The sequence below is a fragment of the Bacillus pumilus genome, assembly GCF_038738535.1.
GTDB lineage: Bacteria > Bacillota > Bacilli > Bacillales > Bacillaceae > Bacillus.
Genome location: NZ_CP046128.1, coordinates 170,681 through 228,351 on the forward strand (window position 1 = coordinate 170,681; position 57,671 = coordinate 228,351).

Below are 57,671 nucleotides of genomic sequence, written 5' to 3' on the forward strand. Positions count from 1 at the left end.
AGCGCTAGCTTCGGTGGAGGCATCGGTGGGATACTACCCTGGCTGTATTGACCTTCTAACCCGCTGCCCTTATCGGGCAGGGAGACAGTGTCAGGTGGGCAGTTTGACTGGGGCGGTCGCCTCCTAAAATGTAACGGAGGCGCCCAAAGGTTCCCTCAGAATGGTTGGAAATCATTCGCAGAGTGTAAAGGCACAAGGGAGCTTGACTGCGAGACCTACAAGTCGAGCAGGGACGAAAGTCGGGCTTAGTGATCCGGTGGTTCCGCATGGAAGGGCCATCGCTCAACGGATAAAAGCTACCCCGGGGATAACAGGCTTATCTCCCCCAAGAGTCCACATCGACGGGGAGGTTTGGCACCTCGATGTCGGCTCATCGCATCCTGGGGCTGTAGTCGGTCCCAAGGGTTGGGCTGTTCGCCCATTAAAGCGGTACGCGAGCTGGGTTCAGAACGTCGTGAGACAGTTCGGTCCCTATCCGTCGCGGGCGCAGGAAATTTGAGAGGAGCTGTCCTTAGTACGAGAGGACCGGGATGGACGCACCGCTGGTGTACCAGTTGTTCTGCCAAGGGCATCGCTGGGTAGCTATGTGCGGACGGGATAAGTGCTGAAAGCATCTAAGCATGAAGCCCCCCTCAAGATGAGATTTCCCATTCCGCAAGGAAGTAAGATCCCTGAAAGATGATCAGGTTGATAGGTCTGAGGTGGAAGCGTGGTGACACGTGGAGCTGACAGATACTAATAGATCGAGGACTTAACCTTTATTCTAATGTGAAGCTTGAACATTGTTATCTAGTTTTGAGAGAACATTCTCTCCATCAGGTTTGGTGGCGATAGCGAAGAGGTCACACCCGTTCCCATACCGAACACGGAAGTTAAGCTCTTCAGCGCCGATGGTAGTTGGGGGTCTCCCCCTGTGAGAGTAGGACGCCGCCAAGCTTTTTATTTATATCCTTCCAATGGAAGAAGTTACTTTATCATTCCGCAGTAGCTCAGTGGTAGAGCTATCGGCTGTTAACCGATCGGTCGTAGGTTCGAGTCCTACCTGCGGAGCCATGCTTCCATAGCTCAGTAGGTAGAGCACTTCCATGGTAAGGAAGAGGTCAGCGGTTCGAGCCCGCTTGGAAGCTTTCCTCTATATGATAATAATGGTCAATGTTTAAGGTTTCTCGATGATGAGAAGGCTTTTTTTGTTTGTTTTAAAATGTTGAACTTGCTCAGTGACAAGTAGACTAATGAAAATGGAATAGATCGATTTATAAGGAAGCTTTGTATCAATTTTCTACACATTCCTTCTTTTTGTTCTTGATTCTTTAGTGCCTTTCTTATATTCTTACTAAAGTGATGATATCCTCTCTAACAAAAGACTCTGTACGTCCCTCTTATCCCCCGAAAGTGAAGCATTATTTATTTTTCCTTTCTTCATCTCCAGGTTTGGTTGATCTTCTTTTTCCATGTTCGGTATGTATATAAAAAGGAGTAGATGGTTTGAAAGATTTATTTGTAAAGCAAGAATGGTTTGGGCATGTGCGTCAGGATGTGCTTGCGGGTATTTTAGTGGCTCTGGCTTTAATTCCTGAGGCGATTGCGTTTTCAATTATTGCGGGCGTTGATCCGAAGATCGGGTTGTATGCTTCGTTTTGTATTGCAATTGTGATTTCGTTTGTTGGTGGACGGCCAGGTATGATTTCGGCCGCTACAGGGGCTATGGCTCTGGTCATGGTTAATTTGGTTGCCGATCATGGATTGCAATATTTGTTTGCAGCTACGATTTTAACAGGTCTGATTCAAATAGTGTTTGGACTCTGCCGAGTGTCTCGTCTGATGAAATTTATTCCGAGGTCCGTGATGGTTGGTTTTGTGAATGCGTTGGCTATTATGATCTTCATGGCTCAGCTTCCACATTTCGTCGGAGAATCAATGGCCATGTATATCATGACAGGTGGCGCCTTGTTGATTATTTATTTATTGCCGATGGTGGTAAAAGTGATACCTTCCCCACTCATTGCGATTATTGTCATGACGATCATTGCTGTATTTGGACATATTGATGTTAGAACGGTTGGAGATATGGGAGAGCTTCCTAGTTCTTTGCCTGCTTTTCTGATTCCTCAAGTACCGTTTAGCTGGGAGACACTTACTATCATTTTTCCTTATTCTTTAGCACTTGCGATGGTTGGTTTACTTGAGTCTCTTTTAACTGCACAGATTGTCGATGATATGACGGAGACGTCTAGTCGTAAGAACAAGGAAGCGAGAGGTCAAGGGATTGCTAATGTGGTTGCAGGATTCTTTGGTGGTATGGCTGGCTGTGCGATGATTGGTCAATCAGTGATTAATACGAAGGCAGGCGGGCGTGGCCGTCTTTCTACCTTTGTAGCGGGTGCATTTCTAATGGTGCTGATTTTTGTACTCGGAGATGTGGTGGTTCAAATTCCAATGGCTGCTCTTGTGGCTGTGATGATTATGGTCTCCGTTGGGACATTTGATTGGAGTTCCTTTCAGCAGCTAAAAAAGAATCCGAAAACAGATTCTATTGTCATGATTGTCACGGTCGTGACTGTGGTGTTGACTCATGATTTATCAAAAGGTGTGTTTGCAGGTGTGCTGCTTAGTGCGATATTCTTTGTAGCAAAAATATCAAAGCTTCATATTACCTCTACAGAAAGCCAAGCGGGTATTTGGGTGTATCGAATTAAAGGGCAAATTTTCTTTGCTTCTGTCACTGATTTCATCCAAGCGTTCCATCATGAGAAAGATCTCCAAGCCGTTGTGATTGATTTGTCTGAAGCGCGTATATGGGATGAATCAGGCGTGGCAGCGATAGAACGTGTAAAGGAAAAGTATCAAGCAGCTGGTGTACAGGTAGACGTAGTTGGAATGGATACCTCGAGTCGAAAGCTTGTGAAACAGGTGAATGGTTCTTAAAAAGATCTTTCTGTTTGTTACAATAGAAAAGGTAAGAAAGTGAAGGATGGAGGTGGCCGGCATGCTTGTGCGTTTGAACCAAGTGCTCGGCCGGATGATGCCGCTTATTACGCCCATTAGTGTGTTACTCGGTGTACTATTGTCGGCCTATTTAAAGGATTATACGTTTATGGTGCCCTGGGTATTTGCCATGATGACATTTTCAGGGAGCTTGTCATCTACTTTTTCAGCTTTAAAGCATACGGTGATGCACCCATTGCCTTTGATTTTATCGTTTATGATTTTACATGTGTTGATGCCCCTTTATGCCTGGTCAGCAGGGCATTTAATATTTGCGGGTGATTCCAAGACGATCACCGGTTTGACGCTTGCGATGGTGATTCCAACAGGTGTTTCTAGTTTAATATGGGCGGCGATGTATAAAGGGAATGTCGGGTTAACGTTATCCATCATTTTAATTGATACATTGCTTTCGCCATTGATTGTGCCAGCCAGCTTGTCACTCTTCGTCGGTACACAGGTCCATATGGACATGGTCGCAATCATGAAAGGGCTGTTTGGTATGGTGGTGCTGCCCTCTATTTTAGGGATGCTCGTTCGCCAGTATGCAAAGCCATCGGTGACGAAAACAATTGGTCAGACCCTGTCTCCTTTTTCAAAATTAGGCTTGTTTGTTGTCGTATCGATTAACAGTTCTGTTGTCGCCCCATATTTGCGTGAACTGGATGTTGCATTTTTTAGCAAAGCAGCGACTGTCTTTTTCATTGCGATGAGTGGGTATGCTTTTGCATGGTTGATTGGAAAGGTGATGAAATGTACTCAAGGGGAGATTGTGGCCATTGTGTATACGGGCGGCATGAGAAATATTAGTGCTGGAGCTGTGCTTGCTATTAGCTTTTTCCCGCCTGCTGTTGCTGTCCCTGTTGTGATTGGCATGCTATTTCAGCAAGTGCTTGCTGCCTTGTTTGGTTTCTTACTCAATCGTTTTGAGCTGAAGGCGCCTGCTGTGACTAAATCTTTATCATGAAAAGACCTCCATCTTATGAGATGGAGGTCTATTTGCGAATTAATAGATGAGATATTTCTTGCGTTTCTTTTCGAACGTTTTGAGGTCGTGATGATAGCGCTTCATGATGTGTTTGACGGAAGTACCTTGATTGATTTCTTCTTTCATCCAACCATTTCCGATGAGTTTATCAAAGCTGCCTGTTTGAAGGAACTGAAAGTCTTTTGGATATAAATCATGTATTGCTTTGATGATGGATAACCCTGTTTTTACCGCTTCGAATGAAGAGCGGTCTGTGACGTATAGCTGCACACCGTGTGATAGCTTACCTGCATGTTTAGAAAAAGTGGGGGTGAATGATACTGGTCTAAATTGTACACCCTTTAGTTTTAACTGATTTAAATGATCTGCTAGCTCGCTGCTATTGATATATGGAGCGCCAATGAGCTCGAACGGTTTTGTTGTTCCTCTGCCTTCAGAGACATTTGTGCCTTCAATTAATCCTGTGGCGGGATATACAAAGGTACTATCCACTGTCGGCATGTTAGGTGAAGGAAGGACGAACGGCAGCTTCGTGTCATCAAACGTCATGGAACGCTTCCAATTTTTCATTTTGATGACTGTGACATCAGCATTGATATGAAACTCTTTGTTAAAGAATTTTGCTAGTTCACCAGTGGTCATCCCATGTCTTAATGGTATTGGATAGAGCCCTACAAATGAAGCGTGCTCAGGTTCTAAGACAGGGCCTTCTACTTTTAGTCCGCCAATGGGGTTTGGACGGTCTAGGACAACAAAGGGAATGTTGTTTTCTTTAGCGGCTTCCAATGCATAGGCCATCGTGTAAATATAAGTGTAATAACGAGCACCAACGTCTTGAATATCAAACAGCAGGATATCTACATTTTTGAGCATGTCAAGCGTTGGTTTTCTTGTTTTTCCATAGAGAGAGTAAACAGGAAGACCTGTTTTTTCATCAGTATAGGATTCGACGCCTTCTCCTGCTTGTGCATCGCCGCGCACACCATGTTCTGGTCCATATAGAGCAGTAAGCTTGATACTTGGATGCTCAAATAGGAGATCGACACTGTTTTTCATATTTGCATCAATGCCAGTTGGGTTCGTAATGAGACCGACTCTTTTTCCTTTTAACCATGAAAGGTTGCTTGAGAGTAGTGTTTCGATCCCTGTTTTGACTGTTGCTTTTTTTCCTTTTGTGTCTGTTCGTCCTTGCTCTGCAGGGGAGGCTGCGGTCAATGTGCTCATGATGAGAATGCTTGCGAGTATCAAGCTTGCTGTTTTTTTCAAGAGAATCCCTCCTATTTGATCTGTTTCCCTTTCAAGTTGAGTCCATAGCCGAATGGATACAGGGTTTGATTTGGATGAGTGACAGATGGGATATCCACAGGCAATTTGCCCTTAGGTGATGCAGCGCCAAATATCACTTCTAATCCAGCAGGAATATTTGGCTGATTGAATTGTCCGTTTGAGTAGCCTTTAAAACCGTAAACGGCTAGTAAGGCATCAGCCTCCTCAAAATTTGCCGCATCGTAAGGATTTCTTAGACTCATGATGACCATTTTTTTGTTTTGTGCTGCTGTTTCTTTCATGACAGCACGCGGGAAAGCAGTAGCCCACTTTTTCGGGTCCTGGACATTGTCATCAATCACACCATCATTCACAGCTGGGTCATTTTGGACAACGTAAGAGCCAGTAATCACATAGTCAGCATCTTGAATCAGTTTGGCTGTTTCTTTAGTGAAAGTCTTATCCGCAAACGCATATGATTGGATACGTACAGGTTTGATCCTTTTTTTATTGATCAGAGAGTCAATTGTGACAGACATGGCTTTTGTCTGATCTTCGTAAGGTGCCATGACCAAGATCTTGTCATTCTTTTTAGGCTGGAATGGTAAGGTCTTTTCGTTGTTTTTAAGCAGGGTGATCCCTTCACGTGCCATTTTTTGTTCTGCTTTCCGGTGCGACTTTTTCCCAACGACTTGAGTGGCTTTTTTGATTTTTTTCTCAAGGGTGATGGGTTTCTTGGAAGAAATGATGCCGCGTTTGATCTTCAATTGAAGAATTTTTTCAACAGATTGGTTGATTTGAGACATCGGAATTTCTTTCTTTACAATCGCCTGTTTTACAGCATTGAACACATTCTCTAGGTTTTTTTCTGTTTTTAGAGAGGTGACTGGTGCTGGCATAAGGGCGATGTCGACACCTGCCTTAATAGCCATCACCACGGCTTCTTCCTGCCCAAAGTTATCTGCAATCGCTTTCATATTTAGGGCGTCTGTTACGACAACTCCTTGAAAGCCCATCTCTTCTTTTAATAAGTGTGTGATGACTTTTTTCGATAAGGTTGCTGGAACCATAATGTCCTCGCCATCTTTTTTGCTTTTGTACGTTGTGTGGTCAATGGCAGGGAATTGAACATGAGCGGTCATGACCATATCCGCACCAGCGTTGATGGCTTGTTGAAACGGATAGAGCTCAACCTTTTTTAAACGATCTAGATCATGTTCTACGAGCGGCAAGCCGTAGTGACTATCGACAGCTGTATCACCATGTCCCGGGAAATGCTTGAGTGTCGAAATAGTTTTTTCCTTTTGAAGTCCTTTCATGGTTTGAAGACCGAGCCTAGTGACGAGAGCAGGATCAGAGCTAAAGGAACGGACACCAATGACGGGGTTGTTTGGGTTATTATTCACATCAAGCACAGGAGAGAAGTTTGTATTGATCCCTAGTGCATTTAGTTCTTTGCCGATGATTTTACCTGTGTCGTATGCATTTTTCTTACTTCTAGAGGCACCAATCGACATATTTCCTGGGAAATGTGTTCCCTTTTGTAATCTTGTGACGATTCCACCTTCTTGATCAATTGAAATGAGTAATGGAATGTTCGGTGATGCTTTTTGAAATTCATGAGTGAGTTTGACGGTTTGTTTCGTATCAACGACATTCTCCGCAAATAAGATGACACCGCCTAGATGATATTTTTCAACAAGATGAGACACTTCTTTATTCATCTTTGTTAAGCCTGTAGGTGCAGATTCATCTTTTGTTTGCCAATTGCGAAAGTCTGGCATGAGCATTTGACCTATCTTTTCATCCAGGGACATGTCTTGCACCATTTGTTTTGCGGTTGGAAGAGGGGCAGAGCTAACCTTTTCCGTTGGAATGGAAGAGGTTAGCAGGGCCAAAACCAGAGCAGCGGGGAAAAGAGCTTTTAACATCGAATTCCTCCTTTTACTTAAAAGATTCGTAGATTGCGGTCATGATGCTTCCATAAGTACCAGTTGGGAAAAGGTCACCTTCAAATTGATTTGGGTTGGTTTCAGGTGAAACGACAGGCGAATGTTTCTTATTTGTCAGCAAGACGATACCTAGATTATGTTTTGGATCAATCAATGTCATGGTTCCGGTCCAGCCAGTATGTCCATAGGCTTCGTTACTTGCATATTTTCCAAACATCCATTCCATGTCAGTATGACCGTTTTTTCGCCAGCCTAGCCCGTATGTTGGGTTTGTATCAGAAGAGGCTGTAAAGAGATCGATAGAAGCTTGATCAAAGATGGTGGTTTTTCCATAGCCTCCTTTGTTCAGCATGAGCTGGAGCAGCACGGCCATGTCTGATATGTTAGAAAAAAGTCCAGCATGACCAGAGATACCTGCCATTGAGTAATATGCTTTCTCATCGTGGACTTCGCCTAGCAGGGTGTACCTGCGAATGTTTTCAAAATCAATGACACCATCTCGCGAATTACCTAAACGTTCGGTTGCTGCAAAATTTTGTTTGAATCTTTTTTGCAGTGGATTGAACATTGTATGTTTGAGACCTAGCGGCCGATAGATTGTCGACTCTACATATTGATCAAGAGGCATACCTGTTTTTTTCTCAATGATCATGCCTAACAGCATGTAATCAATGTCACTATAAATGTGCTGGGTGCCTGGTTTGTATTGCAGCGGCACCTTTGGCAGCCATTTCATTGTTGTCTTTCTATCTTGAGAGAAAAAGGAGCCGGCGGCTTCTTTGCTATAAAATAAGACACTGGAAGGGAGTCCGGCAGAATGGGTCAGAAGATCATTTACACGGAGTTGTTCTTTGCCGGTTACCTTTGCATCTGGTTCATCTTTAAAATCTGGCAGGATGGATTGTATTTTTTCGTTCACATCCAGTTTTTTCTCGTAGACTAGCTTTTGCAGGGCATAGTTGGTCGCATACATTTTGGTGTTGGATGCTAAGTCGAACAGTGTATTCTTTTTCATTTTCTTATATGATTTGAGTTCGGTTGTGCCTTCGTATTTTTGCCTGTAGCCATAGGCTTTTTGATGGACGATTTTTCCGTCTTTGATAATGATGAGTGCGGCTCCTGGAAATCCTGCTTTGATGTCGTTTTGAATCATGTGATCAACCTTCCTAAGCTGCCTGGAAGAAAAACCTGCTTGTTCCGGTCGTTTTGCCTTTTTTAAGACGGGATATTCTTCAGGTGCTGTTTTAGACAAAGACGATACAGGATGGGAGCTAGTTGCAAATGTTTGTACGGGTAATCCAAGGAGCATGAGCAGACTTGTTATTAAGAGAAAGTATTTCTTCAAGAGTTAGACCTCCTATTGCTTATTTTTCCTCAAATTCAACAGCCATATCATCATGAAAACCAAATAAGTATGTGAAAATAAATCCAGCGACATATGCAATAAAGAGTCCGATTAAGTAAAGAAGCATTTGATGTGTGTGAACAATAAAGGTTAATGGGAGACCTGATACACCAATCGCCTTCGTTGCAATTTGGAAGTAGGCTTGAAATGCGCCGCCGATTCCAGCGCCAAGACAAGCAGTGAGAAATGGCCGTCCCAGAGGGAGTGTGACACCGAAAATGAGTGGTTCACCAATGCCGAGCATCCCTGAAGGAAGTCCACCTGCGATGGCTCTTTTGAGTTTTTTCTTTTTTGTTTTCATATAAATGGCGAATGCCGCACCGACCTGTCCTGCACCGCCCATAGCGAGGATTGGCAAAAGCGGGTCATCTCCAATGGAATTAATGAGTTCCATATGAATTGGTGTCAGTCCTTGGTGAAGCCCTGTCACAACAAGTGGAAGGAAGGTCGCACCAAGAACAAATCCAGCGAAGATTCCGCCCATATTTAATAGATAAGTTAATCCTGAGGTGATGGCATCAGATATAAATCCGCCGACTGGCATGAAGACAACGTACGTAAAAATGCCTGTAATGAGTAGTGTGATGGTAGGTGTGACGATGATATCAAGTGACTGCGGGACGAAGCGTCTAATTCGGGTTTCCACAAGCGCCATAAAGATGGCGGCTAGAAGAACACCGATGAGTCCGCCTCTGCCTGGTAGAATATTTGTGCCAAATAACATAATGTCTGCGGAGGCTGGATTAATAATCAGGATACCAGCTAATGCGCCTAATGCAGGAGAGCCTCCAAACTCCTTTGCGGCATTTGTTCCGACTAAAATACCGAGATATGCGAACAAGCCTGAACCAATAACGGTTAAAATGATCGCTGCTTGAGACTTTTCATCGAGCCAGCCTGCTTGCACGATTGCTTTCGTAATTCCTGTAATAAGACCTGATGCAACGAGTGCCGGAATGATAGGAATAAAAATGCTGGCAACCCGTCGTAAGAACAGCTTGAACGGTGTGCGGTTCTTTTGTGAAATGGCTTGCTTGTTTTTTTGTGCTTCATTGTTTAAATTATAAGAGCCAGAGGTATTTAGCAGCTGTTCAAACGCACTTGAAACTTGGTTGACAACACCTGTACCTAAAATGATTTGAAGCGTTTCTGCCTCGACGACACCTATGACGCCATCGAGTTCTTTGATTTTTGTGATGTGAACTTGTTCATTGTCAATCGGTGTAATTCGGAGACGCGTCATACAATGTGTATGGGAAGAGATGTTTTCAGAACCACCACAGAGAGAAAGAATGTCTTTCGCCAACTGCTGATATTTCGTTTGATGACTCATGTTGAATCCCCCTTTGATTTTCGTTTCATGGAGCGGATGGCATGTCTTGTCTTGTCAATATATTGCGCTGTCTCTTCATATTGACGGGAAGCTAAGCTGAGGAACAAGACATCAATTAAGTAGAGCTGTGCCATTCTAGAGGAAGTGGCTGCACTGCGAAAAGGTGCTTCATTGGAACCGGACGTCGATAGGTGAACATCACTTAAGGCAGAAACGCTTGTTTGACCAGGATGCGTTAAGGCAATGGTTTTCACTTGATTGTCTTTTGCGAGCTGAAGGGCTTGAATGATGTCTAACGTTTCTCCTGAAAAGGATATACCGAACACGATGTCATTCTTTCCTGCATTTGCGATGACCGTTGATGCGATGTGCATGTCAGTGAAGGCAGTCGCTGCATAATTGATTCTGAGAAATTTCTGCTGGGCATCCGCTGCGACGATGCCAGATGCGCCGACGCCGATAAAATGGATTTGGTTTGCATGCAGCAGTAATTGAACAGCTTTTTCTAATGCATCTGCATTTAAAATAGAAGCGGTGTCCTTAATCGATTGAATCGAGTTTCCTGCTGTTTTTTGAATAATGGATTGAATCGGTTCATCTTGTTCGATATCACGGTAGCCTTGTTTATCATTGTGCACCAAGTCTCCAGCGATTCGCATTTTTAAATCGTGATAGCCATCTAGCCCGAGAGATTTACAAAGGCGGACGACTGCAGAGCTGCTTGCACCGGCTGCCTGGCTGATCTCGTGTACTGTGCTCTTAATGACTTTGTCAGGATGGGCAAGAATATAGTCTGCAATGATTTTTTCAGATTGGGGGATCTTTGCTTTCATTGTGTGTAGTAGGGTGAGTCCACCTGCTGACATGAGCTCTGCCTCCTTTAGGATTGATGATGAGAGATGGCTTTGTCGATATGACCATTCGTTTTGTTGAGTAAATCCTTGGCTGTTTTTTTGTCTGTGTTTGTTTGAAGCATGACGATGGCGGTTTTGACTTCTAAGTCTGCCGCTTCAAGGGTTTTCACAGCTTGTTCGTAGGAAGCGTTTGTCACATGTTGAAGGATGGTGATGGCGCGTTCTTTTAATTTATGATTGCTGACTTTTACATCAACCATCAGGTTTTCATATACTTTACCTTGTCTGATCATGACAGAGGTGGAAAGCATATTTAAAATCATTTTATGAGCGGATGCGGCTTTCATTCGTGTTGACCCAGTGATGGCTTCTGGTCCTACAATGACTTCAATGGCGCAGTCTGCCAGCTCGCTAATTTCTGCTTGTTCATTGCAGCTGAGGGCTACTGTTTTTGCGCCGATGAATTTAGCGTAGTTTAAAGCGCCGATGATGTAGGGTGTCCTGCCGCTGGCGGCGATACCGACGACCGTATCTTTTGATGTCAGATGAATGTGTACTAAATCCTGTTTGCCGGCTTCTTCACTGTCTTCCACATCTTCGGCAGCATGTGAAAAAGCAGCGTCTCCGCCTGCCATGATGCCGACAATCACATCAGGTGAGACGCTATAGGTAGGGGGACATTCAACAGCATCCATCACGCCAAGTCTGCCGCTTGTCCCGGCCCCTAAATAAACGAGTCTGCCTCCATTTGAGATGGATTGATAGGCGAAGTCACTTGCTGTTTTGACATGTGGTAGTACACGGTTGACTGCTTGAGCGACCTTCATATCTTCTTCATTAATCATTTGGAGCATTTCGAGTGGATCTGCTTGTGATATTCCCATTGTGTTAGGATTTCTTGATTCTGTTGTCAAAGAACGCAATTGAGATGGCTGCATGAGACATTCCTCCTTATTTCTTCATTTTCAGTATATTCAGTATGATATGAAATTTCAACATTATATTTAAATATTGAAATTATATTTCAATCAAAAAGTGGTGCTAATCAAAGGTAAATAGTTAGAAAATAAAAAAAATAAAAATCCCCTTTACAAAAGGGGGACAACCTGTATATAATAACTTTTGTCAGCTTCACGGAAACAGCAAACTTGACAAACTGGCCCGTTGGTCAAGCGGTTAAGACACCGCCCTTTCACGGCGGTAACACGGGTTCGAATCCCGTACGGGTCACCATGATGTGGAGGATTAGCTCAGCTGGGAGAGCATCTGCCTTACAAGCAGAGGGTCGGCGGTTCGAGCCCGTCATCCTCCACCATATGCCGGTGTAGCTCAACTGGTAGAGCAACTGACTTGTAATCAGTAGGTTGGGGGTTCAAGTCCTCTTGCCGGCACTGTTTTTTCTTTATCAATTCCATATGTGGAGGGGTAGCGAAGTGGCTAAACGCGGCGGACTGTAAATCCGCTCCCTCCGGGTTCGGCGGTTCGAATCCGCCCCCCTCCACCATTTTTGGGCTATAGCCAAGCGGTAAGGCAACGGACTTTGACTCCGTCATGCGTTGGTTCGAATCCAGCTAGCCCAGTTAAGACACCTTTTTCAAAAAGGTGTCTTTTTTTATGTTGGCAGACGGAATGTATAACTATTCAAAATATTGTTGAGTTGAGTCAGAAGGCATCGAGAAAGTAAAATATAAGCATGAACGGAAAGGGGATGTACATATGGGAGATCAAAAGAAGGTCACGATTGTCGGAGTTCCGATGGATTTGGGTCAAATGAGAAGGGGCGTCGATATGGGACCGAGTGCGATTCGGTGTGCAGGTGTAAAAGAAAAATTGGAATCGCTTTCATTTGATGTGGAGGATCTCGGCGATATTTTGGTTGAACAAAGAGATGATGAGAAAGGTTTATATACAAGTGAAAAGCTAAAAAATTTAACGGAGAATGCTGGTGCGAATCAGCTGCTAGCTGAGAAGGTTGACAGTATTGTGCAATCAGGCTCATTCCCGCTCATTTTAGGCGGTGATCACAGCATTGCGATAGGAACACTTGCGGGGGTAGCCAAGCATTATGAAAACTTAGGTGCCATTTGGTATGATGCACACGGTGATTTAAATACAGAGGAAACCTCTCCTTCTGGAAATATACATGGTATGCCGCTTGCAGTCAGTATCGGCCTTGGGCATGCTGATTTAACGAACATTGGTGGTTATTCCCCTAAATTGAAGCCTGAGAATGTTGTTATAATTGGTGCTCGATCCTTAGATGAAGGAGAGCGGGCATTGATTAGAGAGAAAGGCATTAAAGTGTATACGATGCATGAAATAGATCGTTTAGGGATGACAAGGGTGATGGAGGAAGCCATTTCATATTTAAAGGAAAGAACAGATGGTGTCCACCTGTCACTTGATTTAGATGGACTAGATCCAGCGGAGTGCCCTGGTGTAGGAACTCCTGTGGCGGGCGGCATTAGTTACCGGGAGAGTCATCTTGCCATGGAGCTTTTAGAGGAAGCGGGTATTTTGACTTCAGCTGAATTTGTTGAGGTGAATCCGGTTTTGGATGAAAAAAATAAAACAGCCGAGGCAGCTGTTGCGTTGATTGGTTCGTTAATGGGCGAAAAGCTATTGTAGAGCGGGACTTGTTCCCGTTCTTTTTTGTTTTGGAGAAATTTAAGGATATATTAAGGTTTTTACCGGTGGATATGCGTAACACGCTGTCAAAAATTTGTTACACTATTTTTTAGAGGAGAATGAAACCTTTTGGAAAGAGATTCGTATACATAAAGACCGGTGAAGGCAGAGGTTGAATATACTATGGACACAATGATTAAAAAGAGAATTAAGCAAGTGAAAAAAGGCGACCAGAACGCATTTGCAGACATCGTAGACCTGTATAAAGACAAAATTTATCAGCTGTGCTACCGTATGCTTGGGAATGCACACGAAGCAGAGGATATTGCACAGGAGGCGTTTATTCGTGCCTATGTGAATATTGAAAGCTTTGATGTAAATCGTAAGTTTTCTACGTGGCTGTACCGCATTGCAACCAACCTGACCATCGACCGTATTCGCAAAAAAAAGCCGGATTATTATTTAGATGCAGAGGTGGCAGGAACAGAAGGACTGAATATGTATTCTCAAATTGCTGCTGATGGCATTTTGCCAGAGGAAGAGGTGGTGTCTCTTGAATTATCGAGTACCATTCAGCAAAAAATTCTAAGATTACCCGATAAATATCGTTCGGTCATCGTATTAAAGTATATTGATGAACTCTCGTTAAAAGAAATTAGCGAGATTCTGAATATACCCGTTGGTACGGTAAAAACGAGAATACACAGGGGTAGAGAGGCTCTCCGGAAACAGTTGAGAGACCTTTGAGTGAGGTGATTTTGATGAGCTGTCAGGAAAAAATCGTCCTGCTTATGCATCAGTATTTAGACGGGGACATTGAGCCCCAAGACGAAAAAGAATTAAAGAGCCATCTGCAATCGTGTGAGGAGTGCCGTACTCATTTTCAACAAATTGAGAAATCCATCGCGCTTGTGCAGAGTACATCTCATATAGAAGCACCAACTGATTTCACTGCAAAGGTGATGGCAGGTCTTCCAAAGGAAAAAAAGCGTGTGTCGGTTCAAAGATGGATCAAAGCTCATCCGCTGATGGTGGCCGCTGCCCTCTTTCTCATTTTGATGGGAGGCAGTCTGTTTACAAGCTGGAATACCGATCATAATTTCAGTGTGTCGAAGCAGCCGAATCTCGTCGTTGTAAATGATACAGTGACCGTACCTAAAGGGGAAACCGTAAAAGGTGATGTCACTGTTAAAAATGGCAAGCTGATTGTAGAAGGCAAGGTTGATGGAAATGTCACCGTCGTCAATGGGGAACAGCTGACTGCTTCTGCCGGACAAGTCACTGGTCAAATTAATGAAATTAATGAAGTGTTTGATTGGATTTGGTACAAAATGAAATCTACAGCACAAAATGTGATGCGGGTCATTGGACCAGAGGAGCAAAAGTAATCATACGGGTCGAGAGCAGTCTCTTTAGGGGCTGCTCTTTTTCTATATTATAGGTCAGAATCTATGCAAATTAGCACGCCAGCCATATATGGCAACTGTTTTCCTTGCTGAAACAAAATGTGGTATAATAGCCACGCTATGTATTTACACATAGGTTCTTTTTTTATCAAAAATGCATCAAACGAAGATTAACTGAAAATTCTGGAGGACGAGGAAATGGCTTTAGGGGATATTCCTTTTTTGCAGTACCTCGGTAATGCTGTTGATATTCTCGTTGTTTGGTATGTGATATATAAATTAATGATGGTCATCCGCGGAACAAAAGCGGTTCAGCTTTTAAAGGGAATTGTGGTCATTGTTCTTGTCAGGATGGGAAGTGCGTATCTCGGTCTTAACACACTTCAATGGCTGATGGATCAAGCGATTACGTGGGGATTCCTTGCGATCATTATTATTTTTCAGCCAGAGCTAAGGAGAGCGCTTGAGCAGCTTGGGCGCGGCCGTTTCTTCTCAAGAAGCGGGACACCTATAGAGGAACAGCAGCAGAAAACGATCGAGGCAATTACAAAAGCAATTAAATATATGGCAAAACGCAGAATCGGCGCGCTGCTGACAATTGAGCGTGATACTGGGATGAATGATTACATAGAGACTGGAATTCCTTTGAATGCAAAGGTGAGTTCAGAGCTGCTCATTAATATTTTCATTCCAAATACACCGCTTCATGACGGTGCTGTCATTATGAAGCGTGATGAGATTGCAGCTGCGGCTTGTTATTTACCGCTGTCAGAAAGTCCTTTTATCTCTAAGGAACTGGGGACGCGTCACCGGGCGGCAGTCGGAATTAGTGAAGTGACAGACAGCTTAACCGTCATCGTTTCTGAGGAGACAGGCGGCATTTCTGTCGCAAGAAATGGTGATCTCCACCGAGAATTGACAGAAGAAGCGCTTGAAGAAATGCTGATTGCTGAATTTAGTAAGAACAGCAAAGATGCTTCCTCGACCAAATGGTATTGGAGGGGCAAGAAAAATGGATAAGATTTTGAATAATCGCTGGGCCGTAAAGCTTCTTGCATTGGTCTTCGCTTTATTGCTGTATGGTGCAGTCAATTCAGCGCAAGCGCCCACGCCGAAAAAAATCGGTGAATCCTTTTTCCCAACATCGACGACAGATGAAGCAACTTTAACCGACATTCCTGTTAAGGCGTATTATGATGACGAGAAGTACGTCGTTACTGGTGTGCCGCAAACAGTCAATGTGACGATTAAAGGGTCAACGAGTGCTGTGAAAACAGCAAGACAAACAAAGAACTTCGAAATATATGCAGATATGCAGAATTTATCGACAGGTACCCATAAAGTGGAGCTGAAGGCAAGAGATGTATCAAAAGGGCTCACACTATCGATCAACCCATCTGTGACGACGGTGACGATACAAGAAAAAACAACAGCAGAATTTCCTGTTGAAACTGAATTTTATAATCAAAATAAAATCAAAGATGGCTATTCACCTGAACAGCCTATTGTGAATCCGAAAAAGGTCACAGTCACTGGCTCAAAGGACGTGATCGACAAAATTTCTGTCATTAAAGCATTTGTGAACCTAGAGGATGTCGATCAGCAAATTGAAAAGGAAGCGAGGCTCACTGTGTATGATAGCAGCGGGAACGAGCTGCCAGTCGAATTGAGTCCCTCTGTGGTGAATATTACAGTTCCCATCTCAAGTCCAAGCAAAAAGGTTCCGTTTAAAATAGAGCGGACTGGCAGCTTACCTGACGGGATCAGTATCTCAAGCATTGAGACAAGCCCGAGTGAGGTCACGGTGTACGGCTCTCAAAAAGTGCTGGATTCGCTTGATTTTATTGATGGCGTCAAGCTGGACCTAAGCAAGATCAAAGATGATACGGAGATTGATGCCGACATTCCCCTGCCAGATGGTGTGAAAAAGGTATCGCCCGAAACGGTTAAAATCAAGGTGAAGGTTGCAACAGCTCAAGAAAAAAAGATCGATAATGTACCGATTTCTGTCGTGGGTCTGAGCAAGGATCTCACCTCCGATTTTGTGAGCCCATCTTCTGGACGGCTCTCGTTAACAGCAAAGGGATCAAAAAGTGCGATTGATAAACTAAAGGCTTCAGATCTTGAAGCCTATATCAATGTCGGGGACTTGAACGAAGGAACACATGAGGTCACCATTCAAGTGAACGGTCCTCAAAATGTGACGTGGACATTATCGAGATCAAAGGTCAAAGTGAAACTGACTTCTACTGAGACAGAAGATCAGCCAGCGTCTACGAATGATCGCAAGGATCCATCTTCTGATGACGATGATCAGGATGAGAAGAGTAAAGAAGAATCCACGCAAGATAAAGCAAAGAAAGAATCAAGTCAGAGACAGCGGATCAAAGAAGATAAAAAAGAGGACGAAGCGTCCTCTTGAATGGTAAAAAAGGAGCGATTGAAACATGGGCAAGTACTTTGGAACTGATGGTGTAAGGGGTGTGGCGAATAGCGAATTAACGCCAGAGCTCGCATTTAAAATTGGGAGATTTGGCGGCTATGTGCTCACGAAGGATAAAGAACGTCCAAAGGTACTCGTTGGACGAGACACACGTGTATCCGGTCATATGCTAGAAGGAGCGCTCGTTGCAGGCTTACTTTCAATTGGCGCTGAAGTGATGCGTCTAGGTGTGATCTCAACACCTGGTGTGTCTTATTTAACGAAGGCAATGGACGCAGAAGCGGGTGTCATGATCTCTGCTTCTCACAACCCAGTTCAAGACAACGGAATTAAATTCTTCGGCGGTGACGGCTTTAAGCTGTCTGATGAACAGGAGAATGAAATTGAGCAGCTGATGGATCAGCCGGTCGATCAATTGCCACGCCCAGTTGGAGCGGATCTTGGAACGATGAATGACTACTTTGAAGGAGGTCAGAAATACTTGCAATTCTTGAAGCAGACAGCGGACGAGGATTTCACAGGTATTCACGTGGCGCTTGACTGTGCTCACGGTGCAACCTCTTCTCTAGCGACACATTTATTTGCGGATTTAGATGCTGATGTGTCCACAATGGGAACATCACCAAACGGATTGAATATCAATGATGGTGTCGGCTCAACTCATCCAGAGGCACTTTCTGCTTTTGTGAAGGAGAAGGGTGCAGATATTGGTCTGGCGTTTGATGGTGACGGAGACCGTTTAATTGCTGTCGATGAAAAAGGTGATATTGTAGACGGCGATCAAATTATGTACATATGTGCACGTTATTTGAAGGGTGAAGGCCGATTAAAGGATGACACCGTCGTGTCCACGGTCATGAGTAACCTAGGCTTCTATAAAGCGCTGGAGAAACAAGGCATTAAGAGCATCCAAACCGCTGTTGGTGACCGCTATGTGGTTGAAGCGATGAAAAAGGATGGCTATAATGTCGGCGGTGAACAATCAGGCCATTTGATTTTCCTTGATTACAATACGACAGGTGATGGCATGCTTTCTGCGATCATGCTTGTTAATACACTCAAAGCAACAGGAAAAACATTGTCAGAGCTTGCAGCTGAAATGGAAAAATTCCCGCAGCTTCTAGTGAATGTCAAAGTGTCTGATAAATATAAAGTTGAAGAAAATGAAAAAGTAAAAGCAGTGATTCAAGAGGTCGAAAAAGAGATGAATGGTGATGGCCGTATTCTTGTTCGTCCATCTGGAACAGAGCCGCTTGTACGCGTGATGGCAGAGGCGAAAACAAAAGAGCTGTGTGATGAATATGTGACTCGAATTACCGCTGTTGTGAAAGAGGAAATGGGTATCGAGTAATAGATGAAAGCAAATCGCTAGTAGCGGTTTGCTTTTTTTTGAATAAACGTCATAAATGGATGGATTTGTACGAATCTTATAAGCGAGGGCAATTTGCTGCCTTCATACATAGGAGAGCACATCAAAGGTAGAACATGACAAGCCTCATCGCATATAGTGAATGGAGGTCTCACTTTCTTGAGCGGGATCACCCGCTAAATTGTGATTGACGGAGGTCAGACCTTATAGTACAATCATCCTTGTGTTACTGGATTTTTATTCTATCAGGAAAGGCAGGGTAGATGTTCAGCAACTCTCTTATAATTATAGCGCCCGAACTAAGCGATCGGACGAAAGATGCTTAGTTGACGAGGATGGAGGTTATCGAATTTTCGGCGGATGCCTCCCGGCTGATCAAAAAAGAGATCACAGCCGTAAGTGTTTCTTTAAAGCAAAGAGGTGACTCTTTGTACAAAGGGAATACACATGATCTCCCAAATTAAACATGTAGAGAGGGACGAAGAAATGTCCCTTCTATTTTAGTAGGCTTTCTTTGTCCCTTTCACATGAACGGGAGGAAGAATATTTATGTGTGGAATCGTAGGTTATATTGGTCAGAATGATGCGAAGGAAATCTTATTAAAGGGTTTAGAGAAGCTTGAGTACCGCGGGTATGACTCAGCAGGTATCGCTGTGGCAAACGAAGAAGGCGTGCATGTGTTCAAAGAAAAAGGACGTATTGCTGAGCTTCGTGAAGTTGTTGATGCAAATGTAGCATCTTCAGCTGGAATCGGACATACACGCTGGGCAACACACGGTGTACCAAGCCATCTAAATGCGCATCCGCATCAAAGTGCTTCTGGCCGTTTTACGCTTGTTCATAACGGTGTCATCGAGAACTATGTACAATTGACACGCGAATATTTACAAGACGTCACACTAAAAAGCGACACAGATACAGAGGTTGTTGTTCAAGTTATCGAACAATTTGTGAACAGAGGTCTTGATACTGAGGAAGCTTTTCGTCAAACGCTTCTTCAACTAAAAGGCTCTTACGCAATTGCCCTTTTCGATAACGAAAACAAAGAAACAATCTATGTGGCGAAAAACAAAAGCCCATTATTGGTTGGTTTCGGAGAAGATTTCAACGTTGTAGCTTCTGACGCAATGGCGATGCTTCAAGTAACAAACGAATATGCGGAATTAATGGATAAAGAAATGGTCATTGTCACAAAAGACGAGGTGATCATCAAAAACCTTGACGGTGATATCATGACACGTCCTTCTTATATCGCTGAGCTAGATGCAAGCGACATCGAGAAAGGCACATATCCTCACTACATGTTAAAAGAAACGGATGAGCAGCCGCTTGTCATGCGCAAAATCATCCAAGAATATCAAGACGAAAACGGCAAGCTGTCAGTCGCTGGCGATATCGCAAGCGCAGTAGCAGAAGCAGACCGCATTTACATTGTGGCTTGCGGAACAAGCTACCATGCAGGACTTGTCGGTAAACAATATATTGAAGACTGGGCGAAAGTACCTGTAGAAGTCCATGTAGCAAGTGAATTCTCTTACAACATGCCGCTTCTATCGAAAAAGCCGTTGTTCATCTTCCTTTCTCAATCTGGAGAGACTGCGGACAGCCGTGCTGTACTTGTTCAAGTCAAAGAGCTTGGTCATAAAGCATTAACGATCACAAACGTACCAGGTTCAACGCTTTCTCGTGAAGCGGACTTCACATTGCTTCTTCATGCAGGACCAGAAATCGCAGTGGCTTCAACAAAAGCTTACACAGCGCAAATCGCTGTTCTTGCGATCCTTGCATCCGTTGCAGCTGAATTAAATGGTCAATCTCTTGACTTCGACCTTGTGAAAGAGCTTGGGATTGTAGCAAACGCAATGGAAGCTCTTGTCGATCAAAAGGATGAAATGGAACAAATCGCTCGTGACTTCTTCACAGTGACACGTAACGCATTCTTTATTGGAAGAGGACTTGATTACTATGTGTGCCTTGAAGGTTCACTAAAACTAAAAGAGATCTCTTACATCCAAGCAGAAGGATTTGCTGGCGGAGAACTCAAACACGGCACCATTGCTTTAATTGAAGAAGGCACACCGGTCATTGCCCTTGCAACGCAAGAGCACGTGAACCTCAGCATTCGCGGAAACGTCAAAGAAGTCGTGGCACGCGGAGCAAACCCATGTGTCATCTCACTGAAAGGCCTAGAAGACGAAGGTGACCGTTTCGTCCTTCCAGCTGTACACCCAGCACTTGCACCACTTGCATCTGTTGTCCCATTACAGCTAATCGCTTACTACGCAGCTCTTCACCGCGGGTGTGATGTGGATAAACCACGTAACCTTGCGAAGAGTGTGACGGTGGAGTAGGTTTAATTTTTATAATGAAACACCCCTTTGAGAATTTGTTAAAGGGGTGTTTTTTGTTTAGGTTACTATTATTTGCGAATAATCACCATTTTCAAAGCGTTTAAGGAGATTTTCAATCTTTTTTATGGATGTTAATGAGTAACTATAAACTCCAAGCTCTTTTATTAAACAGATGTTCTCTATTTTGTAAATTGGCACTTCCCAATTATGTGCTTTACGTTTTATTAAGTCACCTTTAATTAAATAAGTAAACGTATTTTGGGGAATCGAAGGCAAATCCCAAAAATCAAAATCAGCTATTCCTAATTTCTCTATTAGATTTTGTTCGTCATTAATACTATATTGTTGGCCGATATGATTAATTTTATCATGCTGTTCATATTCTAATAACAACTCCATAGTAGACATGAGTTTTAATACTTTTGATGATTCATCGCCATCTCCTAATTGCTTCATAAATCGCTTAATGGCAGGTTCAACATAGAATTGATTAAAATGATATGGTGTTAACTCTTCGAAAAGCCTATATAATATGCTTTCCCACTCACTGTTATAGATGTAGTATTCTCCAAATTCAGGATAAAATAGTTCAGATAATTTTTTTCCATTCTCCAGCTTTATTCGTTTGATTTTTTTTGAATTTTCACCCCATATTTCGGGGTAGATTTCTAGTAATTCATCATCATCAATGCTAAAACTTATACTCATCGAAAAGCAAGCGACGAATAATGGAATATTAATAAATCGTAACCACTGTTCATCCTCTAATATTAAATGTTCATACACAATATTTTTGAGTGGAGGGTTATCTGCTAAATGATCTCTATAAATGTTACTTTTTAAAAATTCCCTTTTTCGAAATAAAGGTTGTTCCCGATACATGAATGAACAAAATGAATCAATACAAAAGTCAATTAAATTTATTAATAATGTAGAATCACCTTGGGTTAAATAGGTTAACGTTTTCATATATAAGTCGGTTTCTCTCTCAGGTAGCATTGAACCGTCTTTTTCTAATGTTGCGATTAATAAATTCAAAGATTCTTTCGTATTTAGTAACTGATAGATGTAAACTGGTGAATTATTGTCTAATACGAGATTTAATTTATCTTTGACACCATTCGAAAGTTTGCTTTTTGATATAAGTTCGATAACTTCATCATTTTCTATTAATTCTTCTTCCTTTCCATACATCCAATCATATGCGTTATATTTTACTGTACTTACGTCATGTTCACTTAAATTATCAGTTGGCGAATGTCTGTTCATTATTGAATGGTCATTATTTATTCGTGTAGGTGAGCGTCCATATAAAAGCTCAATTTGTTTATCCATTTCTATTGAGTATTGAAGGCCATAAAAGTCACATAAATCAGGAATGCTATCAATTAACATATCTAATTCTACATCCATGCAGTATTCTTCTAAAAAATCCAACTCTGAAAAAATCAATTGTTTTATATTTTTTCTAATTTTTGAGTTAAAAGATTCATAAAATATTTCGTACTCCTTAGGAAATATTTCTCGAAAACGTTCCATCGCTTTATAATGAAACACACTAAAGGCGTTTTTGAAGTATTTATCTATTAATTTATATCCGTTAAAAGCCATTCCAATATTTGTGCAACTTACGATATAATCAGGTAAATTATGCAAATCATTATATTGATATTCTTTAGGGCCATTACTCCCCATATCAATACAGTACTGATTGATTTTATACTCTAAAAATTTATAAAGTCTCGGTTGTTTTTGATTTTGTGTTAGATAAATTCTAAGTAAATCAAAGAATCTATCTAAGCTTCCCTTTTCTTGTTCTAAAATATCAATATTCCATATATTATCGTTTTCTGAAAAACTAGTTGTATAATCATCATAATGTTCTATACAACTTTGTATGATCTGTTCACTAATGTTTGAACTACAAGAAGGTGATACATTCTTAAATAGAAACAATAATTGATTATAGAAGGAGCAGCAAGGCAGTAGTTTGGGAATCCATTGTTCACAATTCTCTTTCAAGAAGTCAAGCAGAAAATCTTGTGCTGATGGGTTTATAAAATATATAAAGATATCATCATACTCATCATCATAAACGGTCTTGATCATGGTTTCTTCAAGTTCTCTAAGACTCTCACTTAAATTCTTCGTGTGCGTTTCATTGAAATAATAATGTAAAGAATTTTTGTAGCAGACTTCTACATCCTCTTGTAATGAAGGTGTTGAAGTAATTAGTAGTAAAAAAGCTACAAACTTTGCTTCATTAGATAAATTATCAAAAATATCTCTCCAAAAATCACTTGGACAATCTAAATAATTTAACAATCGATTTAAGTAATCTTCTGGTGTTTCATAACTTTGAGGTTTTTGATCTAAAAATAGTGATAGTACCCTTGGATTATAATTGTCGTGATATACAATCTCATCTGTATAAAGATGCAAATAGTTAACATGCTCATAATTTAGTTTTGAGTAGTAGAGACGACTAAATAAAATACTTGCTTTTTCACTCTCGGAGTATGCTTCCAAGTTGCAAATTAAGGTATAGTTATCAAATACTTTTTTTAGTAAAGGACTTTTATGAATGAGTTGTTGAAGAATATATTCTCTTGTTGTAATAATTAATCTTGTATCATTAGGGAAATTTTCGATATCCTTTATTAACTTAGCTAAGCGTTCTTCTTCTTTTTTATTCTTTTCTTTTTCGAGGATACTTCCCCAGTAATCATCTAAAATAAAAACTTGTATTTGGTGTTCATCTAACATACTGTATATATCATCGATTGAGTATACCCATCTAAATCCGTTTAAATGATTTTGATACAAATGGGCTAAAGCTAGAATTTGAGCGATTGTTGTTTTTCCAACACCTGGTTCTCCGGAAAGTATGATAGTTCGGTTAATGTCCCAATTCGAAACTGCTGATCTATAGACTTTTGAAGGTATAAAAGTTTTTGCTGTTTTACAAGCATCTTTTAATCTATAGGCAGACTCTCTATAAATACGACTATGTAGATATTCTTTTAACAAGTGTTCAAGCACATTTGAATTTGGAATTAAAAGCTTTGGTTGATTAATTATCACTTTTCTGTAAGTCGGCTGTGAAAGGAGTCTGTTCAATTCAACCCTATCTAATATATCGTGTTCAGTCACATTGAATTCTTTAAATAATTCAACAATATCTTTCGTTTGTTGACGTGTTAACTCCATTGATATCCCTAAGATATAGCGATCTGGTTTTAATTTGCGAACTTTTTGTAGGTCTTGCTTTAAAGAATGTATTAAAGGCTTAAAAGATTGCTGAGCATAACGCTTTACTTGTATGACGGTTTCAGTTTTACCGTCTGTATAAAAACCATCAATGCCTTGATCTCGCCCCTCTTTAAAGGTTCTAAAGGGAACGTTCTCTCTTTGAGAGACTACATCACATACCAACACTTCAAACTCTAATGGTTGAAGTAATGCATGAAAATCGTAATTAGACAATTTTCATCTTCCTTTCACATGTTGATAACGAGTAATTATATCATAATTTATGTATATATGGTTATTATTGTAATGTTTATTTTGTAGCTAGATTCCTCATTACTAGATTGGACATAAAAGGTTAGGCAGATTAAAAACGTGAGGGTAACTATCTTCTAATGCATGGATAAAAGTACTTTAAGAAAGAAAAGGGGAATAACACATGACCAAACCTAAAATCTATACAATGAGCTTCGCAAAAGTCTATCCTCTCTACATCGCAAAGGCAGAGAGAAAAGGACGAACAAAGGCTGAAGTCGATACGATTATTTGTTGGTTAACAGGGTACAGTCCGGAAGAGCTGCAGGAACGGGTGGATCAACAGACAGATATTGAAAACTTCTTTGCCGAGGCCCCTGAGCTTCATCCTTCCCGCAGTTTAATCAAAGGAGTCATCTGTGGTGTTCGAGTAGAAGACATTGAGGAAGAAACCATGAAAAACATTCGGTATCTAGATAAGCTGATTGATGAGTTAGCGAAAGGAAAGACGATGGAAAAGATTTTGCGGGATTCGTTATGACCATCACAAGCAAGCCCAGTGAACTTACTTTCACTGGGCTTTTTTATATCTTATAGACCACTCGATCGATAAAAATAAAATCCATTTGAACGAATTCACTCTTCATGTCGTCAAAAGAAGTGATATCAAAACAAATTGGTTATGAAAAAGGAGTGGCGTGGATGGATATGAAGATGATTTTACCTCTCGTTTTGCTGCAAGCCATTTTAATGGTGATTGGTTTGTTTGATTTGCTGAAAAGAGATCCATCTAGGATCAGAGGAGAGGTGAAGTGGATTTGGGCTTTGGTGATTGTGTTTGTGGCGAGTGCCGGTCCTATTGCGTATTTCATTTTTGGTCGTAAACAATCTTAATAGGGGGGATTTGCTTGAATATGCTGGAGTGTCAAGGGCTGACGAAATCGTATGGTCGGCATGAAGTTTTAAAAAACGTTTCGTTTTCTGTTGGGGAGGTTGGTTGTGTAGGATTTTTAGGAGCCAATGGAGCGGGGAAGACAACGACGATTCGGATTCTGACGGGGCTTGCTCGTCCTACGTCTGGCGTCGTGAAGGTGGCGGGTATGGATGTGATAAAGGACATGGATGACATCAGTCATGTGATTGGATATTGTCCGCAGCAGCCTGCATTTTATCAGGATATGACAGGTCAGGAGTGGATGCATTGGGTTGGCGGGTTATTTCAATTAGAGGAAAAAGTCATTCGCTCCAAAACTGAGGAGCTGCTGAAGCTTTGCCGTGTGTATGAGGCGAAGGATCGTGCCATAGGCAGCTACAGCGGAGGCATGAAGCAGAGGCTCGCCATTGCACAGGCGCTTATCAATAGCCCGAAGGTTCTTATTTTGGATGAGCCTGTGTCTGCACTTGATCCAATGGGAAGAAAAGACGTCCTGACTTTGATTGAGCGTTTAAAGCATGAGATGCTGATCTTTATGTCGACCCATATTTTAGATGACATTGAAAGAGTGGCGGATCATATTATCATGATCAACAGCGGGAAAATTGAAATGTCCTCTTCGATGAAACAGATCAAAGAAGACTATATCCAGCCAGTGATTGAATTTCAATTAGAACAAAAGAATACGAAATTAGTGGCTTTATTAAAAGAGCAGGATTGGATGGAGGAATGCATTGAGGCAGGGGACGGTTATCAGGTGCGAGTGAACGATCAACAAATGGCGTTGAAGGAGCTGCCTGGTCTCATCTCTGAAACTGGCGGTGTTCTCCTCCATTATCGACTATCTAAGCTGACGCTTGAAGATATTTTCATGAAGGTTGTGAATGCATGATGATGCTGAAAAAGGAATTTAGGGAGTTATTCACTAGTTATAAAATTTTATTTGTGCCGATCATTTTTACGATTTTAATGATCACACAGCCTATTACGCTCAAAATGCTGCCGGATCTTTTATCGAAATCAGCTAATTTACCTGAAGGGTCCACATTTTATATACCAGAGCCTAGCGCTGGTGAGGCTTTAGCGAGTGCATTGAGTAAGTTCGATTCGCTTGGCGTTTTTATTCTCATTATGATCGTGATGGGGACGATTGCGGGAGAGCGTGCCTCTGGGGTGACGGCGATGATTATGGTGAAGCCGATCAGTCGAATGAGTTATTATGTCTCAAAAATATGCGCCTATGCTGGTTTGACCTTGTTTAGTTTGGTGGTGGCAGTGCTTGCCTCCGTTTATTATGTGGACATCCAATTTGGGCATGTGGATTGGGTCAATGTGGTAAAAGGAACACTTCTTTATTATCCAAATTTATTGCTGATTGTGGTATCGACCATTTGTGCTTCGGCGTTCTTTCAACGTTCTGTCACAGCCGGCGGTGTATCGCTTGTGATCAACCTTATTCTATTTACCGTTCCTTCATTTTATGAGGATACATTAGGGAAGTTTGCGCCTAAAGGCGTGACAAGTGCGGCAGAGGAGATGATTCATAGAGGGACTTATTCGGATCAGACTCTTACAAGCTTTCTAGGTGTATCGGTATTGATTGTTATCTTTTTTCTCATTGGATGGTTTCTTTTTAGAAAACAAGAATTATAGGTTGCTGTTGCGATTGCTTCTTCAGGTTTACTATGAGCATAAAAATCTGAATACGGTAGAAAGTTTGATATGATGGATAAAAATTGACTGTATTTTCAGAAAAGGGGTTTTTATTCATGAGAACATCACGTAATCCTGAGACCATTCACCCGCCAGTCGCACCATATACCCATCAAATAGAGACAACTGGACCACAGCGGTGGTTAACCCTATCAGGTCAAGTGGGAATGGAGGCGGATGGAACAATCCCAGAGAGCCCGTTGGAGCAGCTCGAACTAGCGTTAGAGAATGTGAAACGAAACGTAGAAGCGGCAGATATGGCCGTGGAAGATATAACGAAACTAGTATTTTATCTCGTGGGAGAGTTCGATGCTGAGTGCGAATCATGGGGCAGTTCTTAGGTGATCATCTGCCTTGTATGACGATGATTTATGTAGTTGCCTTGGCTTCTCCTGCTTTGAAGGTAGAGGTGGATGCTTGGGCGTGTCAGGAGATGGGTTTGGGTGATGGGGCGGTTTGAGGGAATAACTGTTTAATAGATAAAGGATTAGGATACTGTCGCCTAATCTTTTTTTATTTTGTACATGATATATTTTCTTAATCCGTTGTACATAGAATAGATTACCTCATTCCTATTACCTTGTTATTCTCTATATGGTAATATTAGGGTAAGTGGTTAGTGGGTCTAATGACATTCGCTTTTCATCTTATAACACACCATAGATAAGCATACATCACTCTAATAGTAAGGGAGAGATTTGATGCCATTCATGGAGGTTCAGAATATAAGCAAACGATACAGTAATGGTGATGGGATAGAGGGCCTGTCATTTTCCATAGAAGCAGGAGAAGTTGTGGCGCTGCTTGGGCCGAATGGCGCCGGGAAGACGACAACGATTCGGTGTTTAACGGGTCTATATAAACCAGATGGAGGGGAAATTCTCATTGAGGGTTTCCCGCCTGGTCATTCCCATGTCCAAAAACAAGTAGCTCTTATTCCTGATCAGCCGTATTTGTATCCAGACTTAACGGCTGCTGAACATGTTCAGTTCCGTGCTCGTGGATATCATAAAGGCTTAAAACAGATCAAGGAAAAGGTATATGGAGCGTTGAAAGAAGTACATATGGAAAAAAAGATGAACGAACTGTGCGGAAGGCTGTCAAGAGGTCAAAAGCAGCGTGTCGTCTTAGCAGGGGCCATTGTTCAAGATGCCTCCCTTTTTATATTAGATGAACCGACTGTTGGGTTAGATATTGCGTCAAAACAGTGGCTGTCGGATTGGCTGAGACAAAAAAGCAGTCAAGGTGGGTCGGTCTTTGTGTCGACTCATAGTCTGGAGTTCGTTCTCGATACGGCCAGCAGGGTGGTATTGATTCGAGACGGTGCCATCATGAAGAATATGGATGTTCCTCAATTAAAGGAAGAACAGATTGAGTGGAGGGCAGAAGTCATTCAACTTCTGGGGGAGTGGTCAAGTGAATAACACACTCTCCCTTTTATGGATGAAATCTCAAAGGCGCTTGATCAGTAAAAATCAAGAAAAGAAAATGCCTTTTGTGATCTTACTTCTTTTCATTGCGGCAATTGGTTTTCAGCTAAGCGCAGTTTCAAGTATGGGTGATTGGAATACGGTTGCAGCTGGATGGATCATTGTCAGTTTGTTTGTTCTCTATACGGGGTTTGGCTTGTTTACAAATCGACTCCCTAGTCAAATGAACGATATCATTTGGTTATATGGAAATGGCGCTTCTCTATGGACAGTTGTCATCAGTGTATGGTTGTATCACATTTTTTGGCGAGGGGCTCTTCTCATTGTCTCTGCTGTGGCTGCGGATCTTCTTCTGTTTTTTATGACGCAGCAGTACCCGTTTCTGCTTGGAAAATCACTCATCCTGACAGGGCTGTTATGTTTGATCGAAACTTGGATGATTGCGATGTCTTGTGCTAGAACCATTCGAGTATACAAGCGCCTGCTCTTACTCGGTTTTGTATTGATGTTTGGCTTCTTTGCACTGCTTGTTTTGAATCAATTCATGATGAAACAGCCCTTCTTGATGAACATTGCTGATTCTTTGATGTTTCAAGCTGGACGTATGTTCGAAGAGTTCTCCATTCTTTCTTTCTTCATCTTTATTGGAGTAATGTTCCTATCTTTCCTGATGATGTACAAGGCTAGTCATCGTTTAGAGATGAAGGAGTCTTTAGTCAAGGAGGCAGTATTTTGGGAAGAATTTGAGGGGAAACATATTCAATCAAGTCCAATCGTTCAAAAAAAGGGCAAGACGTGGTGGGGGCTTCCGTCATTAACGGGCAGCTGGGCTTTTCTTTGGATTGAATTATTGCTGCTAAAAAAGTATGCGACCTTCCATTTGTTATCTACCATGCTGTTAATTGGTACTTACTATGTCGTCCTTACTTATTTTTCAGATTGGCTGAATCTATTCTTAATCGTCATCGCTGCATCCGTTCTTTTTAGTTCATATTATGCGGGGATTGTAAGACACGCACAAACAGGAGTGCTCTATCTTTTTCCAGGCGCTTTATATCAAAAAATCATTCTGTTAGAAGTGTTTCAAACCTTTTGGCTGTATGCGTTCTACTTGATTTCACTTTATTTGGTTGAGATTCAGGATGTATTGTATTGGACCTTATTTGGTGGAGGAGTTTATATATGGTTTTTGGTCATACGGCTCTTTGCCTTTATGCAGCCTCTGAGACGAGAAAAGAGTTTTGCTTTGGCCGCCTATTATCGATCATTGCTATTTGCGTCTGTGATCAGTGCTGTGGTCATTATTAGCATTCATCTGTTCACTGATGGCTTGTTGACAGCAATTGTATCCCTAGTGGCTGGAGCTGTATTTTATGTGCTTTGTTATCGATACCGTGCGGTTCATTAAAAAGAGGAGTTGATTGTCAATGAAACCAGAAAATAAGCTGTCTCAATCAGTTCAACAATTGGCAAATACAAATGAAGTAACGATCATTCAAGCAATAGGGGAATTGAGAAAGTTCGGAAAAGATGCAGTGCCCGTCCTTGTTGAGGCTTTAAAAGAAAGAGGATCTCTGCGGAACATTGCAGCAGCTGTACTTGGTGAATTTGGAGCAGATGCGGGAGAAGCAGCTGAGCCGCTAGCCCAGCTATTAGAAAGTGACGAAGAGGATACAAGAATGGCCGCTGCCATGTCACTCATGAGGATTGGACAGCCCAGCTTGCCATTCCTTCTGGCACTGGCTAAACGTTATGAGGGACCTACTTGTTTCTGGGCATCATGGTGTATCTCTTGGATTGATCCATCAAAAATTGAAAAAAACATGTACGAGTGCTTAAAACAAGAACAAGAAAATCCAACAGGCAGCGTCACTCCTTTTGCTGCAGAGGAAGCATTAGGGAAAATTATCGCTTTTCAGCTAAAGGAAAAGGAGGATGAATAGTGGAAAAGCAAAAACTCAATTGGCCTGAGCACCTTCCGTGGATTCATCCTTCAGATCAAAGGAAAAGTTAGAAAAACATTCAATTGGTTAGTAAGTGTAAGGGAGGAGAGAGTGTTGTTTCTATCAAACAAAGAATTAAAAAGAAACGCGGTTTTTTTCGCAGGGATTGGAGCGGTTTTGTTGATTTTAATGATATTGAAATGGTTTCCGATTCCTGCAGACTGGGAGCTGATGTTGATTTTTTTTGATTGGGGATTTTGTTTTATTTGAAACGTGTGATGCGGAAAGAAGAAAATCATCATTCATAATTCATCAGTAAGATACCTAGAATGTATATTCTAGGTTTTTTTATTAAATTTACCTTAAAACGCATGTTTTTACATGGGTGTAGAGACCAATTTTTTGAAAGTGTGGTAGGATAAATATGCTTTTATATTTTCCGAAGGAGCTGTCGTGTTGAAGGGATCTAGGGTTGAGTTCATTGATAGTTTGCGTGGTTTTAGTTTATTAGGTATTTTGATCGTGAATATGCTTAATTTTCAATATGATTATGATTTTGAGAAAATGTTTGATTCGAGTTTTTGGGGGCAGGAATTCGGAGTTTATCTGACGGAAATTTTGTTCCAAGGGTCGTTTTATCCGATATTCTCTTTTTTGTTTGGGTATTCTTTTATCAAGCTGATTGAATCAACGAAAGCCAAGGGACTAAATACGAATGCCATTGTCGTTCGCCGGGGCTTTGGTCTTATTGTGCTTGGGATGCTGCATTACATCTTTATTTGGAATGGTGACATTCTTCTTTATTATGGAGCTTGTACGTTTTTCTTGATGATGTTTTTGAGCAGCCGAATCAAAACAATGCTTATTTGGTCGGGTGTGTTAGGGGCGTTGTCTTTAGTCGTTGTGCCATATATGATGAACTTTGTTTATGGGAATGATGATTTTTTAACCGATGTGTATGCGAAGGGTGCATATGGAGATATTTTGCTCAGCCGGATTACGGTTGAAGACGATATGTTGATTGTGACCATTATTCTGGCGATCGTGACCATTACGCTTATGCCGATACTAGGGTTTCTTTTCGGTACGATGATGGTGGGTCCGTTCGCATTGCTTGGCATGGTGATTGGTAAACGAGGACATCTGACAGAAGAAGATCGAGGAATGGCCTATCGCAAAGGCTGGGTATGGATGATTGTCGTCGGGCTTGCGCTAAAATGTGCGACGTTCATTGATGCGCCTTGGAGTGAATTCGTTATGATTCTCGGTGGCTATGTGCTGGCGATCGGGTATATTCAAGCGTTTATTGTTTTTTACTATTCGAAAGCAGCTCAAGGCCTCAAACGTCTGCTTGCAGGACTTGGCCGTTTGTCCCTATCAAATTATTTGGCGCAGTCGATCATTTGTACAACAATTTTCTATTCTTATGGACTTGGTCTATTTGGACAGATGGGGTCAATGTTTGGACTGCTGCTCGCTGTCGGACTGTACACAGCACAGCTGTTCATCAGCTATCTCTATTTGAAAAAATGGAGAAGAGGTCCGGTGGAGTGGATGATGGGAAAATGGGTGTATTGGAGATGAATTTTGTTGGGGAAGGCCGCATAGCTGAAGAGCTGTGCGGTTTTTTTTAGTTGAGTTGCAATCAAAAAATGGTTGATTATTCTTTCAGTGTGTATATAATGTGTATATAGTGTATATACAATATTTCGTTCCAAACACCAGTACAGAAAAAAGAGGTTTTTATATGCAGATTACGATTTCAAACCACTCTAAGGAGCCCATTTATGAGCAAATTACGAATCAAATCAAATCGATGATTTTAACGGGGGAGCTGGCGGAAGGCTCGGCACTGCCGTCTATTCGAAAGCTGGCGAAGGATTTGCAAATTAGCGTCATCACAACAAAGCGAGCATATGAAGAGTTAGAGAAGGCAGGATTTATTTATTCGATTGTAGGCAAGGGATCATTTGTTGCGGAACAAAACCTAGAGGTCATGAGAGAGAAAAAATTGAAGGTGATTGAGGATCAGCTTGGAGCGGTTGTCACAAACGGCAAGGAATTAGGCTTATCTTTTGATGAATTGCAGCAGTTATTAAAGTTCTTGTATAAGGAGTGAGATGAGTGGAGCATGTGATTGAATTCAAAGGAGTATCAAAACGATTCAAGGACTTTTCTGTTCAGAATCTTGATTTACAGGTCAAAAAAGGCTTTGTTACAGGGTTTATTGGGGAAAATGGAGCCGGTAAGTCGACCACCATTAAAATGATCATGAATTTGTTAAAACCAGATTCAGGTGAGGTCAAGATTTTCGGATTAGATTATCACACCCATGAAAAAGAGATTAAGGAACGAATCGGCTTTGTTTACGATGCCAACGTTTTTTTCCCAGGTTTGAATTTAAAAGACATTAAACGGATTGTGGCACCTGCTTATAAACGCTGGGATGACCGTCTTTTCCATCAATATATTGAACAGTTTGGCCTGCCCCTGCATAAAGCAATCAAAACATTCTCAAAAGGGATGCAGATGAAGGCGTCACTTGCGATTGCGCTATCACATCATGCAGAGCTGATTATCATGGATGAGCCAACAGCCGGTTTAGACCCAGTTTTTAGAAGAGAGCTGTTAGGAACGTTACAAGAGTTAATGATTGATGAGAACCGGACCATATTTTTCTCAACACATATGACAACAGATTTAGACCGGATTGCGGATTATATTGCGTTTATACAAAATGGACAATTGGTCTTTCAACAGTCGGTTCATGATGTAGCGGAGAATTATGCGCTGGTGAAAGGAAACCTGGATTTATTGGATCGAGACACAGAAAAGGCTTTTGTCCATATTCAGCGTACAGCAGCAGGGTTTGAAGCATTAACAGATCGGATCGGTGAAGTGAATCATATTTTTGGAGACGCTGTTGTGATCGAACCGGCGTCGCTTGAGGATATCATGTTTTATTTGAAAGGCGGGGTGGCGCATGTTTCATTTAATTAAGCGTGATGTGATTTTGCAGAAAAAGCAGCTGATTATTTTCCTTCCGTTTATCTTATTTTTTATTCTCATGGATGCGCATCCGGCATTGACGTTTCTAGTCGCTAGTTTCTTCATTCCTTTTAACACATATGCGTACGACGAGAAGGCAGAAACGAATATTCTATTAAACTCTTTGCCTTATACACGTAAAGAAATTATCGCATCACGTTATCTTGGTGCCGTTTTCTATATGATTATCGCAATCGGGCTGACAAGTGCTGCTTTATTTGTTTTTGGGAAGCTGTTTTCGCTGACGGATATTGCGATTGGCAGCGGGCTGTTTTTATTGTTTGCGGCGTGTACGTTTCCATTGTTTTATATCTTGAAGCCTGGCTATATCACAACGGCAGTGATTATTGGCTTTATCCTTTTATCTGGTATAGGACCGCCATTTGTTGCCTATTTAGCGGAGCAATTCAGTGGGATCACAGATTTTATCATGAAATTATCGATACCTATTTTATATACTGGGTCAGCTGTGCTGATTATGCTTATCTACCTGCTGTCTTGGGGGCTTTCTACTGCTATTTATCAGAGGAAAGTGTTCTAGGAAAAATAGCTGAATCTATTCAAAGTAGATCATGACCGCAATTATGATCAAGTAGAGGTGAGCGAGATGATGTATAGTCTGTCACGCAAGAGGCGATTTTCTATTTTGAGTCGCATTTGATGGATGAGCTGTATTAAGGCAGGTGCCTGAAATAGTGGGGAATTCTCATTTTCATTTCAATATGCGATTGTTTTAGATATCCCTTCTCACAGTGAATCCATTCATTTTGGTGTCTTGCTCAGCGGCAAGGGAACGGTATGGGCAGATGGGTTTCGATTTGAGGAAGTGAATGAGAAGACACCTACAACCAATATGGTGGAGGATTCTGCATTGCCAGATGTTCCAGTGAATTTACAGTTTGAGCTTGAGGAGACCGTGTGAGCGGTCTTTTTTATTTATTTTATATAAAGAACCTATATTGACAGTTTATCATGAAGTAGATTAAAATACATACCGACGGTCGGTATTTAAGAGGAGGCGTTTCATTTGGCCAGAAATAAGTATCCAGAAAAGACAATCCAGCAAATTTTAGATGTGTCGACGAAGCTGTTTCAGGAAAAAGGATTTGAAAAGACGAGTTTGCAGGATATCATCCATGAATTGAACATGTCTAAGGGTGCTATTTATCATCATTTCAAATCGAAGGAAGAAATATTACGTGCCGTGATGGATCGGCAATTTCGTCATGCGACAGAGAAGCTTGAAGATCTGATTGAGCATACAGAGGCAGTTCATGCAAAAGAGAAGCTGCAGCTTATTTTAGAGAAGCTTGTGGCAGATCCACAGTCTCACTCAATTGATGGAATCTTAGTTGATCAGATCAAAAACCCGCAGTTTGTGGTGGAAGGGATGAAGGCAGGAGTAAATCAGGATGCGCTTAAAATTAAAAGGCTCATTCTAGAAGGAATTGATGATGGTTCGATGAAGACTGCTTTTCCTGGTGAAGTGGCAGAAGTGTTTATGCTTCTCGTGAATATATGGCTGAATCCAACACTATTTGCTCGTGATCAACAGGAAACTAGTCAGCGTTTGCTGTTTTTACAACAGATGATGAAAGGGCTTGGAGTGGATGTAGTGAGTGATCTATTTATTCAAAAGGTCACAGCGCATTATGCTGGAATTGGTGGATATGATCAGCCTGGAACCTAAATGGTCAGATAAGAGACAAAAAGAAAAATTCATTTCATAGGAGGATGCCTTATGCTTCACTACATAAAACTTGAGCTAAGAAAAAGCCATATGAAACATTATATTCAAGCTAGTATGATTGCAAGCATTGTACTGCTGGTGTTTATTTATTTTGTCGCGTTTGTTGCACAGGTTGAACAGGAAATAGGTTTTCAGCAATATCCGAATATCTATTTGTTGACCAGTATAGTATGGATGATCTTTTTTTCGATCGTCACAGCCTTGATGTATTGTCGAGTGATGGTGACTGCATTGAAAGAGCATGAACCTCATTCATCAAGTCTGAAAGCATCACTCCTTTCGAGAATGGTCTGGATGCTGTGCTTTTCTACGATTGCAATGCTGTGTAGCATCATTCCCTCATTTGTTGTGTTTAGTGTCACTGAATCGTTCTTCCCCCTTGTTCAGGATGCGCTGACAGCTGATGTGATGTTCACTGTGATCAAAACGTACCTAGTGTTTACTTGTTGTATCAACGGTATTGGCATGATTGCGATGAGAGTGGGGTTAATGAAGAAATCTACCTCCATGACCATTCTGACTGCGATTGTTCTATGTGCTGTTTTAGGAAACCTATTAATTGCTTTTTATGGAAATGATCAAATGAATTTCATTCTGTCAGGAGTCATGATCGCAGCCGTTCTCATTGTGATCTTGGAATTATGGGGCAGTATCATCCGGCTTCAAGGGAGATGAGCCGCGTTGAAAAAAGGAGGGAGACATTGTGGAGCATACGATTCAAATTGAAGAATCGGTCGTAGAATTATCGCTGGATTGGCTATTGGGAGAGGTGCGTATTCATCATCATGATCATCCTTATCTATTCATTCGTCAAACGACCAATCAAGCTTTTCCCAAACGCTATTTGCTGCATCATCAGGTAAGAGAAGGACGTTTAGTCATTCAAGATAGACGAAAAAGAATACTCAGCTTAGGGTTTCACCTTTATAAAACTGATGTAGATATTTATCTTCCTAAACAACAATTACAGTCCATATCTCTTCGTTGTAAAGGAGCAAATCTTCAGGCAGAGAGGCTGAAGGTGGAAAATGTCTCTTGTCATTTAACTTCTGGAAAGACGATGCTATCAGGTGAAATCAAGCATCTCCATTTAGAGACAGTAGGTGGACTTATTTCTAGTCGGCAGCTGGTCGCGCAGAGATTATTACTGCACGCCACATCGTCAAAGGTTGAGTTGACGGGTGCTTTTTTGGACGTTGATCTGCATGTAACAGGTAGAAGGATACAGATTCATTCTACAAACATGCTAGATTCACTTAAATCTACTTCAACAGGAGCAAATGTCAAAGTGGCGATACCGGAAAATGATGGGTTTACTTGTTATGTAAAGAAAAGATCCGGCGCTTTCCGGAATGACTTTTCTTGTCATCGAGAGAAGGAGAAAATGGTGCATAAAAATGGATTGCGATCCTTTGAGGTTGATATAAGAGGCGGTCAGTTCCTATTAAGTCATCAGATTTGAAATGACTTTCACCCTTTGATTCAATATATCAATATAAAACAATTTGAACATCTCTTTATGTCGGAATATTTTGATAATAGTGTTTCCCTCAAAAAAACAATTGTTTTTTAAGGGTAGATTTATTATGATAATATACAACGAAAGATTGATGTTTCTCAATCAGAATGAACATTCTGATTTTTATTTTTTATGTTGTTTGTTGATGAGGGGGGAAGAAAAGTGGCTCAAAAAGAATTAAAGAGAGGGTTAAGTGCCCGCCATATTCAAATGATCGCACTCGGCGGCACGATTGGTGTTGGCTTATTTATGGGGTCAGCCAAGGCCATTCAATGGACAGGTCCATCGGTTCTTCTAGCGTACGCAGTATGTGGTATCTTTATTTTTTTTATTATGCGTGCGATGGGAGAAATGTTATACGTTGAACCGAGTACAGGTTCATTTGCTACATTTGGTCATCAATATATTCATCCGCTTGCGGGGTATATGACAGCTTGGAGTAACTGGTTCCAGTGGGTCATTGTCGGGATGTCGGAAATTATTGCAGTAGGCGCTTATATGAAATATTGGTTCCCAGACCTGCCAGCGTGGATTCCAGGTTTAATCGCGATGATTATTTTGGGAGCGGCCAACTTGATTTCGGTTAAATCGTTCGGTGAGTTCGAATTTTGGTTTGCAATGATCAAGATTGTGACGATTATTTTGATGATCATTGCAGGTCTAGGCATTATTTTCTTTGGATTTGGAAATGGCGGGACGCCTATTGGCTTGTCTAATCTGTGGGCGCACGGCGGGTTCTTTACAGGTGGATTTACCGGATTCTTGTTTGCGTTGTCGCTTGTCATTGCTGCCTATCAGGGGGTAGAGCTGATTGGGATTACAGCAGGTGAAGCACAAAATCCAGAAAAGACGCTGACCAATGCCATCAAAAGTATCATCTGGCGTATTTTGATTTTCTATATCGGTGCGATCTTTGTCATTGTGACAGTGTATCCTTGGGATCAGCTGAATACCCTTGGCAGTCCATTTGTGGCGACGTTTGCGAAAATTGGGATTACAGCAGCTGCTGGTATTATTAACTTTGTCGTCATTACAGCAGCGATGTCAGGCTGTAATAGTGGGATTTTCAGTGCGGGACGTATGCTTTATACATTAGGTGTGAATGGACAGGCGCCTGCTTTCTTCACCAAAATTTCGAAGAATGGCGTGCCGTATTTTGGGACATTTGCTGTGCTGATTGGTCTAGCGATAGGAGTTGTCCTCAATTATGTTGCGCCACCAAACATTTTCGTCTATGTGTATAGTGCGAGTGTACTTCCTGGTATGGTGCCTTGGTTTGTGATTTTGATTAGTCATATCGGCTTTAGAAAAGCGAAGGGATCTGCTCTTGATCAACATCCATTCAAGATGCCGCTAGCGCCGTTTTCTAATTATTTAACAATCGGTTTCTTACTGATGGTGCTTGTGTTTATGCTTATTAATCAGGATACGCGTATTTCTCTGATTGTGGCAATTGGGTTCTTGATTGTAGTAGCGCTTAGCTTCTTTGTCTTTGGGATTGGGAAACGGAAACCGATCGAAACAGCTTCTTCTGATCAAACGGTAAAATAATCAAAGGCCTTGCGGGATGGACCGCAAGGCTTTTTTTGTTTAGAGTGAAGCTTTCACACGGTTAAAGACATCTGGAAAGTTGGTGAAAAGACCGGTGACGCCGTATTGCAGTAAACGGGTCATGTCTGCTTCGTTGTTTACCGTATATGGGTGGAGGAGGAGTCCGTGGCTTCTGACCTGCTGTACGTTTTCAGGTGTCAATGCTCTAAAGTTTGGCCCGACACCCACTGCATAAGATTTGATGAAGTCGAGTTGATCATCTGTGATGGACGTCATTTGGGTTCTGTCTAATAGCTGTACTTTTGGAAGGCGTGGAGCTAGTTTCTGTAGTTTTAGCAGGCTGTCTTGACTAAAGGACTGGATGATGACCTGCCCTTTTCTCGTATGTTTTCCGAGAAGATGATGTTTCTTTAAGGCGGCCAATAGTTTCTCTTCCATTTGCGGATAAAGGTCCGGTTTTTTTGTTTCAATATAATAATTCTCTCGTTTGCCGAAATAGCGCAGCACCTCATCTAATGTGAGTACTCGCTGTCCGATATAGTTGGCATTTTGTCTGTCGGGATTGACTTCGTTAAACCATGTACCGGCATCAAGCTGTTTGATTTCGGCAAGTGTGAGGTCTTTGACCCAGCCTGTTCCGTTTGTGGTCCGGTCAACGGTTTCATCGTGCATGACGATGAGGTGTCCATCCTTTGTCATTTGAAGGTCGAGTTCGAGGTAATCCACATTCATCTTTGTGGCGAGTTTGTAGGAAGCCAGGGTATGCTCTGGTGCATACCCTGATGCTCCGCGGTGTGCAACGGTTAGAATACGATCTGGAGATAAAAGATGTTCATGTGCCGATATGGTGGTCGGCACCCACGCAAAAGACAGTAAAGCAAAAGAGAGCAACACGAAAGCAAGTAATCTACTTTTCTTCATATTTTATCCTCCTTTTACGGTAACTGCCTTCATCATAAGAAATAGATGTAAAGGGCATGTTGGGTGGATATGAATCTTTTATGTGATTTTCATTAAGCTTGCTCTACGCGCTTCCCTGTATTCCATGTCATCGCCAGGAAGACAATCGCAAGCACACAAGAACCAACCAGTAAAATGAAGCCTCCTGTCCAGTCATAGTGATCTACGACGACGCCCATCATCGCATTGGCAAAGGCAGAGCCGCCAATATAGCCAAAGAAGCCAGTGAGTCCGGCCGCAGTGCCAGCCGCTTTTTTAGGAGCGAGGTCAATGGCTTGAAGTCCAATGAGCATGACAGGTCCGTAAATCAAAAAGCCGATGCTGATAAGGGCGATGTTATCGACCATTGGATTGCCAGCAGGGTTTAACCAGTAAACGAGCACCGCAATTAACACCCCAGCCATAAAGAGGACGCCCGCTGGTGCACGGCGGCTTCTAAAGAATCGGTCACTGATCCAGCCGCACAACAATGTCCCCGGAATGCCTGCATATTCATAAAGAAAATAAGACCAGCGTGAATGCTCTGGTGAAAAGCCCTTTGCTTCTGTTAAGTAGGTCGGCGCCCAGTCCACGACACCGTAACGGACGAAGTACACAAAGACATTGGCAATGGCGATATACCAAAGGAATTTATTGTTGAGTACATACTTAAATAAAATCTCTTTCACTGTTAATTCTTTTTCTTGATCTTCATACTGCTGTGCCGGATAGTCATTGCGATATTCCTCGATTGGCGGAAGGCCAGCGGATTGCGGGGTATCCCGGACGAGTAGAATGATCACGATAGAGACGATAATGGCAATGATGGCAGGGAAGAAAAAGATACTTTTCCATGTCGCAAACAGCACGATCCCTAAGGTGATGAGCGGTGCAAGAATTCCCCCGCCGATATTGTGAGCGACGTTCCAAATGGACATTTTCGTTCCACGTTCACTAACCGAAAACCAATGCGCCATCGTGCGTCCGCATGGCGGCCACCCCATGCCTTGGAACCAGCCGTTTAAAAACATGAATAAGAACATGATCCATACACTTGACGTCACCCATGGAAATGAGACAAATAGGATATTGATAAGGGCTGATAGAAAGAGTCCGGTGGCTAAAAAGTATCTTGGGTTACAGCGGTCTGAGATCATCCCCATGATGAATTTACTAAAGCCATAAGCGATAGAGACAGCTGCGAGTACAAAGCCTAATTCACTTTTCGTGAACCCTTCTTCCTGTAGATAAGGAATGGCAAAAGCGAAATTTTTGCGCAGCAAATAGTAGCCCGCATACCCGATAAAGATGCCTAAAAAGACTTGCAGCCGCAGCCGCTTATAGGTCTCATCTGTTTTGGCATCATCGAGCCTGTCGATATGCGGAGCGGGTTTAAACCATTTGAACATAAAGATCCTCCTCTTGTCGTTATCCGATTGACTGAAGCAAAAGTACGAGATCGGCGTTTGATCTTGTACTTTTTAAGAGACAAAAGAATTGATAGCGCTTTCTTTTGTACTCCCATCATATCGGATGGAAGAGACGTTTATGATGAGGCTTTTGTCATAATTTTGGAAAAACAGTTCATCAAGTAACGAAAAAAAATCCGCACAATGGCGGATTTTTCTTAGCTGTTACAGAGATACATTAATTTTCGCAGATTTCTTTAGTTTTTCAATTTCTTTTTGTACTTCTTTCTGCTTTTCTTGAGATTCTAGCTGTTTTTTAATTTGTGATTTAACCTCTTTGTATTCAGGTGCTTTTTGCTTTTGTTTTTTCATTTCATCTGCGTATTGATCATAGTACGCTTTGACATCCTTTTCAGAGACGGACGCTGATTTGATTTCTTTGTCGACATACTGGCTGTATTTGATGCTGTCGGCAATGTCACTTTTCAGCTGATCCATTGTGAGTCCGCTTTTCTTAAGAGCTTCTTCAAATTGAGCGTTGTCTTTGAATTGTTTCTTTTCTTCTTTTAGCTGTTTATCTACCTGCTTGTCAGAGGCTTTGATGCCCTTCTTCTCAGCATCTTGCAGGATGAGCTCTTGACCTACGAGCGCATCAATGGTTTGTTTCTTGACTGCTTTTGCGCCTTCTTTAGATGTTGGGTCTTGCCCTGATTGTTGAAGCTGGCCTTGAATGGTCGATAAAGCACTATTATATTCATTACCTGTGATTTTGTCTTGGTTGACGGTCGCAACGACCTTTTGATCATCGATTTTTTGTGCGTCTAATTTCTTTTGCATCTCTTCCATTTGCTTTTGCTGTTCTTTTTGGTCAGCCTGTGTTGTTTCCTTGTTTTTGGCTGAATCGTTTTGCTTATCTTGTTTGGTATCGTTTGACGAGCAGGCTGCAAGCCCAACAGATAACAAACAAGCGATGAGTGTGTATGATACCTTTTTCATCATTTTCTCTCCCTTCGGTATGAGAACATCTAGTGCGCATTCTAACCGTTTTTTAGGAAAAATAAAACCGTACAGACAATTTGTTAGCGGATTGACATGTTTTTTATCTGTTTGTCCTCATTTTGTCTTCTCATAGTCATCTTATGACAAACTCAATCGTGGAATAATTGTTCCATCGCCTCGTCGATATTGGTAATGGGCTGGCGGCAGCTGTAGTTTTCACAAATATACACAGTGGTTCTGCCATCGATTGTTTTGTAATCTTTTGTAAAGGGTGCGAGCTGCGCTAATTCCTGCCCTGTTTCGGCAGTCAATATGATATCAAATGGCATGAAGCGTTTCCGAAGCGCCTGTAAAAGTCGTTCTTTTTGAGGATCACCGTTTTTCCCGAGAATGATGATCTCTCTTTTTGTTGCATATTGACTCAAGAGTCCTTGCAGAAACGCTGTGTGCCCGCTTGGATAGGAAGAGACATCGACATAAAAAGCTTTGAACATCTGCTCTAATGTGTCCAGCCAGTCCTGACGTCCGGTCAGTCTGCTTAGCGTGAGAAGCTGCTTGAGTGCGGTGCTGTTACCAGAAGGCATGGCGCCGTCGTACACTTCTTTTTCTCGAACGAGGAGCGCTTCCGCATCTGATCCTGAGAAGAAAAAGCCCCCTTTTTCCTTGTCCCAAAACAGCTCAAACATGTTCTCAGCTACTGTTGTGGCTTTTTCCAGCCATTCTCGTTCAAAGGTTGCTTCGTATAAGGACATATAGGCAGAAAGCATATGCGCATAATCCTCGATAAAGCCAAGATGCTTCACGTCACCTTCTCTATAGCGGACCATGAGCCGCTCATGTTGGACGAGGTGTGTTTCTAGAAAAGACATCGCCTGCTTCGCCATGCGGATGGCTTCCTCTGTACCGAATACCCTTCCTGCTTTGGCGAGCGCAGAGATCATCAGCGCATTCCAAGATGTGAGCACCTTGTCATCGACAAGCGGTGCGGGCCGCTGCTGTCTGACAGATTGTAAAATGTGCCGGGCAGATTGAAGCTTGGACTGAAGCGTATGGTCGTCGATCGAGAAAGAGGCTTTGATGTCATCAAAAGAGGTTGAAATGGTATGAGGGATGTTCGCCCCTTCAAAGTTCCCCTCTTCAGTGATGTGATAGACTGCGCAGAACAAAGCGCCGAGGTCCTCGCCTAAATGAGTCATGATCTCATCTTTTGACCAGACGTAATATTGTCCTTCTTTCCCCTCAGAATCTGCATCTATCGCTGAATAAAAGGAGCCGCCCGGATTCATCATATCTTGTTTAATAAAGTGGATCAGGTGTTGGACAAGCTTTTCATACTCAGGCTGTTGAGTAAGCTGATATGCTTCTGTGTAAGCTTCCATCAGCAAGGCGTTATCAGACAGCATTTTTTCAAAATGAGGCACAAGCCATTTTTCGTCTGTTGAATAACGAGAAAAACCTGAACCCACATGGTCGTATATACCGCCATTTGCCATTCCATCTAACGTTTTCGTGACTGCATATAGCGCATTTTCCTGCCCAGTCCATTCGTAATAGCGCATCAAGAATGAAAGCATATGAGGTGCAGGGAATTTTGGCGCAGAGCCGAACCCGCCGTGCAGCGTATCAAAGCTGCTCATGAGCTGGTAATAGGCTTTGTGGATCGCCTCTTGAGTGAGCGTACTTTCTGTCTGCCCTGCTGCTTTGATCCGCAAATTATTTGTCGCCTTCTCTGCCAACGATTCGATATGATCGCGGTCGTTGTGATACGCATCCAGCAGTTGCGTCAGTGCTTCAATGAAACCAGGACGTCCGTAAGCACTTCTCTTTGGAAAATAAGTCCCCGCATAAAAAGGCTTTTGATCAGGCGTGACAAATACATTCAACGGCCAGCCGCCTTGCCCCGTCATCATCTGACAAACAGACATATACATAGAATCGATGTCTGGACGCTCCTCACGATCGACTTTAATCGAAATGAAATGCTCATTTAAGATGTCAGCGACTTGCTGATCTTCGAAGCTTTCGTGTGCCATGACGTGGCACCAGTGACAAGTGGCGTAACCAATGCTGACCAATATAGGTTTGTTCTCTTTCTTTGCTTTATAAAATGCCTCTTTTCCCCATGGATACCAGTCAACTGGGTTATGCACGTGTTGAAGTAAGTAAGGAGATTTTTCATTAATCAATTTGTTCTCTGCCAAGGAATCACCTGCTTTGAATTAGTAAAATTATTATGAATTTTAACATCTATTGCCTAACGTAGCTGAAATTTCGAATTTGTTTTATTTACTGATTTAAAAAAGCATATCCTTTAAGATATGCTCAGATTGTTGACAAAGGGCTAAAATGATCTTTATTTTAGCCCTTTGTCTTCTTTTCAGCGTGATAGAAAACCTTTGCAGTCTAGGAAGGACGAGTAATGGCGCGGAGCGAATTTGACATTCGTGAGCACCAGCGCGCAGGACTGACAACGAATGCGAGGGTTTGTCTACACGCTGAGCATATCCTTTAAGATATGCTTTAATTAAAAATGTATAATGAGAAAAACCCCCTAAACATAAATTGTTAAAAACTAATCTCAAACATATTTTATATAGTAACCTTAATTTTAATGATAATATGTTTATTTGTCTCTATTTCTCCAATCTATTTGAGTTAATAGATTATGTTGTGTAAGGTGAATTACTGTATTAATTTTTATTATATCTTGAGTTTTTTGATTATATATATTTATAAAATCAATTGCTATAAACACTTGTTTTGACATTGAGTTATAAAAATAAATTAAACGCTCAACAACTTCTTTCTCAATATTTTTAAAGAGAACAGAATCGTGTATAATAAAAGGTAATGCGGTCAAACGTAAAATTGCTAAATCGAAAATGATTAGGTTTGTATATGCTTTGCCTGTTCCAGTATTTTCAAAAAAATTATAATCATAGTTACTATAGTTAAGTTCTATTTCGGGCGCTGTTCTTTTGTTTTCATAAATGAAATTATTTATTTCTGTTAATTGAACATTAATATCATCTGTAAGTCTAGTAACTATCTTTTCCTTAATTTCATTAAGTAGCGTAGTTTTAGCAACAATGCTTGTGCGTATTTCTTGAAAATTATTATAATGATCATTTTCTGATTGGAGATTCTTTAATTCTGAAGAATACTCGATTACTTGATCCATAAACAAAGTAGATTCCTCAGTTTGACTGAGAATTGCCTCCATCTTTTGATTTATTTCGATAATTTCATCACTTAATAATTTTAGCTTTTCTTTAATTTCCTTTCTAGCGTTTCTCAGCTCCTTACTTAAAATAGAATTAATCCCGTTGTGAAAATCTTCAATAGATTCCAATTTTTTCATATTTATCTTAGGGAAAAATTCCAAGAGATTCTCAAAATCAATGGATGCTGATAGTTCTCTTTTTTTTGAAGTTCTATGTAATCTGGATCTGTAGTAATCCTGTTCTTCTAAGAGCTTTTTCTTCTGAACCTTTAATTGAACTAATTCATCAGAGACAATTTCAGAAAGGTTAATAAAAGGGCTATATGCATTTTTACTTAATTTCTCAATTTTTTCTTTAAGAAAATTAATTTCTTTTAAGTTTTTTTCATATTTTCTTTTTGATATTTTGGGGATTAAATCTAATTTCCCTGCTTTATTTAAAATTTTCTTTGATTCGTCTAACTTTGATAGTTCTTTATCTTGTTCAGCTATTTTATCGTATTCGTTAAATAGTTTTATTAATTTGATTACTGTCTCAATATTTTTTTCGGAATGATGATTGTGGAGTGGTCTTCTAACGTCATAGTTATTTTTCCCCCATACTCTAGAAAAAGTGCTTACTGCACTTCTAAACTTTATTTGTTCGGACTCTAGATTATAGCTTTCTTTTAAAAATTCTCTATAATTATCTAATTTTATGGGAACTAGTTTTTCAAAATTTTGATTGCTTTCAAAGACTATGTTAGGATCTTTCGTACTTCTAATAAAATAAAATGCAGTTTCTTTAAACTTAAAAGTAGCTTCAAAATCATGATCACCAAATTTAGTAATAAAATCTTTATTATGTGATATATAAGTATTACCACCAAAAATAAAATCTAATATCATCAGTAGAGTTGACTTACCAATTGAATTAGCTCCTTGGTTATCTCCTAGTACAACATTTAAACCTTGATGAAACTTTATTATTTTTTCTTTAAATATTCTACTTCTGATCTCCACTAACATAGGTAGCCTCTCCTCTACTAAATTCTACTTCTATGGCATCAAGTAGGTATAGCACATCGAGTGATAAAACGAATTCATCTATTTCTTCAAAGTGGCTTCTAGTATTTCTGAATAAGTCCTCTATAGTCAAATATTTTTGTTCAGTTATGTGTTCAAGTATAAAAATCATCTTACCAATAATAGACTCATTTAAACTTATAATCTTATTTGGAACAATCACTAAAACACCTCACAATTCTGAATGAAAAAGGAAATTATTATGCTGCAAGCACCTAATGAGCTATTTTCAGTTTTCTTAGATAGCCATTCAGTAAGTTGTTCATAAATCACTTCCTGAGAAGTCTCTGAACGGCTAATAATTAAATAAAAAGATTTGATTTGAGTTGCTATTAAATCAAAAGAATTTGGATACTGTTTATCTAATAGTTTAAATTGCTGTTGTATATATAAATAATAATCAGTTATTTCGTTCCTGATTTTTCGAGTAGTAATACCAGTTAGCGTTTTATCTGCTTTCTGGTCAAGTTTTAAAGCGGTCAAACTTAAAGTATTAATCGGTACTTGGTTAAATTCACCCTCAATAAGTAATTTAATAACCTGTTTTATTTCTGTTTCAATTTGATAATCATGATACTTTTCTCTTGTTAAATTCTTTATCAATATGTTTTTCTTAATACTTAATACTTTTCTATATTCTTCAACAGTCCTCGGGTTGTCGAATTTTTTGTGACAATCTCCACATAATGCAATTATATTACTCAAATTATTTACATCTTTATGTAATCTTTCTTCATTTTTTAATAACTCAATCTCTTCTGTTGAAGGATTTAATGGATATATGTGAGCACCTTCAAATAACTTTTTATTTCTTCCATTTTTCTCATACATAAGTGATTTTGCGCAAAGTGGACACATATTTTCCACTTCAGATAAAAGGATTGCATTTTGATTATCTGTAAGTTTTTTTCTGTTGGGCTGCATTAAAAAACACCTTCACCTCTAATATTCAAATACATTTTTAAACAGTATTCGACATAAATTACCCAGACCCTCTTTTTTCCTATAATTTTCTCGGAATTGTTATTTGGTAATTTAATGAATTTAGTTGAGAAACTTTTTTAACTTCTAACAATTGAAATATAGGCTGTTTAAACTGAAATGGGTATATAGACATGCTTGTGTTCTGTTATTTAATTTTTGCATCAGGATAGCCAAAGGGGGTAGGGGGTTTTTCAGTGATGATAGTTAGGCTTTTTCATAGGTGCCAAGCGGCAGCTCTTCATTAGCACCAATATAGTGATGTAAAGTCATATGTGTATCCTCTTTTCTTCAACATAAAAAGAAGGGCAAGTCGTTTGACTAAATACCTCTTAGGGTATACTATCTGTCATAGAAAGGAGTGCTTATTCATGGAATATAATCAACAGATGAAGAATCGTCTTCGCCGGATTGAAGGGCAGATTAAAGGGGTTCTTGCGATGATGGAGCAAGGCAAAGATTGCCGCGAGGTGGTCACGCAGCTGTCTGCATCACGTAATGCCATTGATCGGGCAATGGGTGTGATTGTGAGTACAAATCTTGAGCAATGTGTTCGTGAAAGTCTTGAACAAGGCAAGGATACGGAAGGTCTTGTGAAAGAGGCAGTTGAGCTATTGGTGAAAAGCCGGTAAGAAATTCCTCAGCCTTTGGAGGTTGACGGATTTTTTTACTTGATGTAATATACCCTTACCGGTATATGTATATATATTTTTTATTTTTATATACCCCCATAGGTAATATTTGAAGGAGGAGCAGAATGGAAGAACAGAAAAAACGTACGACGATTGTGTTATTCAGTGGAGATTATGATAAAGCGATGGCAGCTTACATTATTGCCAATGGTGCAGCAGCCTATGATCATGAGGTAACCATTTTCCATACGTTTTGGGGGCTGAATGCCTTGCGTAAGGATGAGATGGTGCCAATGAAAAAAGGATTTTTAGAAAAAATGTTTGGGAAGATGATGCCGCGCGGGGCTGATCGAATGGGGCTGTCAAAGATGAATTTTACAGGGATGGGGCCGAAAATGATCAAGCATGTGATCAAAAAGCACAATGCTATGACCTTGCCGCAGCTCATTGATATGGCAAAGGAACAGGATATCAATCTTGTGGCATGTACAATGACGATGGATCTTTTAGGATTACAGGAGAAAGAATTATTAGATGATATTCAATATGCTGGTGTAGCGGCATATTTAGCAGAAGCTGAAATCGGATGTGTGAATTTATTTATCTAGTGAGGTGATACAGGATGGTGCAGACGATTTTACTCATCATCGTGATTGGATTACTCGTGAGCCGCTTTCTGCCGGTACGAGGTGTGAAGCAAATGGATGCAGCCCATATGAAAAAGAAGCTGAAAAGCAAAGGTCAACAGCTCATTGATGTGCGCTCTCCTAGTGAATTTCAAACAAACCATATCAAAGGCTTTCAAAACATCCCGTTGTCTCATTTGAAGAAACGAGCTTCTCAGCTTGAGGAAAATAAAGAGGTCTATGTAATATGCCAAAGCGGAATGAGAAGTATGCAGGCGGCGAAAATATTGAAGAAGCAGGGATTTACTCAAATTACAAACATTAAGGGTGGCATGAATGCTTGGCATTAAGTGCGCATAAAAATATACCCCTACCCCTATATGAAGGAGGACATGACATGCAGCAACCAACTGTCATTTTAGATGCAAAAGGACTGGCATGCCCGATGCCGATTGTGAAAACAAAAAAACAAATGAATGAGCTTTTGCCCGGAGATGTACTTGAAGTGCAAGCCACCGATAAAGGGTCAGCAGCGGATCTAGCGGCTTGGTCAAAAAGTGCCGGCCACGAATTTTTAGGAACAAAAGTAGAAGGTCAGGTGCTTCATCATTTGATTCGTAAGGGCGGAGAACAAGAGAAAGAAGGGAAGTTCATGATTTCGGAAATGTCTTTGGAGACTTTTCAACAGAAGGTAAAAGAAGATCCATCTTTGTTTGTTTTAGATGTACGAGAGCTGGATGAATACGAGGCGGGTCATATTCCAGGAGCTGTTCACATCCCTCTTGGTGAGGTTGAACAACGTGCGGAAGAATTGAGCCGGGAGATGGACATTTACCTTATCTGTCATTCAGGCAGAAGAAGTGAATTAGCTGCGCAAAATTTAAAAGAAAAAGGATTTCATCAATTGATGAATATAGTGCCTGGCATGAATAGCTGGACAGGACCGATTGAAAAATAGGAGCTGAATGAAACATGACGGTAAAAGCGATGACAGCAGAGCAGTTAACAAAAAAGATCGTGAACAAAGAGCCGCTCTTTTTGCTAGATGTGCGAAATCAAGCGGATGTTCAGGACTGGAAGATTGAAGGGGAAGCAATAGTCGATATGAATGTGCCTTATTTTGAACTCCTTGAAGGAGTAGAGGGCATTTTATCTCACATTCCTTATGACCGTGAAGTGTTGGTGGTTTGTGCCAAGGAAGGCTCCTCTATCATGGTGGCGGAGATGCTGTCAGAGGCGGGCAGAACGGTCCATTATTTAGAAGGCGGTATGAAGGCGTGGAGCGAGCATCTAGAGCCAGTGAAGATCGGGGATTTAACCGGCGGTGGAGAGTTGTATCAATTTGTGCGGATGGGCAAGGGATGCTTGTCTTATATGATCATGTCCAATGGAGAAGCTGCAATTGTAGATGCAGCTAGAATGACGGATGTCTATATCCATTTTGCTAAAAAGCATCATGTCTCTATCACGCAAGTGTTGGATACTCACCTTCATGCGGATCATATTTCTGGCGGGAAAAAACTGGCTGAACAGACTGGTGCCAGCTACTGGCTGCCGCCAAAAGATGCAGAAGAAGTGACCTTTGAATATAAACGGCTTGAAGAAGGACAGCGGATGACGATTGGAGCGGCTTCCATTGATATTCACCCCCTTTACTCGCCGGGGCATACGATTGGTTCAACATCTTTTATCGTGGATCATCAATATCTTCTTTCAGGTGATATTTTGTTCGTTGATTCGATTGGAAGACCTGATCTCGCTGGAATGGCGGAGGACTGGGTAGGTGATTTGAGAGAAACACTCTATGACCGATATAGAGCACTTTCGAAAGAATCCATTGTTTTGCCAGCACATTTCATGATCATGGATGAAGTCAATGAAGACGGAAGCGTTTGGAAGGAGCTAGGCGTTCTATTTGAAGAAAATCATGGACTGAATATTGAAGATGCAGACGTATTTAGACAAATGGTCACGAAGAATCTGCCTGCACAGCCAAACGCCTATCAAGACATTCGTCAAACCAATATGGGGAAGCTGAACCCAGACGATGAAGCGCAGCGTGAAATGGAAATTGGTCCAAACCGTTGTGCGATTCGGTAATGTCCAATAAAATAAGAAGAGAGGAACAATCAAATGACATCAGATCAAATATTAGATGTAACAGGGCTTGCATGCCCAATGCCGATTATTCGAACGAAGAAAAAAATGAATGACTTGACGGAGGGTCAAGTTTTAGAAATACATGCAACAGATAAAGGGGCTAAAGCTGACTTGGCAGCATGGGCGAAGTCAAGCGGACATGAATTGATCACGCAGACGGATGAAGGACATGTGCTGAAGTTCTGGGTGAGAAAAGGGTCCTAAAGGATGTAGGGGTATCTGCTGAAGATCCCCTTTTCCTTTTGCAAAGGAGGAGACCAGCGTGGATTTTGCGTTTTTGATTACACTTTTTATCATCGGATGTATTGGTTCCTTCTTATCAGGAATGGTGGGGATTGGAGGATCGGTGATCAACTATCCTATGCTGCTTTATATCCCGCCACTGGTCGGTGTGATGGCACTATCGGCTCACGAGGTATCAGGGATTGGTGCTATTCAAGTGCTTTTTTCGACGCTGGGTGGGGTATTGGCCTACCGAAAAAGCGGATATTTACATCGATCGTTGATTTTATATATGGGGAGCAGTATATTGGCGGGCAGCTTATTAGGCAGTTATGTCTCCCACTTTATGCCAGAGAGTGGGATGAATCTCGTCTATGGATTGCTCGCGGTAGTGGCTGTGATCCTCATGCTGATTCCAAAAAAGGGACAGCGTGCAGACTCAGAGGGAGAAGTCACTTTTCATAAAGTGCTTGCGGCAGGTATTGCCTTTGTGATTGGCAGTGTTTCCGGGGTGCTAGGCGCGGGTGGAGCATTTATATTGGTACCGGTGATGCTGTCTATTTTAAAAATTCCTGTCAGGATGACGATTGCGTCCTCACTTGCGATTACGTTTCTATCTGCTATCGGTGCATCGACTGGAAAGGTATTGACGGGTCAAGTTATGCTTCTTCCTGCGGTTGTGCTGATGCTGGCAAGTTTAGTAGCTGCTCCGATTGGTGCTAAGGTCGGTCAGAAAATCAATGCCGTCTACTTGCAATGGGCACTAGCTGTGATGATTACGGCGACAGCGGTCAAAATTTGGCTTGATTTATTATAAAGAAAAGACCAACAAAGCAAACGTGTTGGTCTTTTTTATTTGACGTCATCGTGCTCGATATATGTTTCAAGAGCTGGGTGAAACTCTTTTTGATAATGAAGGTTGGGGCACGTTTTCACGACTTTGCCTTGCAGGGCATTGGACTTAGAGACTTCTAATGCAGTTTTACATTTAGGGCAGCGTTCGGCAAACAGTGAGGGCCAGCGCTTCATATATCACCACTCCAGTTAAAGTCTTAAAAACCGATTATATTAATATGAATTATAGGGGATCGTGCAGGTGAGGTCAATGGGTGTTTGGGTCTTTTTAACAAAAAAAGAAGCCTCAGCGTGTAGACAAACCCTCGCATTCGTTGTCAGTTCTGCGCGCCGATGCTCACGAATGTCAAATTCGCTCCGCTTCGGTGCTCGTCCTTCCTAGACTTCAAAGGTTTTCAGGTCACGCTGAAAAGAAGACAAAGGGCTAAAATAAAGATCATTTTAGCCCTTTGTCAACAATCTGAAAGAAGCATCGTGAAGGATGCTTCTCTTTCGTTCCTATTCTTCTTAATAAGCTTTCGCCCAGAAGACCATATCAGATGCAGGCTTTCCGCAGCAGACACATGTGTCTGAAACGGATTCCTGTTCAAATGGGATACAGCGTGAGGTCGCCCCTGTTCTTTCTTTAATGTCGTTTTCACAGCCTTCGTCACCGCACCACATGGCTTTAATCAATCGGTTTTCTTCTGAAAGAATGTGCTCAATGTCTTCAATTGTGTGAGCTTCTGATGTTTTTTCATGTAATCGTTCTTTCGCCTTTTCGTACATCGTCCGTTGAATGTCTTCAAGCGTGGATGTGATGGTTTGTTCAAGTGCATCTAATGTGACAGCTTGCTTTTCACCAGTGTCTCGTCTTGCGAGCATCACTTGTCCTTTTTCAATATCCTTTGGTCCCACTTCTACACGTAAAGGAATGCCTTGCATTTCACATTCGTTGAACTTCCAGCCTGGCTGTTTATCGCTTGCATCGATGTCAGCACGTGCGATGCGGGTGAGTCGATTTTTCAATTCGTAGGCATGATCGAGCACACCTTCTTTATGAGAGGCGATTGGCACGATCCGCACTTGGGCTGGCGCAATGTTTGGCGGAAGGACAAGCCCTCTGTCATCGCCGTGCACCATAATCATGGCGCCGATAATTCTTGTGGTGAAGCCCCAAGAGGTTTGCTGGACATGCTCTAGTTTTCCTTCACGGTTTAAGAATTCAATGCCAAATGCTTTGGCAAATCCGTTCCCGAAGAAGTGAGAAGTGGCCGTTTGCAGCGCTTTTCCATCATGCATCAAGCTTTCGACCGTATAGGTGAAGCGGGCACCAGCGAATTTTTCCTTCTCTGTTTTTCTCCCTTTAATGACAGGAATGGCAAGGAGCTCTTCGCAAAGAGAAGCGTAGATGTGAAGCATTCTTTCTGTCTCTTCAATCGCTTCTTGCTCAGTCTCATGGCATGTGTGTCCTTCCTGCCATAGGAATTCAAGCGTTCTAAGGAATGGACGTGTGGTTTTTTCCCAGCGGACGACATTCGCCCATTGGTTATAAAGCTTCGGTAAATCACGGTAGGAATGAATGATATTTTTGTAATGCTCAGCGAACAGTACTTCAGAGGTTGGTCTGACGCAGAGCCTTTCCTGTAATTCGGATTCACCGCCATGTGTGACCCACGCCACTTCAGGAGCGAAGCCTTCGATATGGTCTTTTTCCTGCTGCAGCAGACTCTCTGGGATAAAGAGCGGCATATACACATTCTCATGCCCTGTTTCTTTGATTTGGCGGTCAAGTTCGTCGCGAATATTCTCCCAAATTTTAAAGCCGTATGGCTGAATGATCATACTGCCTCTGACGCTTGAATAATCGACGAGGCGCGCCTTTGTGACAACATCTGTATACCACTGGGCAAAATCGTCTTCCATGCTTGTGATTTTTTCAACAAATTGTTTCTTTGACATTGCATGTTCCTCCTTTGTAAAAACAAAAAAGCTGTGCTTTAAGTTAGGGACCATTCCTGGTGGTACCACCCTAATTTAAAGCACAGCTTTACACTCGATCATGATAACGGTATGAACCGCTGTATGAAACAGAACTAAATCGGCAGGTTCACTTGAAGATGTCAGTAGGAACTTCTCAGCACCGTTCCCTCTCTGTTAAAGGTCAATTCAAGCTACTATTCCAGATCTAAGTTGATCAATGTTCGTTGATTTTTCATCAGTTTACCTGTAAATGCAGGAGAAAGCAAGTTGTACTGGGGTTTCTTGTCATGCTGCTCTGAGTGCTTTTGTTTGATCGTGAATTTGCAGTCATTTCCTATTTTTACAGCTTGCCAGTTATGTAAGCATATGCTACTATATTTGAAGAAAAAAATAGACTTGTATAACCTCAATAATATGGTTTGAGGGTTTCTACCAGGATCCGATAAATCCTGATTACAAAAGCGCGCTTTCCTTTTTTGTAATCAGGGTTTTTTTGTTTGTCTGCACCCTGTATCAAAAGTGAAAGCGATGATATAGAGAAGGGATGTTAGACATGAACTGGAGAGTATATTTATTAGCCGTTTCTACTTTTGCGGTTGGATTAGTTGAGCTTGTGGTTGGGGGCATTTTGCCAAGCCTTGCAGAGGATTTGAATGTATCTCTTGCAACAGCTGGGCAGCTCATCACCGTATTTGCCATTGTGTATGCCATTTCAGCACCCGTGCTGCTGACCGCCACAGCCAAAATCGAACGAAAGCGTCTTTATTTAATCGCGTTATTGGTGTTTACATTAGGAAATGTGTTCACATATTTTAGTTCAACCTTTGCCCTTGTCATGATCTCTAGGGTATTGATCGCGATGAGTACAGCGCTTGTGGTGGTGTTGTCACTGACGATCACTGCTAAATTGGTGGAACCAGCGCATCGTGCGAAGGCATTAGGGCTGATTTTTATTGGGATTAGTTCTTCACTTGTTCTCGGTGTACCGATCGGTATTTTTATTACAGAGAGCTTTGGCTGGAGAGTGATGTTTTTAGGAATCAGTATTCTATCAGCCATATCGATGGTTCTGATCTATTTCCTATTGGAGAAAATGCCTGTTGAAAAAGTCACACCTCTTAGAGAGCAAATTCGTTCTTTAGGGCATCCGAAAATTTTTAGTGCACATTTGATCAGTTTGTTTATGCTTGCAGGTCATTATATGCTTTATTCTTATTTCACTCCGTTTTTAATGGAAGTTCTGCATATGACCCCGTTCTGGATTAGTATTTGTTATTTGGTCTTCGGGCTTGCTTCTATTGGCGGGAATGGATTTGGCGGCTGGCTTAGTGACAAGCTGGGTTCAGGGAAAGCCATTTTGCTGGTGACAATAGCGTTTGCGGTTGTGATGTTTATCATTCCTTATACTGCGGGTGTGTTTATCCTCTTTATGATCATGGTTGTCCTTTGGGGAGCGCTTAGCTGGGCATTAACGCCTGCCTTGCAGAGTTATTTGATTCAAACAGATCCTGTCACGTCTGATATTCAGCAAAGCTTAAATACATCGGCCTTGCAAATTGGTATCTCAATTGGATCAGCGGTTGGCGGTGTCCTGTTTACGATGACCGGTTCATCTGTTGATCTGGCGAAATTCGGTGCAGTTTTTGTGCTGATTGCCTTTAGCTGTGCGGTGATTTCGTTGAAGAGACCGCCACTTTATATGGATCGTCAGCATCGTGCTGAATAGCTGCCTCATGATAGGCAGCTTTTTTTCTGTTCTATATTATTACAACATCACACGAAAAGAGCCTTTCTATTCATGAATTATAGCAAATAAAAGAAAGAGGAGATGTGACATCATAGATCATCTAGTAGAAAAGTACATACACCATTTTCAGGTGTAATGGCCTGTTCTTTTTCTCACACTGACATTTCTTTTGACTCCTCTTTTAATTATTAGTACCATTTTATTAACCAGTTAAGAGTGGAGGTTCAGATGGAGACAAAAGAGCAGATTGTATTAAAAGCGATTCAAGATTTGATTATGCATAGAGAAAAGAGACGGAATGATCCAACAGATCCACTGATTACCACGACTGATACACTCAAACAAGATTGGACACTCACACAGCTTCACATATTATCAATGATTCAAGCCAATCCAAACGAATCAAATAATACATTTCTTTCTCAACAACTGAAGCTATCAAAGCCCGCTATTACAAAGGCTGTGAAAAAACTAATTGATAAAGGCATGGTGGACTATTGCCACCGGCAAGGGGATAAGAAGTCCGTCTACTATTCATTGACAGAGAAAGGCACGCAATTGGCAGCGCTGCATGATGAACTACATGAAAAAGCCGTCGCGTCCTACTTAGAATTTCTCCAGCAGTTTCATGAAGATGAATTACAAGTGATTGAGCGCTTTTTGAAGGCTTGGAAAGAAAAGATATAGATTAAAAAAACCGAAACCATCGTAGAAAATGAGATGATTTCGGTTTTTTATATGGTAAAATTAACATATATTGACGTTATTCGTGATCATGCTCAAAAGGAGGGAGCTTCTTTGGAGAAAGAGATGATGGAAAATTTTAAAAAGTCCGCCACCATCATGCCGTTCGTTGGATTGTTTGTCAGCTTGCTATTATATGTTTATTTTTTTGGCATTACTGGAGTTGAAGGGTCGATTTGGGCTGCTGCTTTGTATTGTGCTCTGCCCTTTTTGGTGTACACGATATTTTGTTTGCCGATAAGTATTTATTTTTCGGTCAGTAGAAAACGTTCAATCCATAAAAATGAGGAACATTCATGATTGTGGTCAGCGCTTGTCTTGCTGGGTTGAAGGTCCGGTATAATGGCAGCCATCGATTAGATCAGCGAATCGAAGAGCTTGTGCAGGAAGGAAAGGCTGTGACAGTTTGTCCTGAACTGCTTGGCGGTTTTTCTACGCCTAGACCACCGGCAGAAATCATTGGCGGAGATGGATATGATGTTTTACGGGGGCAGGCTGCTGTTGTCGATGTTCATGGAACTGACGTCACAGAGATGTATGTAAAAGGTGCAAAAGCCACGCTGGAGCAGGTTCAGTCTCTGAAAGCAACAGCGGTTGTGCTAAAAGAGTACAGCCCTTCTTGCGGTAGCCGACTGATTTACCAGGGAGAGTTTAACGGTAAGACAAAAGCTGGTGATGGTGTGACGTCCGCCTTGCTGAAACAGCATGGAATTCAAGTGTTCTCCGAGGAGGATGATTGGACTTCATTGTTTCAATAGGTGTGGCGTGGATAGAAGGAGGAGCTAGGTTGAAAAAGTGGACATTGGTGTAGGTGTAGTGGTTTTAATAGGAATAGGTATTTATTTTATGATCAATGCCAAAACATACTCTTTTGATGATGTGACCTCACTGGATAAGAATAAGGTGACTTCGATTCAAATTGAGCATGACAATGAGCAAGTTGTGGTAGATAAGAAAGAAGATATTCAAAAGCTGCTGAATGAATTTTCAGGTATGAAATTAAAGAAGGCGAATGGCGCTAAAAAAGAAACAAAAGAGTCTTATTGGATTAGGGTGTTAGAGGAGGGCAATGTTACATACTGAATCGTCTTTTATGATCAAGCTTATTTAGAGACATATGATGGTTCTAAAACGAAAAATAAGATCAGCGAATACCAAATCGTTGACGCCAATCAAGTCGATATAGGACAATATATCAAATAACACCAGCGAAAGTTCATGCATGATCAATAGAAAATTCGGGTATAGTGCATGGTAAGTAAAAATGAAGCGGAGGTTTGTTTGATGAGTGGATTAACAGATACAGTCACATTAGCAAACGGAGTAAAAATGCCGAAGCTAGGCTTTGGTGTATGGCAGGTAAAAGATGGGGAAGAGGCTGTAAATGCAGTCAAAGACGCTCTTGAAGCAGGCTACCGCAGCATCGATACCGCAGCGGCCTATCAAAATGAAGAAGGGGTAGGCAAAGCCATTCAGCAATCAGGCATCTCTCGCGATGATCTGTTCATTACGACAAAGGTCTGGAATCGTGATCAAGGCTATGAAGCAACACTTGAAGCCTTTGAAACAAGTATGAACAAGCTTGGGCTAGATGTTTTAGACCTTTATTTAATTCATTGGCCAGTTGAAGGCAAATATAAAGAAACATGGAAAGCACTAGAGAAGCTGTATAAGGATGGACGCGTTCGAGCCATCGGTGTGTGTAACTTCCATCAGCACCACCTAGATGATTTA

The 57,671-nt window shown here is 41.4% G+C and carries 53 protein-coding genes, 7 tRNA genes, 2 rRNA genes, 3 pseudogenes and 1 riboswitch (2 of these 66 running past the window's edge); of the genes and pseudogenes, 48 read left to right on the forward strand and 17 right to left on the reverse strand.

Annotation, left to right across the window (positions count from 1 at the left end; genetic code table 11):
* The 6 genes from GKC25_RS00975 to GKC25_RS01000 all read left to right on the forward strand — a co-directional run.
* Positions 1-759, forward strand: a 23S ribosomal RNA gene (locus GKC25_RS00975); it begins 2,172 nt to the left of the window's first position.
* A 61-nt stretch (positions 760-820) separates the two neighbouring features.
* Positions 821-936: ribosomal RNA gene (gene rrf / locus GKC25_RS00980) — 5S ribosomal RNA — on the forward strand.
* A gap of 42 nt (positions 937-978) precedes the next feature.
* Positions 979-1,053 (forward strand) — tRNA-Asn (locus tag GKC25_RS00985).
* Between the two features lies 1 nt (position 1,054).
* Positions 1,055-1,127, forward strand: a tRNA-Thr gene (locus GKC25_RS00990).
* A gap of 358 nt (positions 1,128-1,485) precedes the next feature.
* A complete protein-coding gene (locus GKC25_RS00995) occupies positions 1,486-2,925 on the forward strand; it encodes a SulP family inorganic anion transporter (protein WP_187704286.1) in 1,440 nt (479 codons plus the stop codon).
* 46 nt (positions 2,926-2,971) lie between these two features.
* The gene (locus GKC25_RS01000) at positions 2,972-3,952 is read left to right on the forward strand and encodes a bile acid:sodium symporter family protein (protein WP_187704287.1); all 981 of its coding nucleotides are present in this window, start codon (positions 2,972-2,974) and stop codon (positions 3,950-3,952) included.
* Between the two features lie 39 nt (positions 3,953-3,991).
* Here GKC25_RS01000 and GKC25_RS01005 read toward each other — a convergent pair whose 3' ends face one another.
* The 6 genes from GKC25_RS01005 to murQ are packed head-to-tail and all read right to left on the reverse strand — an operon-like array spanning position 3,992 to position 11,721.
* Positions 3,992-5,239, reverse strand: coding sequence for an exo-beta-N-acetylmuramidase NamZ family protein (locus GKC25_RS01005; RefSeq protein WP_187704288.1), 1,248 nt, complete (start codon positions 5,237-5,239; stop codon positions 3,992-3,994).
* 11 nt (positions 5,240-5,250) lie between these two features.
* Positions 5,251-7,170, reverse strand: a complete 1,920-nt coding sequence (locus GKC25_RS01010; RefSeq protein ID WP_034664441.1) for a glycoside hydrolase family 3 protein — start codon at positions 7,168-7,170, stop codon at positions 5,251-5,253.
* Positions 7,171-7,183: 13 nt separating this feature from the next.
* Positions 7,184-8,536: a penicillin binding protein PBP4B gene (gene pbp4b / locus GKC25_RS01015; RefSeq protein ID WP_342689882.1), complete on the reverse strand. Its 1,353-nt coding sequence runs from the start codon at positions 8,534-8,536 to the stop codon at positions 7,184-7,186.
* A gap of 19 nt (positions 8,537-8,555) precedes the next feature.
* Positions 8,556-9,929, reverse strand: a complete 1,374-nt coding sequence (locus GKC25_RS01020; protein ID WP_187704290.1) for a PTS transporter subunit EIIC — start codon at positions 9,927-9,929, stop codon at positions 8,556-8,558.
* Positions 9,926-10,795, reverse strand: a complete 870-nt coding sequence (locus tag GKC25_RS01025) for a MurR/RpiR family transcriptional regulator (protein WP_187704291.1) — start codon at positions 10,793-10,795, stop codon at positions 9,926-9,928. The genes GKC25_RS01020 and GKC25_RS01025 overlap by 4 nt, the downstream gene beginning before the upstream one ends.
* Before the next feature lie 14 nt (positions 10,796-10,809).
* Positions 10,810-11,721, reverse strand: a complete 912-nt coding sequence (gene murQ, locus GKC25_RS01030) for an N-acetylmuramic acid 6-phosphate etherase (RefSeq protein ID WP_187704292.1) — start codon at positions 11,719-11,721, stop codon at positions 10,810-10,812.
* A 220-nt stretch (positions 11,722-11,941) separates the two neighbouring features.
* On the opposite strand from murQ, the gene GKC25_RS01035 reads away from it, so the two are divergent.
* The 12 genes from GKC25_RS01035 (at position 11,942) to glmS (ending at position 20,981) form a co-directional block, all read left to right on the forward strand.
* Positions 11,942-12,016, forward strand: a tRNA-Glu gene (locus tag GKC25_RS01035).
* A 6-nt stretch (positions 12,017-12,022) separates the two neighbouring features.
* Positions 12,023-12,098 (forward strand) — tRNA-Val (locus tag GKC25_RS01040).
* Positions 12,099-12,101: 3 nt separating this feature from the next.
* Positions 12,102-12,174 (forward strand) — tRNA-Thr (locus GKC25_RS01045).
* A gap of 28 nt (positions 12,175-12,202) precedes the next feature.
* Positions 12,203-12,287: transfer RNA gene (locus tag GKC25_RS01050), tRNA-Tyr, on the forward strand.
* A 4-nt stretch (positions 12,288-12,291) separates the two neighbouring features.
* Positions 12,292-12,363: transfer RNA gene (locus tag GKC25_RS01055), tRNA-Gln, on the forward strand.
* Between the two features lie 136 nt (positions 12,364-12,499).
* Entirely contained in the window at positions 12,500-13,411 is a 912-nt protein-coding gene (rocF, locus tag GKC25_RS01060) for an arginase (protein ID WP_034664429.1), read from the forward strand.
* A 183-nt stretch (positions 13,412-13,594) separates the two neighbouring features.
* On the forward strand, positions 13,595-14,158 hold the full coding sequence (gene sigW / locus GKC25_RS01065) for an RNA polymerase sigma factor SigW (RefSeq protein ID WP_034664426.1): 564 nt from the start codon (positions 13,595-13,597) through the stop codon (positions 14,156-14,158).
* 14 nt (positions 14,159-14,172) lie between these two features.
* Positions 14,173-14,799: an anti-sigma-W factor RsiW gene (rsiW, locus tag GKC25_RS01070; protein ID WP_034664492.1), complete on the forward strand. Its 627-nt coding sequence runs from the start codon at positions 14,173-14,175 to the stop codon at positions 14,797-14,799.
* A gap of 216 nt (positions 14,800-15,015) precedes the next feature.
* Entirely contained in the window at positions 15,016-15,837 is an 822-nt protein-coding gene (gene cdaA / locus GKC25_RS01075) for a diadenylate cyclase CdaA (RefSeq protein ID WP_034664424.1), read from the forward strand.
* Positions 15,830-17,239: a CdaR family protein gene (locus tag GKC25_RS01080; protein ID WP_187704293.1), complete on the forward strand. Its 1,410-nt coding sequence runs from the start codon at positions 15,830-15,832 to the stop codon at positions 17,237-17,239. The genes cdaA and GKC25_RS01080 overlap by 8 nt, the downstream gene beginning before the upstream one ends.
* 25 nt (positions 17,240-17,264) lie before the next feature.
* The gene (glmM, locus tag GKC25_RS01085) at positions 17,265-18,611 is read left to right on the forward strand and encodes a phosphoglucosamine mutase (protein WP_034664420.1); all 1,347 of its coding nucleotides are present in this window, start codon (positions 17,265-17,267) and stop codon (positions 18,609-18,611) included.
* A gap of 567 nt (positions 18,612-19,178) precedes the next feature.
* Complete coding sequence (gene glmS / locus GKC25_RS01090) at positions 19,179-20,981, forward strand: glutamine--fructose-6-phosphate transaminase (isomerizing) (protein WP_008360582.1); 1,803 nt, start codon at positions 19,179-19,181, stop codon at positions 20,979-20,981.
* 57 nt (positions 20,982-21,038) lie between these two features.
* Here glmS and GKC25_RS01095 read toward each other — a convergent pair whose 3' ends face one another.
* On the reverse strand, positions 21,039-24,467 hold the full coding sequence (locus GKC25_RS01095) for a restriction endonuclease (RefSeq protein ID WP_342689883.1): 3,429 nt from the start codon (positions 24,465-24,467) through the stop codon (positions 21,039-21,041).
* Positions 24,468-24,669: 202 nt separating this feature from the next.
* Here GKC25_RS01095 and GKC25_RS01100 point away from each other — a divergent pair, with 202 nt between their 5' ends.
* The 17 genes and pseudogenes from GKC25_RS01100 (at position 24,670) to GKC25_RS01180 (ending at position 38,373) form a co-directional block, all read left to right on the forward strand.
* Positions 24,670-25,026 carry a DUF2200 domain-containing protein gene (locus tag GKC25_RS01100; protein WP_106038462.1) on the forward strand — a complete coding sequence of 119 codons (357 nt, stop codon included), beginning with the start codon at positions 24,670-24,672 and terminating at the stop codon, positions 25,024-25,026.
* Positions 25,027-25,187: 161 nt separating this feature from the next.
* Positions 25,188-25,379 (forward strand): PLD nuclease N-terminal domain-containing protein, encoded by a 192-nt coding sequence (locus GKC25_RS01105; RefSeq protein WP_095285888.1) that lies wholly within the window; start codon positions 25,188-25,190, stop codon positions 25,377-25,379.
* Positions 25,380-25,393: 14 nt separating this feature from the next.
* Positions 25,394-26,311: an ABC transporter ATP-binding protein gene (locus GKC25_RS01110; RefSeq protein ID WP_095285889.1), complete on the forward strand. Its 918-nt coding sequence runs from the start codon at positions 25,394-25,396 to the stop codon at positions 26,309-26,311.
* Complete coding sequence (locus GKC25_RS01115; protein ID WP_106031867.1) at positions 26,308-27,072, forward strand: ABC transporter permease; 765 nt, start codon at positions 26,308-26,310, stop codon at positions 27,070-27,072. Before GKC25_RS01110 ends, GKC25_RS01115 begins: the two co-directional genes overlap by 4 nt.
* A 116-nt stretch (positions 27,073-27,188) precedes the next feature.
* Positions 27,189-27,592: pseudogene (locus GKC25_RS01120) on the forward strand (RidA family protein).
* A 241-nt stretch (positions 27,593-27,833) separates the two neighbouring features.
* Complete coding sequence (locus GKC25_RS01125) at positions 27,834-28,556, forward strand: ABC transporter ATP-binding protein (protein ID WP_106038467.1); 723 nt, start codon at positions 27,834-27,836, stop codon at positions 28,554-28,556.
* Positions 28,549-29,970: a sporulation killing factor system integral membrane protein gene (gene skfF / locus GKC25_RS01130; RefSeq protein ID WP_187704295.1), complete on the forward strand. Its 1,422-nt coding sequence runs from the start codon at positions 28,549-28,551 to the stop codon at positions 29,968-29,970. The genes GKC25_RS01125 and skfF overlap by 8 nt, the downstream gene beginning before the upstream one ends.
* A gap of 19 nt (positions 29,971-29,989) precedes the next feature.
* Complete coding sequence (locus tag GKC25_RS01135) at positions 29,990-30,505, forward strand: HEAT repeat domain-containing protein (RefSeq protein ID WP_187704296.1); 516 nt, start codon at positions 29,990-29,992, stop codon at positions 30,503-30,505.
* Positions 30,506-30,961: 456 nt separating this feature from the next.
* Positions 30,962-32,089: a DUF418 domain-containing protein gene (locus GKC25_RS01140; RefSeq protein WP_034664405.1), complete on the forward strand. Its 1,128-nt coding sequence runs from the start codon at positions 30,962-30,964 to the stop codon at positions 32,087-32,089.
* 163 nt (positions 32,090-32,252) lie between these two features.
* Positions 32,253-32,624, forward strand: coding sequence for a GntR family transcriptional regulator (locus GKC25_RS01145; RefSeq protein WP_034664402.1), 372 nt, complete (start codon positions 32,253-32,255; stop codon positions 32,622-32,624).
* Between the two features lie 5 nt (positions 32,625-32,629).
* Positions 32,630-33,505, forward strand: a complete 876-nt coding sequence (locus GKC25_RS01150; RefSeq protein ID WP_034664399.1) for an ABC transporter ATP-binding protein — start codon at positions 32,630-32,632, stop codon at positions 33,503-33,505.
* Positions 33,489-34,094 carry an ABC-2 transporter permease gene (locus tag GKC25_RS01155; protein ID WP_034664396.1) on the forward strand — a complete coding sequence of 202 codons (606 nt, stop codon included), beginning with the start codon at positions 33,489-33,491 and terminating at the stop codon, positions 34,092-34,094. Before GKC25_RS01150 ends, GKC25_RS01155 begins: the two co-directional genes overlap by 17 nt.
* Positions 34,095-34,271: 177 nt before the next feature.
* Positions 34,272-34,475 (forward strand): annotated as a pseudogene (locus GKC25_RS01160) (AraC family transcriptional regulator); the annotation flags it as partial.
* 135 nt (positions 34,476-34,610) lie between these two features.
* Complete coding sequence (locus GKC25_RS01165; protein ID WP_080869585.1) at positions 34,611-35,243, forward strand: TetR/AcrR family transcriptional regulator; 633 nt, start codon at positions 34,611-34,613, stop codon at positions 35,241-35,243.
* 51 nt (positions 35,244-35,294) lie between these two features.
* Positions 35,295-35,978: a bacitracin ABC transporter permease gene (locus GKC25_RS01170; RefSeq protein ID WP_187704297.1), complete on the forward strand. Its 684-nt coding sequence runs from the start codon at positions 35,295-35,297 to the stop codon at positions 35,976-35,978.
* Between the two features lie 28 nt (positions 35,979-36,006).
* A complete protein-coding gene (locus GKC25_RS01175) occupies positions 36,007-36,765 on the forward strand; it encodes a DUF4097 family beta strand repeat-containing protein (RefSeq protein WP_187704298.1) in 759 nt (252 codons plus the stop codon).
* A 219-nt stretch (positions 36,766-36,984) separates the two neighbouring features.
* Positions 36,985-38,373: an amino acid permease gene (locus GKC25_RS01180; protein ID WP_106038472.1), complete on the forward strand. Its 1,389-nt coding sequence runs from the start codon at positions 36,985-36,987 to the stop codon at positions 38,371-38,373.
* 39 nt (positions 38,374-38,412) lie between these two features.
* On the opposite strand, the gene GKC25_RS01185 is transcribed toward GKC25_RS01180, so the two are convergent.
* The 8 genes and pseudogenes from GKC25_RS01185 to GKC25_RS01220 all read right to left on the reverse strand — a co-directional run bounded on the left by GKC25_RS01185 (position 38,413) and on the right by GKC25_RS01220 (position 46,932).
* The gene (locus GKC25_RS01185) at positions 38,413-39,294 is read right to left on the reverse strand and encodes a glycerophosphodiester phosphodiesterase (RefSeq protein ID WP_034664384.1); all 882 of its coding nucleotides are present in this window, start codon (positions 39,292-39,294) and stop codon (positions 38,413-38,415) included.
* A 92-nt stretch (positions 39,295-39,386) separates the two neighbouring features.
* A complete protein-coding gene (glpT, locus tag GKC25_RS01190; protein WP_034664381.1) occupies positions 39,387-40,721 on the reverse strand; it encodes a glycerol-3-phosphate transporter in 1,335 nt (444 codons plus the stop codon).
* Between the two features lie 225 nt (positions 40,722-40,946).
* Complete coding sequence (locus GKC25_RS01195) at positions 40,947-41,717, reverse strand: SurA N-terminal domain-containing protein (RefSeq protein ID WP_034664379.1); 771 nt, start codon at positions 41,715-41,717, stop codon at positions 40,947-40,949.
* A gap of 152 nt (positions 41,718-41,869) precedes the next feature.
* Complete coding sequence (locus GKC25_RS01200; protein WP_316250409.1) at positions 41,870-43,357, reverse strand: thioredoxin domain-containing protein; 1,488 nt, start codon at positions 43,355-43,357, stop codon at positions 41,870-41,872.
* 84 nt (positions 43,358-43,441) lie between these two features.
* Positions 43,442-43,921 (reverse strand): annotated as a pseudogene (locus GKC25_RS01205) (thioredoxin domain-containing protein); the annotation flags it as partial.
* 422 nt (positions 43,922-44,343) lie between these two features.
* Entirely contained in the window at positions 44,344-45,951 is a 1,608-nt protein-coding gene (locus GKC25_RS01210) for a DUF2326 domain-containing protein (RefSeq protein ID WP_187704300.1), read from the reverse strand.
* Positions 45,929-46,171: an ABC-three component system middle component 7 gene (locus GKC25_RS01215; RefSeq protein WP_342689884.1), complete on the reverse strand. Its 243-nt coding sequence runs from the start codon at positions 46,169-46,171 to the stop codon at positions 45,929-45,931. Before GKC25_RS01215 ends, GKC25_RS01210 begins: the two co-directional genes overlap by 23 nt.
* Complete coding sequence (locus tag GKC25_RS01220) at positions 46,171-46,932, reverse strand: ABC-three component system protein (protein WP_187704301.1); 762 nt, start codon at positions 46,930-46,932, stop codon at positions 46,171-46,173. The genes GKC25_RS01215 and GKC25_RS01220 overlap by 1 nt, the downstream gene beginning before the upstream one ends.
* A 428-nt stretch (positions 46,933-47,360) precedes the next feature.
* Here GKC25_RS01220 and GKC25_RS01225 point away from each other — a divergent pair, with 428 nt between their 5' ends.
* From GKC25_RS01225 to GKC25_RS01255, 7 genes are all read left to right on the forward strand, one after another.
* Complete coding sequence (locus GKC25_RS01225) at positions 47,361-47,621, forward strand: metal-sensitive transcriptional regulator (RefSeq protein WP_003217059.1); 261 nt, start codon at positions 47,361-47,363, stop codon at positions 47,619-47,621.
* Between the two features lie 125 nt (positions 47,622-47,746).
* A complete protein-coding gene (locus GKC25_RS01230) occupies positions 47,747-48,229 on the forward strand; it encodes a DsrE/DsrF/DrsH-like family protein (RefSeq protein ID WP_106043272.1) in 483 nt (160 codons plus the stop codon).
* 14 nt (positions 48,230-48,243) lie between these two features.
* Positions 48,244-48,597 carry a rhodanese-like domain-containing protein gene (locus GKC25_RS01235; RefSeq protein ID WP_106043274.1) on the forward strand — a complete coding sequence of 118 codons (354 nt, stop codon included), beginning with the start codon at positions 48,244-48,246 and terminating at the stop codon, positions 48,595-48,597.
* A gap of 47 nt (positions 48,598-48,644) precedes the next feature.
* A complete protein-coding gene (locus tag GKC25_RS01240; RefSeq protein WP_095285907.1) occupies positions 48,645-49,205 on the forward strand; it encodes a sulfurtransferase TusA family protein in 561 nt (186 codons plus the stop codon).
* Positions 49,206-49,219: 14 nt separating this feature from the next.
* A complete protein-coding gene (locus GKC25_RS01245) occupies positions 49,220-50,347 on the forward strand; it encodes an MBL fold metallo-hydrolase (RefSeq protein WP_187704302.1) in 1,128 nt (375 codons plus the stop codon).
* Positions 50,348-50,380: 33 nt separating this feature from the next.
* Positions 50,381-50,611 (forward strand): sulfurtransferase TusA family protein, encoded by a 231-nt coding sequence (locus tag GKC25_RS01250; protein WP_034664361.1) that lies wholly within the window; start codon positions 50,381-50,383, stop codon positions 50,609-50,611.
* 58 nt (positions 50,612-50,669) lie between these two features.
* A complete protein-coding gene (locus tag GKC25_RS01255; protein ID WP_187704303.1) occupies positions 50,670-51,446 on the forward strand; it encodes a sulfite exporter TauE/SafE family protein in 777 nt (258 codons plus the stop codon).
* A gap of 35 nt (positions 51,447-51,481) precedes the next feature.
* Here the strand turns inward: GKC25_RS01255 and GKC25_RS01260 are convergent, their stop codons facing one another.
* A complete protein-coding gene (locus tag GKC25_RS01260; RefSeq protein WP_003216908.1) occupies positions 51,482-51,658 on the reverse strand; it encodes a hypothetical protein in 177 nt (58 codons plus the stop codon).
* Positions 51,659-51,991: 333 nt separating this feature from the next.
* Positions 51,992-53,425 carry a proline--tRNA ligase gene (proS, locus tag GKC25_RS01265; protein ID WP_095285912.1) on the reverse strand — a complete coding sequence of 478 codons (1,434 nt, stop codon included), beginning with the start codon at positions 53,423-53,425 and terminating at the stop codon, positions 51,992-51,994.
* Positions 53,426-53,822: 397 nt separating this feature from the next.
* A riboswitch (purine riboswitch) is annotated at positions 53,823-53,922 on the forward strand.
* A gap of 77 nt (positions 53,923-53,999) precedes the next feature.
* Between proS and GKC25_RS01270 the strand changes: the two genes are divergently transcribed.
* From GKC25_RS01270 to GKC25_RS01295, 6 genes are all read left to right on the forward strand, one after another.
* Positions 54,000-55,172 carry an MFS transporter gene (locus tag GKC25_RS01270; RefSeq protein WP_095285913.1) on the forward strand — a complete coding sequence of 391 codons (1,173 nt, stop codon included), beginning with the start codon at positions 54,000-54,002 and terminating at the stop codon, positions 55,170-55,172.
* Between the two features lie 249 nt (positions 55,173-55,421).
* Positions 55,422-55,880: a MarR family transcriptional regulator gene (locus GKC25_RS01275; RefSeq protein ID WP_034664352.1), complete on the forward strand. Its 459-nt coding sequence runs from the start codon at positions 55,422-55,424 to the stop codon at positions 55,878-55,880.
* Between the two features lie 111 nt (positions 55,881-55,991).
* A complete protein-coding gene (locus tag GKC25_RS01280) occupies positions 55,992-56,237 on the forward strand; it encodes a hypothetical protein (RefSeq protein WP_034666639.1) in 246 nt (81 codons plus the stop codon).
* A complete protein-coding gene (locus GKC25_RS01285) occupies positions 56,234-56,695 on the forward strand; it encodes a DUF523 domain-containing protein (RefSeq protein ID WP_034664351.1) in 462 nt (153 codons plus the stop codon). The genes GKC25_RS01280 and GKC25_RS01285 overlap by 4 nt, the downstream gene beginning before the upstream one ends.
* A 37-nt stretch (positions 56,696-56,732) precedes the next feature.
* A complete protein-coding gene (locus GKC25_RS01290) occupies positions 56,733-57,020 on the forward strand; it encodes a hypothetical protein (RefSeq protein ID WP_252067806.1) in 288 nt (95 codons plus the stop codon).
* Between the two features lie 201 nt (positions 57,021-57,221).
* Positions 57,222-57,671 carry the 5' portion of an aldo/keto reductase gene (locus tag GKC25_RS01295; RefSeq protein WP_034664349.1) on the forward strand. The gene runs 378 nt beyond the window's last position, so only the first 450 of its 828 coding nucleotides appear in the window; its start codon is at positions 57,222-57,224; its stop codon lies off the right edge, out of view.

Excerpts from the sequence above, each read along its gene's own strand:
- GKC25_RS01000 (WP_187704287.1), top strand. The coding sequence starts at position 2,972 with ATGGAGGTGGCCGGCATGCTTGTGCGTTTGAACCAAGTGCTCGGCCGG.
- GKC25_RS01010 (WP_034664441.1), bottom strand. The coding sequence starts at position 7,170 with ATGTTAAAAGCTCTTTTCCCCGCTGCTCTGGTTTTGGCCCTGCTAACC.
- GKC25_RS01020 (WP_187704290.1), bottom strand. The coding sequence starts at position 9,929 with ATGAGTCATCAAACGAAATATCAGCAGTTGGCGAAAGACATTCTTTCT.
- GKC25_RS01025 (WP_187704291.1), bottom strand. The coding sequence starts at position 10,795 with ATGTCAGCAGGTGGACTCACCCTACTACACACAATGAAAGCAAAGATC.
- murQ (WP_187704292.1), bottom strand. The coding sequence starts at position 11,721 with ATGCAGCCATCTCAATTGCGTTCTTTGACAACAGAATCAAGAAATCCT.
- rocF (WP_034664429.1), top strand. The coding sequence starts at position 12,500 with ATGGGAGATCAAAAGAAGGTCACGATTGTCGGAGTTCCGATGGATTTG.
- sigW (WP_034664426.1), top strand. The coding sequence starts at position 13,595 with ATGGACACAATGATTAAAAAGAGAATTAAGCAAGTGAAAAAAGGCGAC.
- rsiW (WP_034664492.1), top strand. The coding sequence starts at position 14,173 with ATGAGCTGTCAGGAAAAAATCGTCCTGCTTATGCATCAGTATTTAGAC.
- cdaA (WP_034664424.1), top strand. The coding sequence starts at position 15,016 with ATGGCTTTAGGGGATATTCCTTTTTTGCAGTACCTCGGTAATGCTGTT.
- GKC25_RS01080 (WP_187704293.1), top strand. The coding sequence starts at position 15,830 with ATGGATAAGATTTTGAATAATCGCTGGGCCGTAAAGCTTCTTGCATTG.
- glmM (WP_034664420.1), top strand. The coding sequence starts at position 17,265 with ATGGGCAAGTACTTTGGAACTGATGGTGTAAGGGGTGTGGCGAATAGC.
- glmS (WP_008360582.1), top strand. The coding sequence starts at position 19,179 with ATGTGTGGAATCGTAGGTTATATTGGTCAGAATGATGCGAAGGAAATC.
- GKC25_RS01100 (WP_106038462.1), top strand. The coding sequence starts at position 24,670 with ATGACCAAACCTAAAATCTATACAATGAGCTTCGCAAAAGTCTATCCT.
- GKC25_RS01105 (WP_095285888.1), top strand. The coding sequence starts at position 25,188 with ATGGATATGAAGATGATTTTACCTCTCGTTTTGCTGCAAGCCATTTTA.
- GKC25_RS01115 (WP_106031867.1), top strand. The coding sequence starts at position 26,308 with ATGATGATGCTGAAAAAGGAATTTAGGGAGTTATTCACTAGTTATAAA.
- GKC25_RS01125 (WP_106038467.1), top strand. The coding sequence starts at position 27,834 with ATGCCATTCATGGAGGTTCAGAATATAAGCAAACGATACAGTAATGGT.
- GKC25_RS01135 (WP_187704296.1), top strand. The coding sequence starts at position 29,990 with ATGAAACCAGAAAATAAGCTGTCTCAATCAGTTCAACAATTGGCAAAT.
- GKC25_RS01145 (WP_034664402.1), top strand. The coding sequence starts at position 32,253 with ATGCAGATTACGATTTCAAACCACTCTAAGGAGCCCATTTATGAGCAA.
- GKC25_RS01155 (WP_034664396.1), top strand. The coding sequence starts at position 33,489 with ATGTTTCATTTAATTAAGCGTGATGTGATTTTGCAGAAAAAGCAGCTG.
- GKC25_RS01170 (WP_187704297.1), top strand. The coding sequence starts at position 35,295 with ATGCTTCACTACATAAAACTTGAGCTAAGAAAAAGCCATATGAAACAT.
- GKC25_RS01185 (WP_034664384.1), bottom strand. The coding sequence starts at position 39,294 with ATGAAGAAAAGTAGATTACTTGCTTTCGTGTTGCTCTCTTTTGCTTTA.
- glpT (WP_034664381.1), bottom strand. The coding sequence starts at position 40,721 with ATGTTCAAATGGTTTAAACCCGCTCCGCATATCGACAGGCTCGATGAT.
- GKC25_RS01195 (WP_034664379.1), bottom strand. The coding sequence starts at position 41,717 with ATGAAAAAGGTATCATACACACTCATCGCTTGTTTGTTATCTGTTGGG.
- GKC25_RS01200 (WP_316250409.1), bottom strand. The coding sequence starts at position 43,357 with ATGAGCAGCTTTGATACGCTGCACGGCGGGTTCGGCTCTGCGCCAAAA.
- GKC25_RS01210 (WP_187704300.1), bottom strand. The coding sequence starts at position 45,951 with ATGTTAGTGGAGATCAGAAGTAGAATATTTAAAGAAAAAATAATAAAG.
- GKC25_RS01220 (WP_187704301.1), bottom strand. The coding sequence starts at position 46,932 with ATGCAGCCCAACAGAAAAAAACTTACAGATAATCAAAATGCAATCCTT.
- GKC25_RS01225 (WP_003217059.1), top strand. The coding sequence starts at position 47,361 with ATGGAATATAATCAACAGATGAAGAATCGTCTTCGCCGGATTGAAGGG.
- GKC25_RS01230 (WP_106043272.1), top strand. The coding sequence starts at position 47,747 with ATGGAAGAACAGAAAAAACGTACGACGATTGTGTTATTCAGTGGAGAT.
- GKC25_RS01235 (WP_106043274.1), top strand. The coding sequence starts at position 48,244 with ATGGTGCAGACGATTTTACTCATCATCGTGATTGGATTACTCGTGAGC.
- GKC25_RS01240 (WP_095285907.1), top strand. The coding sequence starts at position 48,645 with ATGCAGCAACCAACTGTCATTTTAGATGCAAAAGGACTGGCATGCCCG.
- GKC25_RS01245 (WP_187704302.1), top strand. The coding sequence starts at position 49,220 with ATGACGGTAAAAGCGATGACAGCAGAGCAGTTAACAAAAAAGATCGTG.
- GKC25_RS01250 (WP_034664361.1), top strand. The coding sequence starts at position 50,381 with ATGACATCAGATCAAATATTAGATGTAACAGGGCTTGCATGCCCAATG.
- GKC25_RS01260 (WP_003216908.1), bottom strand. The coding sequence starts at position 51,658 with ATGAAGCGCTGGCCCTCACTGTTTGCCGAACGCTGCCCTAAATGTAAA.
- proS (WP_095285912.1), bottom strand. The coding sequence starts at position 53,425 with ATGTCAAAGAAACAATTTGTTGAAAAAATCACAAGCATGGAAGACGAT.
- GKC25_RS01270 (WP_095285913.1), top strand. The coding sequence starts at position 54,000 with ATGAACTGGAGAGTATATTTATTAGCCGTTTCTACTTTTGCGGTTGGA.
- GKC25_RS01275 (WP_034664352.1), top strand. The coding sequence starts at position 55,422 with ATGGAGACAAAAGAGCAGATTGTATTAAAAGCGATTCAAGATTTGATT.
- GKC25_RS01285 (WP_034664351.1), top strand. The coding sequence starts at position 56,234 with ATGATTGTGGTCAGCGCTTGTCTTGCTGGGTTGAAGGTCCGGTATAAT.